53 protein-coding genes and 1 pseudogene (1 of these 54 running past the window's edge) are annotated in these 57,671 nt (G+C 48.4%); 51 read left to right on the forward strand and 3 right to left on the reverse strand.

Translation table 11 applies throughout. The features are described from left to right. Nucleotides 1–189, reverse strand: a 189-nt coding sequence (locus G6R29_RS04485) for a transposase (protein ID WP_213809166.1), incomplete at its 3' end; no start/stop codon positions are given. Between the two features lie 44 nt (nucleotides 190–233). Between G6R29_RS04485 and G6R29_RS04490 the strand changes: the two genes are divergently transcribed. From G6R29_RS04490 to G6R29_RS04595, 22 genes and pseudogenes are all read left to right on the forward strand, one after another. Continuing rightward, on the forward strand, nucleotides 234–410 hold the full coding sequence (locus G6R29_RS04490) for a hypothetical protein (RefSeq protein ID WP_213809167.1): 177 nt from the start codon (nucleotides 234–236) through the stop codon (nucleotides 408–410). Nucleotides 411–511: 101 nt separating this feature from the next. After that, nucleotides 512–1,567: a competence protein CoiA gene (locus G6R29_RS04495; RefSeq protein ID WP_213809168.1), complete on the forward strand. Its 1,056-nt coding sequence runs from the start codon at nucleotides 512–514 to the stop codon at nucleotides 1,565–1,567. Between the two features lie 26 nt (nucleotides 1,568–1,593). Then, the gene (pepF, locus tag G6R29_RS04500) at nucleotides 1,594–3,381 is read left to right on the forward strand and encodes an oligoendopeptidase F (RefSeq protein ID WP_213809169.1); all 1,788 of its coding nucleotides are present in this window, start codon (nucleotides 1,594–1,596) and stop codon (nucleotides 3,379–3,381) included. Nucleotides 3,382–3,417: 36 nt separating this feature from the next. Continuing rightward, nucleotides 3,418–4,350 carry a phosphoglycerate dehydrogenase gene (locus G6R29_RS04505; RefSeq protein ID WP_213809170.1) on the forward strand — a complete coding sequence of 311 codons (933 nt, stop codon included), beginning with the start codon at nucleotides 3,418–3,420 and terminating at the stop codon, nucleotides 4,348–4,350. An 84-nt stretch (nucleotides 4,351–4,434) separates the two neighbouring features. Then, nucleotides 4,435–4,650, forward strand: a complete 216-nt coding sequence (locus G6R29_RS04510; RefSeq protein WP_213809171.1) for a hypothetical protein — start codon at nucleotides 4,435–4,437, stop codon at nucleotides 4,648–4,650. A 307-nt stretch (nucleotides 4,651–4,957) separates the two neighbouring features. Further along, on the forward strand, nucleotides 4,958–6,007 hold the full coding sequence (gene pheS / locus G6R29_RS04515) for a phenylalanine--tRNA ligase subunit alpha (protein ID WP_213809172.1): 1,050 nt from the start codon (nucleotides 4,958–4,960) through the stop codon (nucleotides 6,005–6,007). A gap of 2 nt (nucleotides 6,008–6,009) precedes the next feature. Further along, nucleotides 6,010–8,463, forward strand: a complete 2,454-nt coding sequence (pheT, locus tag G6R29_RS04520) for a phenylalanine--tRNA ligase subunit beta (protein WP_213809173.1) — start codon at nucleotides 6,010–6,012, stop codon at nucleotides 8,461–8,463. Nucleotides 8,464–8,535: 72 nt separating this feature from the next. Then, nucleotides 8,536–9,822, forward strand: coding sequence for a UDP-N-acetylglucosamine 1-carboxyvinyltransferase (locus G6R29_RS04525; protein WP_213809174.1), 1,287 nt, complete (start codon nucleotides 8,536–8,538; stop codon nucleotides 9,820–9,822). Nucleotides 9,823–9,911: 89 nt separating this feature from the next. After that, nucleotides 9,912–10,169: a type B 50S ribosomal protein L31 gene (locus G6R29_RS04530; RefSeq protein WP_213809175.1), complete on the forward strand. Its 258-nt coding sequence runs from the start codon at nucleotides 9,912–9,914 to the stop codon at nucleotides 10,167–10,169. Nucleotides 10,170–10,238: 69 nt separating this feature from the next. Then, on the forward strand, nucleotides 10,239–11,627 hold the full coding sequence (gene rlmD / locus G6R29_RS04535) for a 23S rRNA (uracil(1939)-C(5))-methyltransferase RlmD (RefSeq protein WP_213809176.1): 1,389 nt from the start codon (nucleotides 10,239–10,241) through the stop codon (nucleotides 11,625–11,627). 106 nt (nucleotides 11,628–11,733) lie between these two features. Beyond that, nucleotides 11,734–13,086 (forward strand): UDP-N-acetylmuramoyl-tripeptide--D-alanyl-D-alanine ligase, encoded by a 1,353-nt coding sequence (locus G6R29_RS04540; RefSeq protein WP_213809177.1) that lies wholly within the window; start codon nucleotides 11,734–11,736, stop codon nucleotides 13,084–13,086. Beyond that, nucleotides 13,079–14,233: a serine hydrolase domain-containing protein gene (locus G6R29_RS04545; RefSeq protein WP_213809178.1), complete on the forward strand. Its 1,155-nt coding sequence runs from the start codon at nucleotides 13,079–13,081 to the stop codon at nucleotides 14,231–14,233. The genes G6R29_RS04540 and G6R29_RS04545 overlap by 8 nt, the downstream gene beginning before the upstream one ends. A gap of 209 nt (nucleotides 14,234–14,442) precedes the next feature. Beyond that, nucleotides 14,443–16,032, forward strand: coding sequence for a degradosome RNA helicase CshA (gene cshA / locus G6R29_RS04550; RefSeq protein WP_238476905.1), 1,590 nt, complete (start codon nucleotides 14,443–14,445; stop codon nucleotides 16,030–16,032). A 204-nt stretch (nucleotides 16,033–16,236) separates the two neighbouring features. After that, on the forward strand, nucleotides 16,237–17,634 hold the full coding sequence (locus G6R29_RS04555) for a bifunctional folylpolyglutamate synthase/dihydrofolate synthase (protein ID WP_213809179.1): 1,398 nt from the start codon (nucleotides 16,237–16,239) through the stop codon (nucleotides 17,632–17,634). Next, complete coding sequence (locus tag G6R29_RS04560) at nucleotides 17,610–19,052, forward strand: MFS transporter (protein WP_213809180.1); 1,443 nt, start codon at nucleotides 17,610–17,612, stop codon at nucleotides 19,050–19,052. Before G6R29_RS04555 ends, G6R29_RS04560 begins: the two co-directional genes overlap by 25 nt. A 146-nt stretch (nucleotides 19,053–19,198) precedes the next feature. Beyond that, nucleotides 19,199–19,795 carry a JAB domain-containing protein gene (locus tag G6R29_RS04565; protein ID WP_213809181.1) on the forward strand — a complete coding sequence of 199 codons (597 nt, stop codon included), beginning with the start codon at nucleotides 19,199–19,201 and terminating at the stop codon, nucleotides 19,793–19,795. 158 nt (nucleotides 19,796–19,953) lie between these two features. After that, nucleotides 19,954–20,931 carry a gluconeogenesis factor YvcK family protein gene (locus tag G6R29_RS04570; protein WP_213809182.1) on the forward strand — a complete coding sequence of 326 codons (978 nt, stop codon included), beginning with the start codon at nucleotides 19,954–19,956 and terminating at the stop codon, nucleotides 20,929–20,931. A 2-nt stretch (nucleotides 20,932–20,933) separates the two neighbouring features. Continuing rightward, nucleotides 20,934–21,875, forward strand: a complete 942-nt coding sequence (gene whiA, locus G6R29_RS04575; RefSeq protein ID WP_213809183.1) for a DNA-binding protein WhiA — start codon at nucleotides 20,934–20,936, stop codon at nucleotides 21,873–21,875. A 59-nt stretch (nucleotides 21,876–21,934) separates the two neighbouring features. After that, nucleotides 21,935–22,552 (forward strand): annotated as a pseudogene (locus tag G6R29_RS04580) (ATP-dependent Clp protease proteolytic subunit); the annotation flags it as partial. A gap of 69 nt (nucleotides 22,553–22,621) precedes the next feature. After that, nucleotides 22,622–23,617 (forward strand): D-2-hydroxyacid dehydrogenase, encoded by a 996-nt coding sequence (locus G6R29_RS04585; protein WP_213809185.1) that lies wholly within the window; start codon nucleotides 22,622–22,624, stop codon nucleotides 23,615–23,617. 65 nt (nucleotides 23,618–23,682) lie between these two features. Next, the gene (locus tag G6R29_RS04590) at nucleotides 23,683–24,834 is read left to right on the forward strand and encodes a PTS sugar transporter subunit IIC (RefSeq protein WP_213809186.1); all 1,152 of its coding nucleotides are present in this window, start codon (nucleotides 23,683–23,685) and stop codon (nucleotides 24,832–24,834) included. Between the two features lie 99 nt (nucleotides 24,835–24,933). Beyond that, on the forward strand, nucleotides 24,934–25,215 hold the full coding sequence (locus G6R29_RS04595) for a hypothetical protein (protein ID WP_213809187.1): 282 nt from the start codon (nucleotides 24,934–24,936) through the stop codon (nucleotides 25,213–25,215). A gap of 53 nt (nucleotides 25,216–25,268) precedes the next feature. Here G6R29_RS04595 and G6R29_RS04600 read toward each other — a convergent pair whose 3' ends face one another. Together G6R29_RS04600 and G6R29_RS04605 are read right to left on the reverse strand one after the other, a co-directional pair. Then, a complete protein-coding gene (locus G6R29_RS04600) occupies nucleotides 25,269–26,012 on the reverse strand; it encodes a sulfite exporter TauE/SafE family protein (protein ID WP_213809188.1) in 744 nt (247 codons plus the stop codon). Nucleotides 26,013–26,176: 164 nt separating this feature from the next. Next, nucleotides 26,177–26,686 (reverse strand): NUDIX domain-containing protein, encoded by a 510-nt coding sequence (locus G6R29_RS04605; protein WP_213809189.1) that lies wholly within the window; start codon nucleotides 26,684–26,686, stop codon nucleotides 26,177–26,179. Nucleotides 26,687–26,872: 186 nt separating this feature from the next. Here G6R29_RS04605 and tgt point away from each other — a divergent pair, with 186 nt between their 5' ends. From tgt to rnr, 29 genes are all read left to right on the forward strand, one after another. Next, a complete protein-coding gene (tgt, locus tag G6R29_RS04610; RefSeq protein WP_213809190.1) occupies nucleotides 26,873–28,090 on the forward strand; it encodes a tRNA guanosine(34) transglycosylase Tgt in 1,218 nt (405 codons plus the stop codon). A 42-nt stretch (nucleotides 28,091–28,132) separates the two neighbouring features. Beyond that, nucleotides 28,133–28,444 (forward strand): preprotein translocase subunit YajC, encoded by a 312-nt coding sequence (yajC, locus tag G6R29_RS04615; protein WP_213809191.1) that lies wholly within the window; start codon nucleotides 28,133–28,135, stop codon nucleotides 28,442–28,444. 247 nt (nucleotides 28,445–28,691) lie between these two features. Next, entirely contained in the window at nucleotides 28,692–30,455 is a 1,764-nt protein-coding gene (locus G6R29_RS04620) for an ABC transporter ATP-binding protein (protein ID WP_213809192.1), read from the forward strand. Then, nucleotides 30,448–32,220, forward strand: coding sequence for an ABC transporter ATP-binding protein (locus tag G6R29_RS04625; RefSeq protein WP_213809193.1), 1,773 nt, complete (start codon nucleotides 30,448–30,450; stop codon nucleotides 32,218–32,220). The genes G6R29_RS04620 and G6R29_RS04625 overlap by 8 nt, the downstream gene beginning before the upstream one ends. A 108-nt stretch (nucleotides 32,221–32,328) precedes the next feature. After that, nucleotides 32,329–33,564 carry a glycosyltransferase family 4 protein gene (locus G6R29_RS04630; protein ID WP_213809194.1) on the forward strand — a complete coding sequence of 412 codons (1,236 nt, stop codon included), beginning with the start codon at nucleotides 32,329–32,331 and terminating at the stop codon, nucleotides 33,562–33,564. Nucleotide 33,565: 1 nt separating this feature from the next. Then, nucleotides 33,566–34,633, forward strand: coding sequence for an LTA glycolipid anchor biosynthesis glycosyltransferase, IagA/BgsA family (locus G6R29_RS04635; protein ID WP_213809195.1), 1,068 nt, complete (start codon nucleotides 33,566–33,568; stop codon nucleotides 34,631–34,633). A gap of 9 nt (nucleotides 34,634–34,642) precedes the next feature. Further along, a complete protein-coding gene (locus G6R29_RS04640) occupies nucleotides 34,643–35,680 on the forward strand; it encodes a lysylphosphatidylglycerol synthase transmembrane domain-containing protein (protein WP_213809196.1) in 1,038 nt (345 codons plus the stop codon). After that, complete coding sequence (locus G6R29_RS04645) at nucleotides 35,677–35,931, forward strand: DUF1797 family protein (protein ID WP_213809197.1); 255 nt, start codon at nucleotides 35,677–35,679, stop codon at nucleotides 35,929–35,931. Before G6R29_RS04640 ends, G6R29_RS04645 begins: the two co-directional genes overlap by 4 nt. 25 nt (nucleotides 35,932–35,956) lie before the next feature. Continuing rightward, entirely contained in the window at nucleotides 35,957–38,077 is a 2,121-nt protein-coding gene (locus G6R29_RS04650) for an LTA synthase family protein (RefSeq protein ID WP_213809198.1), read from the forward strand. Nucleotides 38,078–38,174: 97 nt separating this feature from the next. Continuing rightward, nucleotides 38,175–40,187: an excinuclease ABC subunit UvrB gene (uvrB, locus tag G6R29_RS04655; RefSeq protein ID WP_213809199.1), complete on the forward strand. Its 2,013-nt coding sequence runs from the start codon at nucleotides 38,175–38,177 to the stop codon at nucleotides 40,185–40,187. A 142-nt stretch (nucleotides 40,188–40,329) separates the two neighbouring features. Then, nucleotides 40,330–43,209 (forward strand): excinuclease ABC subunit UvrA, encoded by a 2,880-nt coding sequence (gene uvrA, locus G6R29_RS04660; protein WP_213809200.1) that lies wholly within the window; start codon nucleotides 40,330–40,332, stop codon nucleotides 43,207–43,209. A gap of 182 nt (nucleotides 43,210–43,391) precedes the next feature. Then, a complete protein-coding gene (locus tag G6R29_RS04665; protein WP_213809201.1) occupies nucleotides 43,392–43,988 on the forward strand; it encodes a hypothetical protein in 597 nt (198 codons plus the stop codon). After that, nucleotides 43,988–44,191 (forward strand): hypothetical protein, encoded by a 204-nt coding sequence (locus G6R29_RS04670; protein WP_213809202.1) that lies wholly within the window; start codon nucleotides 43,988–43,990, stop codon nucleotides 44,189–44,191. Before G6R29_RS04665 ends, G6R29_RS04670 begins: the two co-directional genes overlap by 1 nt. A 103-nt stretch (nucleotides 44,192–44,294) precedes the next feature. Beyond that, nucleotides 44,295–45,620, forward strand: coding sequence for an APC family permease (locus tag G6R29_RS04675; RefSeq protein ID WP_213809203.1), 1,326 nt, complete (start codon nucleotides 44,295–44,297; stop codon nucleotides 45,618–45,620). Between the two features lie 136 nt (nucleotides 45,621–45,756). Further along, on the forward strand, nucleotides 45,757–46,305 hold the full coding sequence (locus G6R29_RS04680) for an aggregation-promoting factor C-terminal-like domain-containing protein (RefSeq protein WP_213809232.1): 549 nt from the start codon (nucleotides 45,757–45,759) through the stop codon (nucleotides 46,303–46,305). Nucleotides 46,306–46,421: 116 nt separating this feature from the next. Continuing rightward, nucleotides 46,422–46,994: a YqeG family HAD IIIA-type phosphatase gene (locus G6R29_RS04685; protein WP_213809204.1), complete on the forward strand. Its 573-nt coding sequence runs from the start codon at nucleotides 46,422–46,424 to the stop codon at nucleotides 46,992–46,994. Further along, nucleotides 46,981–48,144 carry a ribosome biogenesis GTPase YqeH gene (gene yqeH, locus G6R29_RS04690; RefSeq protein ID WP_238476917.1) on the forward strand — a complete coding sequence of 388 codons (1,164 nt, stop codon included), beginning with the start codon at nucleotides 46,981–46,983 and terminating at the stop codon, nucleotides 48,142–48,144. The genes G6R29_RS04685 and yqeH overlap by 14 nt, the downstream gene beginning before the upstream one ends. Further along, entirely contained in the window at nucleotides 48,144–48,461 is a 318-nt protein-coding gene (gene yhbY, locus G6R29_RS04695; protein ID WP_213809205.1) for a ribosome assembly RNA-binding protein YhbY, read from the forward strand. The genes yqeH and yhbY overlap by 1 nt, the downstream gene beginning before the upstream one ends. 14 nt (nucleotides 48,462–48,475) lie before the next feature. Continuing rightward, entirely contained in the window at nucleotides 48,476–49,069 is a 594-nt protein-coding gene (yqeK, locus tag G6R29_RS04700; RefSeq protein WP_213809206.1) for a bis(5'-nucleosyl)-tetraphosphatase (symmetrical) YqeK, read from the forward strand. Between the two features lie 9 nt (nucleotides 49,070–49,078). Beyond that, nucleotides 49,079–49,447, forward strand: coding sequence for a ribosome silencing factor (rsfS, locus tag G6R29_RS04705; protein ID WP_213809207.1), 369 nt, complete (start codon nucleotides 49,079–49,081; stop codon nucleotides 49,445–49,447). Nucleotides 49,448–49,507: 60 nt separating this feature from the next. Then, nucleotides 49,508–50,275 carry a class I SAM-dependent methyltransferase gene (locus tag G6R29_RS04710; protein WP_213809208.1) on the forward strand — a complete coding sequence of 256 codons (768 nt, stop codon included), beginning with the start codon at nucleotides 49,508–49,510 and terminating at the stop codon, nucleotides 50,273–50,275. Beyond that, entirely contained in the window at nucleotides 50,272–51,456 is a 1,185-nt protein-coding gene (locus G6R29_RS04715) for a nucleotidyltransferase (protein WP_213809209.1), read from the forward strand. Before G6R29_RS04710 ends, G6R29_RS04715 begins: the two co-directional genes overlap by 4 nt. A gap of 2 nt (nucleotides 51,457–51,458) precedes the next feature. After that, nucleotides 51,459–52,028 (forward strand): DUF177 domain-containing protein, encoded by a 570-nt coding sequence (locus G6R29_RS04720; RefSeq protein ID WP_213809210.1) that lies wholly within the window; start codon nucleotides 51,459–51,461, stop codon nucleotides 52,026–52,028. Nucleotides 52,029–52,131: 103 nt separating this feature from the next. Beyond that, nucleotides 52,132–52,821 (forward strand): response regulator transcription factor, encoded by a 690-nt coding sequence (locus G6R29_RS04725; protein ID WP_213809211.1) that lies wholly within the window; start codon nucleotides 52,132–52,134, stop codon nucleotides 52,819–52,821. A gap of 1 nt (nucleotide 52,822) precedes the next feature. Then, nucleotides 52,823–53,935, forward strand: coding sequence for a sensor histidine kinase (locus G6R29_RS04730; RefSeq protein ID WP_213809212.1), 1,113 nt, complete (start codon nucleotides 52,823–52,825; stop codon nucleotides 53,933–53,935). A 63-nt stretch (nucleotides 53,936–53,998) separates the two neighbouring features. Then, a complete protein-coding gene (gene yidC / locus G6R29_RS04735; RefSeq protein WP_213809213.1) occupies nucleotides 53,999–54,961 on the forward strand; it encodes a membrane protein insertase YidC in 963 nt (320 codons plus the stop codon). Nucleotides 54,962–54,981: 20 nt separating this feature from the next. After that, nucleotides 54,982–55,755, forward strand: a complete 774-nt coding sequence (locus G6R29_RS04740; RefSeq protein WP_213809214.1) for a TrmH family RNA methyltransferase — start codon at nucleotides 54,982–54,984, stop codon at nucleotides 55,753–55,755. Nucleotides 55,756–55,805: 50 nt separating this feature from the next. Beyond that, nucleotides 55,806–56,042, forward strand: coding sequence for a preprotein translocase subunit SecG (gene secG / locus G6R29_RS04745; protein ID WP_213809215.1), 237 nt, complete (start codon nucleotides 55,806–55,808; stop codon nucleotides 56,040–56,042). A gap of 70 nt (nucleotides 56,043–56,112) precedes the next feature. Further along, nucleotides 56,113–57,671 carry the 5' portion of a ribonuclease R gene (gene rnr, locus G6R29_RS04750; protein ID WP_213809216.1) on the forward strand. The gene runs 889 nt beyond the window's last position, so only the first 1,559 of its 2,448 coding nucleotides appear in the window; it begins with the start codon at nucleotides 56,113–56,115; the stop codon falls past the right edge of the window.

The raw sequence follows: 57,671 nt of genomic DNA on the forward strand, positions 1-57,671 counted from the left end.
CTTTTTCATTTCATCTGTCGTATAAGTTTCGCCAGCAATTATTTGTTTTTGGCTGCCATGAACCCATTTAATAACGGTAGTGGAGGCCATACCGTATTCAATTGAAAGTGACAGAGAGGAACGACCTTCTTGATAGAGGGCAACAATGGCATCTTTGAATTCCTGTGAGTAACGTGGCCTTTTAGTCATGTGCTGATTTCCTTTTTAGTCTTGGGATAATTATACAGTGGACGATGCATAAAATCTGTCCATTTTATCAGCATACGAGCACCGCACACGTTGCGCACGTTGATCACGCCCAACCAGAAACCGCTAAGGAAGCTGCTAGTCAAGCACTTTCAAGCCTCTGGATGTTGGCTGTTGCTGCGACCGGATTTGTGCTTTCAAAGGCAAAGAAGGAATCAAAGTAAAACTTGAATTGAATATTTTGCTTAAAAATTGCAAATTTAAGTGATAAAAGAACACTCCTATCGTGTCATTCAGTGACAGGAAGATAGGAGTGTTTTTTACTATGTTGATAGCTTGTACGATTACAAAAGAATATTGCTTGGCTGAAAACGCCAAAAAGAATCAGATTTATCTCTGTCCAGGTTGTTTCGGCCCGGTTCGTTTAAAGAAAGGTGAGGAGAAAGTGGCTCACTTTGCCCACGTGGTGAAGGATGGCTGTGCCCGCTTTTCTGAAGGGGAGTCGCCAGAACACTTGGCGGGGAAGTTGGCGCTCTTTAAATATTTTGAGGACAGGGTCCCAGTTCTCGTCGAACCCGTTCTTTCAAAGATTGATCAGCGACCTGATTTACTTGTTGGACGGCCTGGTAATCAGGTGGCGATTGAATACCAGTGTTCGCCAATTTCAAAAAAGGATTTAGATCGACGAAATGAGGGGTACGCACGATTAGGAATTAAGGTCTGGTGGATACTTGGTCCAAATTACTACAAGAAGCATCTCTCAGCTGGGACAGTTTGTCGCTTTATCCTAGCCGGTAAACTTTGGTATTTTTTACCCGAGCAAAAGATATTCATGGTGGAGTCGAACTTTGTTCGACCCGACTTTAAAAAGCGCCGTTCAGAGAAAAGGCATTTGGCTGATCCACTTTATCTCAGGCTGGGCGGAACCGCCGCGTGGTCGCGAGTTTTTTCTGAAAAGAACGACCGATGGTCGGCTCGGGTGCTAGACATCGACAGACAACGAACGAAGCTTTCATTCATGATGGCGCGTGAGCAGATTAACCCTGACTTAGTGAATTACTTGTATGAAAATGGCCACCGGGTTGATCAGATACCGGATTGCACCCTAAATGGGTTCGCCTTCGGCCTGACAGTGCCGAACTGGCAGTACCGATTAACGGTGTTACTGCTGTTGGAGCTAGACGGTGTTCACTGGCATAAGAAAAATTTACAGGCGCGAATGGCCCGCTATTTTCACGAGGGTGCGCCAGGAATTAACGCGATTCTCGAAGAGTATTTGAGCGAGCTTGAACAGGGTGAATACATCCGGTTCAAAGAAGATGAAATCGTGCTACTACGTTCGCCGAAGTACTTGGGGGATGGCGATTCTGTGTTAGAATGAGTGAAAGATAGAAAAGGGGTGTTACGATGGGACAAATCACACGAGAAGAAGTGCCAGAAGAATTGACCTGGGACTTGAGTAGCGTTTTTGAAAGTAACGAAGCTTACCAGAAAGCCTTCGATGACATTCAAGAAAAGTTGCCGGCATTAGAAAAGTACCAAGGACACTTAGCGGATTCAGCCGATACGTTGTTAGCTGGACTGCAGGCGGACTTGGACATTGAGCGAACATTTGAAAAGCTTTTTGTATACGCACACCAGAAGTTTGACCAGGACACGGCAAACGGAACGTACGCGGGAATGAACGCACAGGTTCAAGACTTGTTGGCACAGGTTTCTTCCGTCACGGCTTTCTTCCAACCGGAAGTGTTGGCAATGGACGAAGATAAGTTGGACGCCTACTTGAAGACGGATGGTTTGAAGCCATACCAACACTTCTTCGATGTGCTCTTGTCTGAAAAGGCCCACACACTCCCAGCTGAACAAGAAGCGCTCCTGGCTGGTGCATCAACTGTGATGTCATCTGCCGCACAGACTTTTTCCGTCTTGGATAATGCGGACATCGACTTCGGGGATGTCATGACAGAAGACGGTCAGATTCAAGAGCTGACAAACGGCTTGTACTCCATCATGCTTCGTTCAAAGGATGTTCGCCAACGTGAAGAAGCCTTCGCTTCTTTGTACGACGCTTACATGGCCTTGCAAAACACATTCGCCTCAACGTTGTCTGCAACAGTAAAGAAGCACAACTTCTTGGCTAAGGTGCGCAACTACCAGTCTGCTCAAGAAGCCGCTGTTACAAGTAATCAAATTCCGGTTTCGGTTTACAAAACTTTGGCCGAAAAAGTCGACCAAAACCTTGGCTTATTGCACCGCTACGTCGCGTTGCGCAAGCAGGTTTTGGGCGTAGAGAACTTGCACAACTACGACCTCTACGTCTCATTAGTTGATGACGTGGACTTCCCGGTAACCTACGAGAAGGCTAAGGAAATCGCTCTGGCAGCGTTGGCACCACTTGGTGATGACTACTTGGCCATCGTGAAGAAAGCCTTTAACGAGCGTTGGATCGACGTCGTGGAAAACAAGGGGAAGCGTTCAGGTGCTTACTCTGGTGGTGCCTACGACACGAACCCATACATCTTGTTGAACTGGCAAGACACCTTGGACAATGTTTACACGTTGGTCCACGAAATGGGGCACACGGTTCACTCTTATTTGACCCGTAAGAACCAACCTTACCACTACGGTGACTACCCAATCTTCTTGGCTGAAATCGCCTCAACGACAAACGAAGCCTTGTTGACGGACTACTTGTTGAAGCAGACCGATGATGACAAGGTGAAGGCCTTCGTTTTGAACCAATACCTTGATGGCTTCAAGGGAACGGTCTTCCGTCAGACGCAGTTTGCCGAATTCGAGACTTGGATTCACGAACAAGACGCTGCTGGCCAACCTTTGACGGCGGATGCCATGGCGGATTTCTACGGGAACTTGAACCAAAAGTTCTACGGCCCTGAATTAGAAGCAGATCCACAAATTGCCTACGAATGGACGCGGATTCCACATTTCTACTACAACTTCTACGTTTACCAGTACGCGACTGGGGAAGCCGCGGCCACGACTTTGGCACAGAAGATTATTGAAGAAAACCACGCAGAAGAATACAAGAACTACTTGAAGGCGGGTTCATCTGCTGCGCCGCTCGAGGTCATGAAGACCGCTGGCGTGAACATGGCGGAAGGGGACTACCTCGATTCAGCTTTTGCTGTCTTCGAAGACCGCTTGAACCAACTGGAAGCCCTTTTGAAAAAATAAACATTTTGCGTTAGAACAGACTTATAGGAGGGCGTTATGACTGAAAAAGTATTAGTATTTAACGGCATTAGCGATGTCGCCGTAACAAAGTTGAAGGAAGCCGGCTATGAAGTGGAAGAAAATCCACAAAAGACGGCCGATGACTTTGCTGCTGATGACTCCGTTGTTGGCATGATTTTGATGATGGCACCAATTGACGGTGCTGTGATGGACCGTTTCCCTAATTTGAAGGTCATTGCCCGTCACGGTGTCGGTTATGACAACGTTGATTTGCAAGCAGCAAAGGACCGGGGTATCATCGTCGCTAACACGCCCGGTGCCAACGCCACGGCCGTCGCTGAAACTGCTGTTACCTTGATGATGATGGCAGGTCGTCTCTTTGATACTGATAAGCGCGGTATTACCGATAAGAAGGCGGCGGCGTACGCCACTGAACACCGAGGAATGCAAGTTTCAAAGAAGACGGTTGGAATCCTTGGCTTTGGTCACATCGGAAAGACCATCGCCCAATTGCTTTCAGGTTTCGGTGTGGAAGTGCTAGCCTACGCTCGCCACGATAAGGACGTGCCAAACGGTCGCATGGCTTCCCTCGATGAAATCTTCGAAAAGGCTGACTACGTTGTTTCAACCTTGCCTGCCACTGATTCAACGACCAAGATGATTGATGCGGCTGCCTTCGATAAGATGAAGGACAGCGCTGTCTTGGTTAACGTCGGTCGGGGACCGGTTGTTGATGAAGCTGCTTTGATCGATGCTTTGAAGGCCGGCAAGATTGCCGCTGCTGGATTGGACGTTGTGGAAGTTGAACCAATCAGTCCTGACAACGAATTGTTGTCTCTTGAAAATACCTATGTCTTGCCACACGTGGCAGGAGGATCAATCGAAGCTGGTAAAGCCATTGCTTCGACTGCCGCAGACGATGTTTTGTCTGTGCTGTCAGGTAAAGGTCCTTTGAACCAAGTCAATTAAATCAATGAATGGAAGACCGCTGCAAAGCGGTCTTTTTTTTCTATGTTAGAATAAAGCTACTTATTTCTAATTTGGGAGTTTTATATGCGAGAAAAGCTAGCAAAGTTAATGAATCAATATCCACGGACATACATGGTTATTTGCGTTGCTATTGCCACATTCACTTGGTCGATTGTTCGTTTAATCTTCGTGAAGAACGCCAGCCTGTTGGTTGAAGTCGAGCACTTCGTTTTCTTAACGGCTTTCGTTGCCATTGCCAACGGAATTGTTTGGTTCATTAAAAAGCAACGGGCCAAATAAACAACCTGGTTCGCTTCTGACTTTGTCATCTAGTTTCTTATAAAAAACTCTGCTATACTAAATGTAGCTATGAAGGACCTAGTAGGGTCGAAAGGCAGCAAAGCGAGCGGGGTTAGTGAGAGCCCGTCTGTTGGAAGACTTGAATTTCAGTCTGGAGACTTTGATTTAACCGTCAACGGTGGCCACCGATACCGGCTTAGAGGAGCTAGCAACAGGCTAGAATCTGGGTGGTACCGCGGCATCGTTTTCGTCCCTTTTCATCGATTGATGAAGAGGGACTTTTTTATTTGGATAAAGAGGGAATAACATGACATTAGCAGAAGAATTAAAGGGATTTTTGAAGGAAGCCGAAGGGCAACTTTCACAACCTGACGTCGACGTCGAAGCCGTTCGCGTTGCCTTTCTTGGAAAGAAGGGAAAAATCACGGGCGTATTGAAGTCCATGAAGGACTTGTCCGTCGACGAAAAGAAGGAAGTCGGACAAGTGGGAAACCAAGTCCGCACGGCCATCCAAGAAAAGATCGAAGAAAAGAAGGCCGAACAAGAAGCTAAGGCCTTGGAAGAAAAGTTGGCGTCCGAAACGTTGGACGTAACCCTTCCAGGTTCTAAGCCAAAAATTGGTTCCGCCCACGTCCTCCAACAAATCATGGATGAAATCGAAGCCCACTTCTTAGGACTCGGTTACCAAATTATCGATGATCCAACGGACTCACCCGAAGTTGAAACGGACGAATACAACTTCGAACGTGAAAACCTGCCAAAGGATCACCCAGCCCGTGACATGCAAGACACGTTCTACATCACGCCTGAGATTTTGCTCCGTACGCAAACGTCACCGGTTCAATCCCGTGTCCTTGAAAAGCATGACTTCTCAAAGGGACCTTTGAAGATGATTGCACCCGGTAAGGTTTACCGTCGTGACACTGATGATGCCACGCACTCCCACCAGTTCCACCAAGTGGAAGGCCTGGTCGTTGGTAAGAACATCACCATGGCCGATTTGAAAGGGACGTTGCTTTCCATCATGCAGGAACTCTTTGGGGAAAAGCACCAAATCCGTTTGCGTCCTTCTTACTTCCCATTTACGGAACCTTCCGTCGAAGTCGATGTTTCATGGGACGAAGTAACGCCTGACACGAAGCCGGAAGACATCAAGTGGATCGAAGTTCTTGGTGCCGGAATGACCCACCCGAACGTTTTGAAGATGGACGGTCTTGATCCTGAAGAATACACGGCCTTCGCCTTTGGTTTGGGGCCTGACCGTTTTGCCATGCTGAAGTACGGCGTGGAAGACATCCGTCAGTTCTACCTGAACGACGTGCGTTTCTTGGACCAGTTTAACGAGCGAGGAAACTAATCATGAAGACAAATTTGAATTGGTTAAACGACTATTTGACGCCTGGTTTGGACGTGAGCGAACAAGCCGTCTTGGACTTGGCACAACAAATCGAATTGACTGCCGTTGAAGTTGAAGAAGTTGGGCAAGCTGCTGCCAAGCAATCGGGCTTGGTTGTCGTCAAAGTGGAAGAAGTGAAGGATCACCAAGATTCTGACCACTTGCACATCACCCAAGTCTTTGACGGAAAAGAACACATCCAAATCGTGACGGGTGCGCCAAACGTTGCCGAAGGGCAATTGGTCATCTTGGCCACGGTTGGGTCAAAGATTGTGGACCGCGAAAGTGGTGAGCTCGTAAAGATTCGCAAGGCAAAGCTCCGTGGTGAAGTCTCCTACGGAATGCTTTCCGCCTTGCAAGAAATTGGTTTGCCAGACGCCGTCTGCCCACAACCAATTGAAGACGGAATCTACGTCTTCGACGAAAAGTCCGGCGTGAAGCCAGGGGATGACGCCCTCGAAGTCCTCGGTTTGAAGGACGCCATGATCGATACGGATTTGACGCCAAACCGTGCCGACCTCTTGTCCCTCCGTGGAATGGCCTACGAAATGGCTGCCATGACTGGCAACAAGGTGAACGAAGCCCCCTTCGAAGAAAAGGCATCTGCTTTGCCTGCAACCGACAAGATTCAAGCTGAAATCACTGCTGATACTTTGGCAACTGGCTTGGCTTTGTCATTGGTCGAAAACGTGACGGTTGCCCCTTCTGACTTGAAGGTGCAACGTCGCCTCTGGACTTCAGGTATCAAGCCAAAGAACAACGTGATGGACGCGCTCCACTACTGGTTGTTGGCCACTGGTCAACCTTTGGCAGCCTTTGACGCTGACAAGTTGGGTACTGACAAGATTGTTGTTCGCCTCGCTTCTGAAGGCGAAGTCCTCGGACAAGGGGATGGCGAAGAGGCCATCGCTTTGCGTGCCGGACAAGATATCGTTTTGTCAGCCGGTAACCACGTGATTGCCCTTGCCGGAATCGCGATGAATCCTGACTTTGCGGTTACGAATGAAACGAAGAACGTTGTCTTGGCCGCTGGTCAGTACAACCCTAGCTTGATCCGTCAAGCTGCCCGCCGTCACGGTTTGCGTTCTGAATCATCATTCCGTCTCGAACGTGGCATTGATTTGCAGAACACGCAAAACGCGTTGGCTAACGCTTCAAACGAAGTGGCGGAAGACGCCAACGGATCTGTTGCCGGATTGGCAACAGCCGGCTTCAAAAACATTGAATCAACGGTGATTAACATCACGGTCGACCGCATCAACAAGGTCCTTGGAACAGATTTGTCCGAGGAAACGGTTGTTGACTTGCTTCAAAAGTTGAACCTACAAGTCGCAAACGACAACGGTGCATTGACGGTCACTGTTCCAGGCCGCCGCACGGACTTGAGCATTCCAGCTGACTTGGTTGAAGAAGTTGGTCGCCTTTACGGCTACGACAACTTGCCAACGGCCTTGATTGACGGTCAATCAACCGCCGGTGACTTGACGCTCCGCCAAAAGAAGATTCGCGCTTCACGTAAAATTTTTGAAGGCCTCGGTTTCAACCAAGCCATCTCATACGCCTTGATGTCACCTGAAAAGGCCACGGCCTTTAACATTGGTGCTGACCACCCAGTTTTGGCCTTGGACTACCCAATGTCTTCCGACAAGACAACGGCACGTCAAAACTTGATTTCAGGTTTGATCGACGATGTTGCCTATAACGTGGCCCGTTCCGTTAAGAACATCGCCTTGTACGAACAAGGCCGTGTCTTCTTGAACGACAACGCCGCTGTTCAACCCGTTGAACAAGAACACCTCGCTGGTGTGCTCGTGGGTTCCATCGCTGAATCAACTTGGCAAGCGGGTCAAAAGGAACGAGACGTTGACTTCTTTGCTTTGAAGGGACGCGTCGAAGCCTACCTCGAAGCCATCGGTGTTGAAAAGGTTACGTTCAAGCAGGCCCAGGAACACCAAAACATGCACCCTGGTCAAACCGCTGACGTATACACGGGGGATGTTTACCTTGGTTACCTCGGACAGGTTCACCCTGAATTCGTTGCTAAGCAAAAGTTGCCCGCCATTTTCGCCTTCGAATTAAACCTCGAAACGATCATCTCTCTGGCTGAAAAGGACAACGCTTACCAACCAATTTCTCGTTACCCACAAATCACGCGTGACTTGGCCATCTTAGTTGATGCAACGCTTTCAAACCAGGAAGTGTTGGACGTTATCAACGAAGTTTCTGGAAAGTACTTGAAGGATGTGACCTTCTTTGACTTGTACACGGGTAAGGGAACGCCGGAAGGTAAGAAATCATTGGCTTACCAATTGACTTACCAAAACCAAGAAGACACATTGGTTGAAGAAGCTGTTACATCAGACTTTGAAAAGGTGACGACGGCTTTGACTGACAAATTCGGAGCTGAAATCCGCTAATCTTTAATTGTGTATCGGGTAAAAATCCCGTATGATTGAAGTAAAACATTACAGTTAAGTAGGATTCGCCACATGGCAAAAATTATTATTAACGGTGGCCGTAAAGTCGCTGGTCAAGTGACCATCGGTGGTGCCAAAAACTCAACGGTGGCACTGATTCCAGCAGCCATCTTGGCGGACACGCCAGTACAATTTGATAACGTGCCACAAATCCTGGACGTTAAAAACTTACAATACATTTTGGCAGCGATGAACGTCCATTCTACTTTTAAGGATGGCGATTTGTCGATTGATCCAACGACGATCAAAGAAGCGCCACTTCCCGCAACGGCTATTAAGTCCTTGCGTGCGTCTTACTACTTCATGGGGGCGCTCCTCGGTCGTTTCGGCCGTGCGACCGTGACTTTCCCTGGTGGTGATAACTTGGGCGCTCGTCCAATTGACCAACACATTAAGGGATTCGAAGCCCTCGGTGCCAAGGTCACGGAAAAAGACGATGTGATTAACATCGACGCTTCAGAGAACGGTTTGAAGGGGGCACGCATTGCCCTGGATACGGTTTCTGTTGGTGCGACGATTAACATCATCTTGGCAGCCGTTCGTGCCGAAGGGCAGACGATTATCGAAAACGTGGCCAAGGAGCCTGAAATTATCGATATCGCCACCTTCTTGAACAACATGGGTGCAAACATCCGTGGTGCCGGAACCGATACGATTCGAATTACCGGTGTTCAAACTTTGGAAGCAAAGAACACGCACACGGTGATTCCTGATCGAATCGAAGCCGGAACCTACATGTCACTCGCCGCTGCCTTTGGTGACGGTGTGACGGTCAATAACGTCATCCCAGAGCACTTGGAGTCATACACTTCAAAGTTGATTGAGATGGGCGTTGACATGAAGATTGGTGAAGACTCCGTCTACATTGGTCCTTCAAAGACGCTGAAGCCAGTCGCCATCAAGACGATGCCATACCCTGGCTTCGCCACGGACTTGCAGCAACCCATCACGCCGTTGCTCTTCTTGGCTGATGGGGAATCAACGATTACGGAAACCATCTATCCAAAGCGTATTCGCCACATCGCGGAACTTCGCCGGATGGGTGCCGAAGTATCGTCCGTTAACCCAGGTGAGATCAAGGTGAACCACTCGGCTCGCCTCGTTGGAACCACGGTGGAAGCCGCCGAAATCCGTGCGGGAGCCGCTTTGGTTATTGCCGCTGTTATGGCGGACGGTCAAACAACGATCGATAACGCCTCGCACATCTTGCGTGGTTACGATCGCTTGGCCGACAAGTTACAAGGCCTTGGTGTCGACCTTCAAATTGAAGGTGTGGATTTGATTAATCTAATGCCATAAGTTCTTGGCAAATGACGTCGTCCATGCTATACTAATCTAGTTAATAACTGACTCTGACTATTAATAGTCAGGGCGCTAAGGAGATCATAATGCAAGCAGATATTCACCCAAACTACCGCCCAGTTGTCTTCATCGATGCCTCAACTGGTAAGAAGTTCTTGTCAGCTTCAACTGTTGAAACTGAAACGACGACTGACTACGAAGGTACTGAATACCCTTCAATCCGTATGGATATCACGTCAGACTCACACCCATTCTACACTGGTAAGCAGAAGTTTACTCAGGCTGATGGTGCCGTTGACAAGTTTAACAAGAAGTTTGCTGACTTCGGTTTCAAGAACAAGTAATTGTTTTTTAAGAACGTCCACCTCGGTGGACGTTTTTTATTTTTAAAAAGTCAAAGAAGAGGGAGATTCATGGCGAAGACCACACCACCCGTAAAACTGAATGAAACAGTCCAACTGACAATCGCTAAGATTCGCCAGAACGGAATGGGCCTGGCATGGGCGAACCCTGAAAAAACTTACCCGGTTTACTTGGCCGACGCCATGTTGGGTGAAGTAGTGGAAGCGACCATCATCCAAGTCGACAAGCTCTCGGCCTATGGTCGGATTGAACGCGTGCTTCAGAAGTCTGCTGGTCGCATCGATGCGGATCGTGACTATCTATTAGAAGCCGGAACCGCGCCCCTCGTCAACTGGGCCTATCCTTATCAAAAGGCTTGGAAACAATCATTAGTGAAGGACAACTTTGCCTCAAAGGGTGTCGACGTTGAGGTTGCCGAACCGGTCACGATGGACCAAGACGTTCCTTCATACTACCGGAACAAAACGGTGGTGCCCGTGAAGTGGCAGAACGGTAAGCTTTTGTCTGGTTTCTACCAGCGTGGCACGCATGAACTTGTTCCAATGGAAGACTACTTCGTAAACGACAAGCGTTTGGACGAAGTCATCGTCATTGTTCGCAATATCTTGGAAAAGCTGAAGATTTCGGCTTATGATCCAGATGCTCAAGAAGGGGCCATCCGCTACATCATGGTGCGCCGAGGTTACTACTCAAAGCAACTGATGGTGGTCTTGGTTTCAAACGACGAAGTTTTGCCAAAGCAAGATGAAGTGGTGAAGGCGATTGTTGAGGCCTTGCCTGATCTGACCTCTCTGATTTTGAACAAGGCGCCGAAAAAGGATTACGTTCAGTTGTCTGCGGTTAATGAAACTTTGTACGGACAAGACCAGATTGAAGATTCCTTGCTCGGCAAGCGCTTCTTGATTGGACCGAACTCCTTCTACCAGGTGAACCCGGTCATGACTGAAAAGCTCTACCAGACGGCAGCGGACTTAGCACACTTAAAGAAGACGGACCTGGTTGTGGACGCCTATGCCGGTATCGGTACCATTGGGATGTCGGTTGCCGACAAGGTCGACCGAGTGATTGGTGTAGAGGTTGTTCCGGGGGCAGTTGCTGACGCCCAGAAGAACCTGGCTTTGAACGGGATTGAAAACGCGACATACATTTTACGTGACGCGCCCGAACAGTTCGTCGAATGGCAACAGGATGGCATCAAGCCAGACGTTGTCTTCGTTGATCCGCCACGCCGTGGTTTGACGCCCGAACTGATTGAAAAGACGCCCTTGATGGCACCGGACCGCGTGGTCTACGTCTCATGTAATCCGTTGACGGCCGCCCGTGATGTTGCACTCTTTGAAGACGAAGGGTACTTTGTCACCGGACCTGTTGTTCCGGTGGACCAGTTCCCTCAGACGGCTCACATCGAAACGGTGACAGTGCTTTCTAAAAAGCGTTAAAATAGATTTATTAAGATTAATCATTAAGAAACGGTGGAAAAGGTCGCCCTCGGGTCGGACTTTTCACCAGCGGTTTAAAAAATCCGTGGTTATACGAGGAAGATTCATGAAACTCACGCTATCCGATGTCCAAAAAGCAACGAACGGCCAGTTGCAGGGTGAAGCAAAGACCGCCTTTACCGGCGTTTGCTTCGACTCTCGCAAGGTACAAGCAGGGGACCTCTTCATCGCCTTAGTCGGTGAAAACGACGGGCACGACTACATTCAAATGGCCATGGACAAGGGAGCCACGGCGGTCTTGGCACAGGAAGGGCACGTGCTGCCTGGTGATGTACCAGCCGTTGTGGTTGAAGACAGCCTGGCCGGCCTGCAAGAACTCGGTCAGTACTACTTGAAACAGGTTGGGCCAAAGGTTGTGGCCATCACCGGTTCAAACGGAAAGACGACCACCAAGGACATGGTGGCGACCATTCTGGCCAAGAAGTACAAAACCTTCAAGACGCCCGCCAACTTCAATAATGAAATTGGCCTGCCCGTGACGATGCTGTCGATGCCTGAAGACACCGAAATTTTGGTCTTGGAAATGGGGATGGATCGTCCGGGCCAATTGACCGAACTATCCAATCTAGCTAAGCCCGACATCGCTTTGATCACGATGATTGGGGAAGCCCACCTGGAATTCTTCAAGACTCGCAAAAACATTGCCAAGGCGAAGTTGGAAATCACTTCTGGATTGAAGGAGGGCGGCCTCTTCTTGATTCCAGCAGACGAGGACTTGCTCACAAAGGCGGACAACTTGCCTGAAAACACCAAGACCTTTGGTCCCGTTCCAGCTGACATAAAAGAGTCCCTTAGCGAAACGGTCTGGACCGAAGACGGCGTAAAGTTTGCAATTCCAATGCTTGGCGCCTATAATGTTAAGAATGCAGAAGCAGCGATTATGGTAGGCCAGGCCCTCGGCTTGGATATGAAGACCATGGCAAGTGCTTTGGCACAATTTGATTTAACGAAAAACCGGACGGAGATGCTACAGGCAACAAACGGTGCCAAGTTAATCTCCGACGTGTACAACGCTAACCCAACCGCGACAAAGGAAGTGTTGAAAGCCATCGCAAAGGATGGCGTTTCGAACCTTCGCGTCGTCTTAGGGGATATGTTGGAATTAGGAGAGGCTGGACCAGAGCTCCACGCCTCACTTTCAGACGCTGTGATTGCAGCCAATCCTTTGGCAGTTTATCTGGTCGGTGAACTCACCGTCGACAACTTGGGCGAGGCTTTAAAGAAGCAAGCTCCTGATATGGTTCAGCACCATTACCAAAAGGATCAATTAGATCACTTGATTAAAGATTTACAGGCGGAAAGTCAGGCAGAAGACCTCATCTTCTTGAAGGCTTCCCACGGGATTCACTTAGAAAAGGTGGTTGCTGCTTTGATTGGAAAGAAGGACCTGGATGCTTAAGCGAACAGACATCTTTCCCGCAAAGGTTTCGCATTTTAGGATGAAAGCAAACACCGTAAAGCTTGTCTTGTCATCACTGCTCGCCATCGTCTTGGTCATTGAATTACTTCCGGCTTCAACTCCTTCTTCTACTGGAAAGGTAAAGGCTGCCGATAAGAAAGCAATCGACGTGACCAAAACAGTTTCAGCGGACAGTCAAGTTGCAAAAAACATGGACAAGGCCCTAAAGGACAACCACTTCTCTGGAACAGCACTCGTTGTGAAGGATAACAAAGTGGTCATGCACCAGGGTTACGGTAAGGCAAACGTTGCCAAAAACAAAGACAACGGACCAAACACCACCTATCCAATCGCCTCAACCGCGAAATTCTTAACGGCCGTTTTGGTTGGTGAAGAAGTTGAGAAGGGCAAGTTGTCATACGACACGAAACTTTCCGACTACTATCCAGAACTGCCAAACGCCAACGAGATTACGGTGCGGGATTTGCTGACGATGACTTCTGGTCTGCGTCAGCCAAAACAACCCCAGGACTTTACAAGCGACCTGGACAACATCGATTTCTCGGCGCACAACACCGAAAAGATTGCTGATCCAGGAACTGGAATTGGTTGGACCTACCAGCCGGTTAACTACCGCTTGCTTGCCGGTATCTTGATGAAGGTGACCCACAAGTCCTTCAACGAGTTAATGGACAAGGCCTTCAATAAAGACGACAAGCTTGGTATAGGTCTCTATCCAGATTTTAAAAAGGATAAGAACCTGGCCCAGGCTTACGTCGTTGGTACCGACAACGTCCGTGACGTTGCCAAGGTCGAGTACCAGCGCGAGACTGGAACCGGAAACGTCTCCATGACGACCGGCCAGCTCTTCCGCCTCTACCAGGACTTCTTCCAGAAGAAGTTGGTGAAGAATCCAAAGAAGCTCTTGGAGCAACATCTTCCTGCCCATTACACTTCCGGCCTTTACGGCTACGGGGATGTGTACGAAGGACACGGCATCTTTTCTGGTTACGAATCAAACGTCGTCATCTCAAAGGGTGGTAAAAACGCCGTTATCTTACTGTCAAACCAGTATGACGGTGACCATTCCGCCCAGGGATTGGGGCAGCAGTTCTTCAAGGAACTCACCGGGCAAGACGCCCCTTGATCTCGGTCTTAGCCGGGCGGGGTTGTGATGCCCCGCCCGGCAGGGCGTTTGAAGCGGGCTGGGCCCGCGTTTTTCCATCAGTATCATCAGTCAGCTCAGCCAGACTATAAACCGCTCGACCTTTAAAACGCGCAGGAAGCGCGTTATCATTGAATCAGACCCCAAGCGGGTCTTGGAGCGCGCACTGCGTGTTCAAAAGGAGAATAATTTTGAAGTTTGCAGAACTCGGCTTATCACAAGCCATCTTGAAGTCAATCGAAGCCCACGGCTACGTTGACGCCACCCCAATCCAGGAAAAGACCATTCCTTTGACACTTTCTGGAAAGGACGTTATCGGTCAAGCCCAAACGGGTACCGGTAAGACAGCCGCCTTCGGTTTGCCAATCTTGGAAAACATCGACTTGGACGACAAGAACATCCAAGCCGTTATCATCTCACCAACGCGTGAATTGGCCATCCAAACGGCCGACGAATTGAAGAAACTCGGATCTGACAAGCACGTCAACGTCCAAGTTGTCTTCGGTGGATCCGACATCCGCCGCCAAATCCAAGGCTTGAAGTCACACCCTCAAATCTTGGTCGGAACCCCTGGTCGTTTGCTTGACCACATCAACCGCAAGACCGCTAAGTTGGACGGCGTTAAGACCCTTGTCTTGGACGAAGCCGACGAAATGTTGAACATGGGATTCTTGGATGACATCGAAGCCATCATCGCCAAGGTTCCTGACTCACGTCAGACTTTGCTCTTCTCAGCCACGATGCCTGAATCAATCCGCCGTATCGGTGTGAAGTTCATGACGAACCCCGAAATGGTTAAGATTGAAGCCAAGCAATTGACGACGGACTTGGTTGAACAGTTCTTCATTCGCTGCCGTCACGAAGAAAAGTTCGACGCCTTGTCACGCACCATCGACATCCAAGAACCATACCTTGGTATCGTCTTTGGTCGTACGAAGCGCCGTGTTGAAGAATTGGCCCGTGGTTTGGAAGCCCGTGGTTACAAGGCTGCCGGCTTGCACGGTGACTTGACGCAACAAATGCGTTCCCGTGTCTTGGACCAATTCAAGTCACACGAAATCAACCTCTTGGTCGCAACCGACGTTGCCGCCCGTGGTTTGGACGTGAAGGACGTTTCCCACGTCTACAACTTCGATATTCCACAAGATCCAGAATCATACGTTCACCGTATCGGACGTACTGGTCGTGCCGGTGCCGAAGGTACTTCTGTTACCTTGCTGGCTCCTAACGAAATGGACTACTTACGTGCCATCGAAGACTTGACGAAGAAGCGCATGACGCCGCTTGAACCAGCTTCATTGAAGGAAGCTCGTTTGGGCCGTATCAACGGTTCACTTGACCGCGCTGCCAAGTTGGCAAGCCAAATGAACCCAGAAGAAATCGAAGCACAAGTTGCTGCTTTGATGAGCCAATTCACGCCTGAACAATTGGCTGCTGGATTGTTGGCCTCAGCTGCCGGCTTGGAAAAGCAAAACGCCCCTGTCACATTGTCTCGCGAACGTCCATTGCCACGCCATAAGGGTGGTAAGGGCGGCCGTGGCGGCTACCGTGGTGGAAACCGCGGCGGTCGTGGCGGTGGCTACCGTGGACGTCGTGATGGCGATCACCGCGGTGGAAACCGTGGCGGTGGTTACCGTGGACGCCGTGATGGCGATCACCGTGGTGGAAACCGTGGCGGACGCGACGGCGGATACCGCGGAGGTAACGGTGGTGGACGTCGTTCAAACGGCGGAAACAACCAAGGCCGCAAGCGTGACTTCACGGTCCGCGAAAAGGGCTAAGCCATTTCGCGTTTGGATTGAAGGCGTCGCACCATGCACACCATGCACGCGATGCGTTGCTTGATTGAAACTTAGCTTGGCGCCTGATTTGAATCCCGCTTTCATGCCTGATTCAAAAGAATTTAGACTAAATTTAGAAAAGTGTCTGTTATCAGACGCTTTTTTTGTTTATAATGAAAGTAAACGAAGCGAAAAGGAGCGGCAATGAATGTAACAGAAACATTGGCTTATATTCACGGTCGTCCAAAGGGCGGGAAGAAGAATTCCATGGCCCGGATGACAGCCCTCCTTCAGAAATTAGGGCATCCCGAAGATAAGTTGCCTGCCACATTCCACGTCACTGGAACAAACGGCAAGGGCTCAACTTCGACGATGCTTTCTTCAATCGGTCAAGCCGACGGCAAACGTGTAGGTCTGTTCACTTCCCCCTACATCGTACAGTTCAACGACCGCTTTCAAATCAACGGCGAGGACATTTCGGATAAGGACTTGATTCTTTATACCGAGCGCGTGCGTGCCGAAGCTGACCAAGTCGCTGCCGACTCAGCCGGCGAACTCATTCCCACCGAGTTTGAAGTTGTCACGGCCATCATGTTCTGCTACTTTGCAGAAAACGCTTTGGACCTCGCCGTCATTGAGGTCGGCATCGGCGGATTATACGACTCAACGAACCTCTTGCAGTCGACCGCCGTGTCCGTGGTGACAAGTGTCGCCCTCGATCACGAGGCACTGCTCGGCGATAGCCTGACGGCTATCTCAAAACAAAAGGCCGGCATCATCAAAAATGGTAAGCCGGTCGTTGTTGGACCTCACTTGCCTAAAGAAGCGCTTTCGGTTGTGCGCGAAACGGCTGCTGGGCTTGACTCACCAGTGATTGTTGCTGGTGAAACCTCTGGTCGACGTGCTGATGGTTCGCGCTACGTTCATGCACTTGCTGGCTCCTTCCAGGAAGACAACATGCAAACGGCGGTGGCGGCGTATAAAGCGCTCTATCCTGATACCGATGAAGACGTGATTCAGGAAGGCTTGAGCGAGGCGTTCTTGCCGGGACGCTTTGAACACGTGCTGGTCGCAGAGGAAAACGTCGAACACGTGCTGGTCGCAGAGGAAGATGTCGAACGCGGACAAAATCATGATGACGGCGCGCAAGAAGGCGGGTCTGCTAAAGATTGCCAGGTCGATGTTTATCTGGACGGGGCGCACAATCCAAACGGGTTAGCCGCTTTGAAGGATACCCTGAACGAACAGTTCGGTTTGCCTGACGGTTTAGAAGATGGCGCTCGAGACGGCAACAAAAAGGACGTCGAAGTCATCGTCTGTGCCGCCGGCCTTGCTGATAAGCACTTGGTCGAAGGACTGAAGCCGCTGGCCTTGGATAAAAACATCCAACTGGTCACGGTTGACTACGCGGGCTTGCCTGGCCGCCCTGCATTAGCTAAAGAGGCATACGAAAACGCGGGTTTTACGGATCTGACTTTTCCAAACCTCGACCAGGTATTAAAATACGCTAACAAGCAAGGCAAACCCTTAGTATTTACGGGTTCGCTCTACTTTATATCCGATGTTAGGAGGCATCTATGTCAGACGAAGAAAAAGTTCTGAGTCCACGGTTGATTTTGAGCATTCTCTCGATTGCTCTTATCGCCTTTACGGACATCATGTTGGAAACGGCTTTGAACGTTTCCTTCCCAGTTTTGATGGAAGAATTGCACGTGAGTTCTTCAACCGTTCAGTGGTTGACCTCTGGTGTGATTTTGTTGACCACGATGGTCATCGTCATGTCATCCTGGTTGAAAGACAGCTTTAAGAACCGGACCCAGTTCATTGCGGCCGGTCTGATTTCACTTGTTGGAATTTTGATCGACGCCGTCTCCAACCAGTTCCCACTCATCTTGTTCGGACGTCTGTTACAGGGTGTCGGTGCCGGTGTTGGGCTACCTTTGATGAACAACGTGATCTTTGAACAGGTTCCAATGAACCGTCGTGGAACGATGGTTGGTTTGGCCTCATTGATTGTATCGTTCTCACCAGCCCTTGGACCTGCCTTCGGTGGCTTTTTGACGGATGCCTTCGGATGGCACATGATCTTCTGGGTTGTCGTACCCGTTCAACTCTTCGCTTTGGTACTTGGTTGGATGACCATCACGACGACCGTTGAAACAAAGCGCGTCAAGTTCGATTTGATTGGTTGGCTCTTGCTTTCCGCCTTCTTCATCGGTGGTTTGATCACAATCGATCGCATGGCTACGGACGGCCTCTTTAACGTCACGAGCCTCATCGCCTTGGCAGCCTTCGTCTTTGGAATTCTGGGCTACTACTTCTACGCCCGCAAGGAAACCCAACCACTGTTGGCGCCATCGCTGTTTGCTAAGCCAATGTTCCGCTTGGCCGTTATCGCCGGTTTCATCATTCAGATGATTAACCTGACCTTCAACTACGCCATCCCAATGGGCTTGCAGATTGTCTTGCACATGAATTCCTCCATGGCCGGCCTCGCGCTCTTCCCAGGGGCACTCATGCAGGCTTTGATGGCCATCGTCTCCGGTGCTTTGTATGACCGTTACGGCGCAAAGTTGCCAAACGGTTTGGGTGTGGCCTTCTTGATTTTGGGATGCTTCTGGATGGCCTTCTTGCCATTTGGCTTCATCATCTTCATCATCGGATTCGCCTTCATGCAAACCGGTGTTGGTTTCTTCAACGGAAACAACATGACGAACGCCATCTCAAACATGGACCGTGCTGATCAGAACGCTGGAAATTCCATCTTCGCCGCCATGCAGAATTACTCTGCCGCGGTTGGAATTGCCTTGGCCGCATGTATCGTTTCCATCTTCCAAAACAGCGCCGCCAACATGGCTACTGGAACTGGACTTGGAATCCGTGTGACCTACTTCATGGACGCTGTCTTGATTATCGTAGCGGCCTTCATGTCATTTAGAGTGATGAAAAAGTCCAACCCGGAGGTGTATTCAGTTCCGGTGGACGAATCGTATGAATGGCACAAGGAAGATGATAAATAATGGATTAAAGCTGCTAGGGTAGCTGTGTTGACGCTTGTACCAAGCACAGGAAACTAGGTGTTTCTTGCCCGTTTTCAATGATTCATTTAAAAAGTTAAGTTAAAAAGAACCTGTTTCTTCGTATCACTCCCAAAGGGGGATAAGAGATGAAGAAGCAGGTTTTTTATTTTTATGAAGCACTGGGCTTTGACGGCGCCGAACAACTGAAGGTCTTTAACCTCTACTTCCCATCGGGCTATGACTTCTTTGAGATGGACGAGGAGACCAAGGAAGATTTTATTTCCGAGAACCCCGCCGTCAATCGGGCACTCTTACACGCGCTTTTTGCTGGGGAGAAGATGCGCCAGTACAAACGACCAATCTTACTGTCGGCCAAACACTCCGAAAGCTTTGGTCGCTTTGCCCAAGAAGAGATGGGTCAGCTTCGTCAAGAAGAACTACGTGTGGCCCTGCTGAACACTCAGCTTGAAATCATTGGCTTTGAGACAATCTTCGTTGGAACGCTAACCGAGGTTTCTTGCTCGCCCCGTGAAATCTTCCAGCGGGCCTTTTTGGCAAACGCTTACGCCATCATCATTGCGCATAACCACCCGTCCGGCACGGTGTATCCCTCCGAACAAGACGCGTTCTTTACGAAAAAACTTCTCAAAGTCGGACAGGATCTGAACCTGCCCTTACTCGACTCCTTCATTGTGACAAAGGACAACTACTGGTCGATGGCCGAAGAAGATAAGGAATTGTGAGACAAGCGTGACGAGGCTTTGGGTTACGGTTGGTGAGTGGAAAAAAGGGGAATGGTGCGGGGTGGACTTTTGTAGAGAAAAAAGCTGGCATAAGGGGAACTTTGTCAGCTTAAAATGTTAAACTAGAACCAGAGATTTGTTTTTGAAAGGGGCGCACTATGCCTGCAAAAATCGTGGTGATCGGTGGTGGATCCGGCTTGCCCGTGATCATCAAACCACTTGTCAAACAAGACGTCGACCTCACGGCCATCGTAACGGTTGCAGACGACGGCGGTTCGTCTGGACTCCTACGTGATTACGTCAACATCATTCCACCTGGGGATATCCGCAACATTTTGGTCGCGATGTCTCAAGCCGACCAGAACCTACTGGACCTCTTCCAGTACCGCTTTAGGACCAACGACGACTTCTTGGCCAAGCACGCGGTCGGAAACCTGTTGATTGTCGCCTTGACCGAAATGACCGGCGACGTTTCGAAAGCTATCGCAAAGTTGTCGAACTACCTGAAGATTAAGGGGCAGGTCTACCCTGTTGCCAAAGAACCTTTGATTCTGAAGGCCAAGACAACAAAGGGCGAAGAGCTCACCGGTGAAGCCGCCATCACGGCCGCCCACCAGGCGCTCGATAAAGTTTGGGTTGCGCCCAATAAGGGTGTCAGCGCAAGCCACAAGATTGAAGCCAACCCCGAGGCCATCGACGCCATCCTGTCAGCCGACATGATTGTTTATGGACCGGGTTCACTCTTCACCTCCATCTTGCCAAACGTCGTGGTTCCTGGCATCAAGGAGGCCTTGCAGGCCACACCGGCCAAGCAGGTCTACATCTCAAACATCATGACGCAGAAGGGGGAGACGGATGCCTACAGTGACGCCGAGCACTTGGCCGTGCTTGACCGCCACTTGGGTAAGAACATCGTCGACGCCGTCTTGACCAACCAGACTGAAGTTCCGGAAGACTTCGTCGATTACCAGCGCTGGGGTGAAATCTCCACGCAGGTTAAGCAGGACGAAACGGGCATCGAAAAGTTGGGCGCTAAGGTATACTCACGCGACTTCTTGCTCCTCCGTGACGCTGGTGCCTTCCACGACGGTGAAAAGGTCGCCAAGGTCTTGCTGTCACTTTTGGAGGATGACTAACCATGTCCTTTGCCGCTGAAGTGAAAAAAGAACTGACCGGACGAATCGTTTCGGATGAAGCCGCCAAGCCTGAGTTGGCCGCCTTGCTCCAAATGAATGGGGTGACCACGCTTGGTCTTGCCCAGGAAGTCCGTGTTCAAACCGATAACCCGGCCATCGCCCGAAGAATCTACACCTTGATTTGTCAGTCTTACCCAAAGGCCGAAGTCGACGTTTCCGTGAAGCAACAATTCGCCTTGTCCGAGCACAAGGTTTTAACCGTTGTCCTTCACTCCGAAGTCCAAGAAATCTTGGATGATTTGGGCGTCGACCCCTTCGGAATCGATCAGACCATTCCGGCTTGGTTGTTAAACGACGAGGACAAGCGGGCCGCCTTTTTACGTGGCGCCTTTCTGGCCTCCGGTTCGGTAAACTCGCCAGAAAAGGCCAACTACCACATGGAAATCGCGACAGCAAACGAAGGCCTGGCGGAACAAATCCTGGACATGATCAAGGACTTCCACCTGCCCATCAAGATGATTAACCGCTCAAAGCATTACATCGTCTACTTGAAACGGTCCGACAAAATCGTGGACTTTCTAAAAGTCATCGGTGCCACCCAAACGATGCTTCGCTTCGAAGACATCCGCCTGGCCCGTGACATGCGTAATTCCGTGAACCGCCTGGTCAACGCGGAAACGGCCAACATTCAAAAGGTGGCCAACGCCGCCAACGCGCAGGTGCAAAACATCCTGCGCATCCAAGAAGAAATTGGGGACTTGGACGAGCTGCCCGCAAAGCTCGCCGACTTCGCCCGGGCCCGTTTGGAACACCCTGACGCTTCATTATCAGAAATCGGTGATTACTTAGAAATTTCAAAATCCGGTGCCAATCACCGAATGCGAAAGCTAAACACCATGGCAAAGCTGATTGAAGAGGGGAACTTTGACCCAGACTCGCTCTAAGCCTGTTTTTTAAAGTCTTGATTTGCGTTACAATAGATTAAACGAAAAAGGAACAAAAGGAGATCACTATGTGGCCAGGAGTTATTGAACAAACTGCTAACGGACGCGAGTCCTACGACCTTCCTTCCCGTCTTTTAAAGGACCGAATCATTTTGGTCCAAGGACCGGTGGAAGACGGCATGGCAACGTCAATCGTTGCCCAACTGCTTTTCTTGGAAGCCCAAGATCCTGACAAGGAAATCTCGATGTACATTAACTCACCGGGTGGTTCTGTCACGGCCGGGTTGTCCATTACGGACACGATGAACTTCATCAAGGCACCCGTGACGACCATCGTCATGGGATTGGCCGCATCCATGGGAACGATTATTGCTTCCTCTGGAGAAAAGGGTCACCGTTACATGTTGCCAAACGCCGAATACCTCATTCACCAACCAATGGGTGGGGCTGCCGGTGGTACGCAACAGTCTGACATGGCCATCATTGCCGAGCAGTTGACGAACACTCGTAACAAGTTGAACAAGATCTTGGCTGATAACTCAGGTAAGGACTTGAAGACGATCGCCCGTGACACGGAACGTGACTACTGGATGTCTGCTGAAGAGACCTTGAAATACGGTCTTATCGACGGCATCATGGAAAAGGCTGGCGAGAAGCCAGTGACCACAAAAAAGTAAGTTCAAGTAGTCGCAAATTAATTAGAACTAGCGTATAATAGTTGAAAGAAAATCTTTTGGAGGACAATGATGAAAGTATTTGCATACGGAATTCGTGATGATGAAAAGCCAGCTTTGAAGGACTGGGAATCACAAAACCCTGAAATCGAAGTTGATTACACACAGGAATTGTTGACGCCGGAAACGGCTAAGTTGGCCAAGGGTGCCGACTCAGCAGTTGTTTACCAACAATTGGACTACACGAAGGAAACGTTGGAAGCATTGGCAGCCGCTGGTGTGAAGAACATGTCTTTGCGTAACGTTGGTACTGACAACGTTGATTTTGACGCTGCTAAGGAATTGGGCATGAACATTTCAAACGTTCCTGTTTACTCACCAAACGCCATTGCAGAACACTCAATGATTCAATTGTCACGTTTGCTCCGTCGTACGAAGCCAATGGACAACAAGGTAGCAAAGCACGACTTGCGTTGGGCCCCAACTATCGGTCGTGAAATGCGTATGCAAACGGTTGGTATTATCGGTACTGGTAACATCGGTCGCAAGGCTATCAACATCTTGAAGGGATTCGGTGCCAAGGTTATCGCCTACGACATGTTCCCAAACAAGGAATTGCAAGAAGAAGGTCTTTACGTTGACTCATTGGACGAATTGTATGCCCAAGCTGACGCAATTTCTCTTTACGTTCCAGGTGTTCCTGCCAACCACCACATGATCAACAAGGACTCCATCGCTAAGATGAAGGACGGCGTTGTTATTGTTAACTGCTCACGCGGTAACTTGGTTGACATCGATGCCGTAATCGATGGTTTGAACTCAGGTAAGGTATCTGACTTCGCCATGGATGTTTATGAAAATGAAGTTGGTCTCTTCAACGAAGACTGGTCAGGTAAGGAATTCCCTGATCCAAAGATCGCTGATTTGATCGCTCGTGATAACGTCTTAGTAACGCCACACATCGCCTTCTACACGACGAAGGCTGTTGATGAAATGGTTCACCAATCATTTGATGCTGCTGTATCATTTGCTAAGGGTGAAAAGCCATCAATCGCGGTAGACTTCTAAGCAAGGCGAAAAGCCCCAAGTCGAAAAGCTTGGGGCTTTTCTTTAGATATAAAAGGAGAAAACAAATGGAAGTTCAACAATTTTCAGGTAAGAACCCTCTACACTTGAAGGAATTTTTCTTCAAGGTTCTCTCTGGTTCTGCCACCGGAATTCTTATTGGTGTCGTTCCTTCCGCTTTGATGAAGTACATTATTCTGTACTCTGGAATGGCTAATAACCACATTGGAGCTGAATTCTCAGCCATCTTAACGCTCTTCACGTCCATGATTCCTTTCTTGATTGGAATGGCGGTGGCGATGAACTTCAAGATGAATACCTTGCAAACGGGTGTTGTCGCCTTAGCCACGATGGTGGCTTCAAACTCCATTCTCTGGGGAATGGCCCAACCTGGAACCGTTCACCCGCTGTCTTGTAAGGTCATCGGCACACCGAGCCGCATCTATATGGCCGCCGGTGCCGGTGATGTGATTAACGCTATGCTTGTGGCCGGAATCGCCGTCTTTGCCATCTGGTTGGTGGATCGCTACTTGAACGGATTCGGTTCCATGGCCATCATCCTCTCCCCAATTATCGTCGGTGGGGGAGTTGGACTCTTCGGTAAGTTGATTGCCCCAACCGTTGGGGAATTAACGAACTTGATTGGTAAGGGGGTTGAATCCTTTACCAACTTAGCACCGTTGCCAATGGCTATCTTGATTGCCATGGCCTTCTCCGTTATCATCATCACGCCGGTTTCTTCCGTTGGAATCGCCTTGGCCATCAACTTGTCAGGACTCGGAGCTGGTGCCGCGGCCATGGGGGTTGTGGCCACAACCATCGTCTTAATCATCAATTCATGGCAGGTGAACAAGAAGGGAACCACTTTGGCCATCTTCTTGGGTGCCATGAAGGGAATGATGCCATCCATTTTCAAAAAGCCAGTGATGTTGCTTTCCTTCATGTTCGCCGGTGCTTTGTCAGCCTTGACGGTACCGCTCTTTAACATCCAGGGAACGCCAACGACGGCCGGATTTGGATTTATCGGAATGGTATCACCGCTCCAGTCCATGATTAAGGATGCGGCCATCCCAAGTTCAGTCATGAACCACTACATCAACCCGCTTGTCGGATTGATTGCCTGGGTTATCGTACCAGTAATTGCCTCATTCATCGCTCAGCTCATCTTCTCAAAGTGGTTGAAGTTATACTCACCAGAAGATTTGAAGCAAGAACTTTAATTTAATGATTGTTATGTAAAAGTCAGACCCGGACCAAGCCCGAGTTTGGCTTTTTCTTTTCTGGTAAAATAGAGCTAACATTTAAAAGAAGAGGTAAAGATGTTTGAATTAATCAGCGGAATTGCATTGCGCGGGGGCGCACGAGGAGGCGGACTCGGGGGCCGTGGTGGCGGACGCGTCACGCCCCGTTCCACTCGCCGGTCAAGTCGACCACGCCGTTCTTCTGGCTCCGACTGGAACATCGGTCGCATGATTTCACGTGGTATCTTTTACTACTTTGGTTGGCGTATTGGGCAAGGGATTGCGAACGCTCTTGGCTTCTTCGGAATTGTCTTGATCATCATCCTGGCCATCGCGTGGTCACGACGTCGGCGCCGATAATCAAAAAGAAAAAGGGCAGCACCCGAAACAGGTGCTGCCCTTTTTTTATTTAATTAAAAAATCATGTTCAAACCAAAGTAAATGATGACGACACCCATCAAGATACCGAGGAACTTGTTGAACTTCTCGGTGTTCAAACGTCCCATGACGAGTGGTGTCAGGATTGAACCAATGATGCCACCAATCATCAGGTAGAGACCGGCGGTGTAAGAAATTGGCGAACCTGCCACGAGGTGGCTACCGAGTCCGACAACGGCCAACGCCCAGAGGACGTAGGTTGTCGTTCCGGCAACCCGGATGGATGGAATGCCAATGATGGAAAGGCCGGCCGTCGTGGCAGAACCACCTGAGAGGCCACCGAAACCGACCATGAGGCCGGACAAAAAGCCAAAGCCCATGGCGGTGTTTTGTGACTTGTCATCGGCGTTATCCGTTGTTTTCTTACCGCGAATCTTCTTCACTAGCACGATGCTTCCCATCACGATAAAAAGCGTTCCAACCATGAGTTGGTAAACACGAGTGGGAATGAACTGACCGATGTAGGTTCCGATCACAATTCCTGGCAGGGCAGCCAAGATCATGCGGTTTCCCACTTTTAATTCGATGTTCTTCAACTTCAGCTGGGTCATGAATCCAGAGAAGAGGGCGAAAACGGCGATGAAGAGTGACGTTGGCACCGCCATCTTCGTTGACATGCCCATCGTGGCCGTGAGCACACCCAAGTAGAAGGTTGCGCCACCACCACCGATTAAGGTCACGAAACAGCCGATAAGAAAGCCGTAAAAGATGATATCCATTTTAATACTCCTAAATAAAAGACTTGGTTAAAAACCGATATTTCTAGTCTAGCACTTTTTTGACTTTTATAAGGAAAAAAGCGTGTTGTTGAAAGAAGGAAAAGGCGGATCCTAATTCAGGGCAACAAAAAAGCCCCGCCGGAAAACCGGTGGAGCAATTCATGTTAGCCCTTCTTTGGTTCGCGCAACCAAGGACGGTCTGATTCTTCGTTTTCCGTGAGGACGCGTTCGAGCGTGTTCTGTGCGGCGGGCACGAACATCTTTGGACGTGGGTTAACGGCCACGAATTCGCAGGCAAGCGTTTCGGTTCCGTCGGCCTTCATGTTCTTGACGTCTTCGCCGTCCTTCAACTTGACCTCTAAGCCCATTGAAATCGTTTCCTGTGCGTCGCCCCATGAGTTCTTTGGGTTCACGTGGGTGGCAATTCCGAGCAAACGAACCACTTCGACGTCCAAGTTTGTTTCTTCCTTGAATTCGCGGACAACGGCCTGCATTGGGGAGTCACCGTATTCGAGGAAGCCACCTGGGAAACCGTAACCAACTTCGGAGTCGCCACGCTTTTCCAGGAGAATTTCGGTGCGGTCTTCGTTAAAGAGAACCCCGAAGGCGGAGTTGAAAATCATGCCTTCGTGTCCGACCTTAGCACGCATGCGTGCGATGTAATTTTGTTCCATGATGGCCTTCTTTCTAATCGTTTTAACTGGGGCTATCATACCGCGGACGGGTTTGACTTTCAACACATTAAAGGTCGTAAAGAGCCTATAAAAGTCAAAACCGAGGGCGATTGCCTGGCTACACCTCGGACCAAGGCGGGCACCATGTTATACTATTAGTAGAAAATTATTCGAGTAGGTGAGCTTATGAGCCAGAAAAAACCAGCCGTTTGGTACGAACATTTGCATACAGAAAAGGACACGGGCGCCCGCCGTGGCCGTTTGCACACGCCTCACGGAACCTTTGAAACGCCGATGTTCATGCCCGTCGGCACGCAGGGGGCAGTGAAAGGGGTCGATAACCGCACCCTAAAGGAAATTGGCTCTCAGTTCATCCTGGCCAACACCTACCATCTCTGGGTACGTCCCGGGGATGAGTTGATTGCAAAGGCCGGTGGCCTCCACAAGTACATGGGCTGGGACCAGGCCATCCTGACGGACTCTGGCGGTTTCCAGGTCTTTTCTTTGGCGAAAGCACGGAAGCTCACCGAAGAGGGAGCAACCTTCAAAAACCACGTGAACGGTGACAAGATGTTCTTATCACCCGAAGTGGCCATGCGCATTCAAAACAACCTTGGTTCCGACATCATGATGCAGTTGGACGAGGCCATTCCGTACTTTGAAACCTACGAGTACGTGCGCGATTCGATGCGCCGTTCCCTGCGTTGGGCACAGCGGGCCAAGGACTACCATAAGAAGACGGATACCCAGGCTTTGTTCGGGATCGTCCAGGGAGCTGGTTTCCGCGACTTGCGAACGGAATCGGCCAAGGAACTCGTGAAAATGGACCTGCCGGGATACGCCGTCGGTGGTTTGTCCGTGGGTGAGTCCAAGAAGGAAATGAACCGTGTCTTGGACTTTACCATGCCGCTTTTGCCAGAAGACAAGCCTCGCTACTTGATGGGGGTTGCCGCGCCGGATTCACTGATTGATTCCGTCATTCGCGGAATCGACATGTTTGACTGTGTCTTGCCAACGCGCATCGCACGAAAGGGAACGCTCATGACCAAGCACGGCCGGGTCGTGATTAAGAACGCCAAGTACAAGGATGACTTCTCACCAATCGACCCCGATTTGACCTATTATTCGGATAACCCAATTCGAAAGGAACAGTTTGGTAACCGTGCCCAGTATGATTTGCCGGACTACAGCCCGTACCAGAATCTTTCTCGTTCCTACCTGCACCACCTCTTTAATGCCAACGAACGACTCGGTGAGCAGATTGCTTCCGAGCACAACCTGCGTTATCTTCTCCACTTAATGGAAGAAATGCGAAAAGCGATTGAAGAGGACCGCTTGCTCGAATTCCGTAAGCAGGTACTCGAAGATTATGGGTATAACAAAAAGAATGCTCGACTTTTTTAAAAGTCTGTTACAATAGTTAAAACGAAAAAAGGAAGTATACACATGCAAAACATGATTTTGCCATTGATCATCGTCGTTGTGATGGTCTTTTGGATGACTCGCACGCAAAAGAAGCAACAAGCACGCCAAGCGGAAATGCGTAACCAAATGCAAAAGGGTTCTGACGTTGTGACCATTGGTGGTCTCCACGCCAAGATCGACGCAGTGAACGAAGAAGCTAAGACGGTTGATTTGAACTGCGAAGGTGTTATCTTGACTTTTGATATGCAAGCTATCCGTTCTGTGAAGAACGCTGAAGCTGCTAAGCCTGCTGAAGAAGCACCTGAACAAACTGAAGAAAAGAAGGAAGACTAAGTCTTTCTGGTCCGCTTAGGCGGACCTTTTTTGTTCTGAAAAGGGAATCTGTAGTGCTTCTTTTGAAATGATTCTTACCGTCTTTTTACCTCTTTTTTAAATCGTGGTCAGAATATGAAAAATGCCCCATTTTTAGAGCGGATTTTTACTTTCATTTTTACTTTAAAGCGTTATACTGTACCAATATAAAAGGGCTGCTTTTGAAAAGTGGTCCTGAATTTTTTCTGATAGCAATTGGAGAATTACCATGTCTTTACTACTTCAATACGTGAAACCATACTGGAAAAAAGCAACGCTTGCCGCCTTGTCCGTTGTGACCATGGCGCTGGCCGCTTTAATCCAACCCCAGTTTTTGAGCAAAATCATGGAAGCCATCATCAACGATGATAACCAGGTTGTGCTCACAAACGGGGCTTTTTTGCTCGGCCTGGCCCTCATCGGAATGGTCGCTGGAATCTCTGGGACCTACTTCTCATCTCGTGTTTCCCAGTCGGTGGCCGCTGACATTCGCGCCGCTGAATACGAAAAGATTCAGTCCTTCTCACTGGAGCAGGTGCAGTCTTACACGTCAGCCAACCTCGTGGTCCGTCTGACAAACGACGTGAACCAGATTCAACAGCTCGTCATGCAGATTCTGCAGTCGGTTCTTCGTGTGCCCATTCTCTTGGTCGGCGCCATCGTCCTGTCCATCTGGACGATTCCAAGTCTCTGGTGGGTCGTGCTCTTGATGATTGTTTTGATCATCGCTTCTTCTGGTCGCATCTTTTCTATCATGGGGAAGTCCTTCCAGAAGATTCAGAACCTGATTGATCAAAACAACACGTTGGCCCAAGAAAACCTGGCTGGTGTTCGTGTCGTGAAGTCCTTTAACCAGCAAGCAAACGAGGAAAAAGGTTTCTCCGACAACACCCAGGAGCTGACCGATGTGAACCAAAAGATTGGTTACCTCTTCAACTTGATGTTCCCAATCTTCATGTTGATTTCATACGCTGCCATCATGATGGCACTTCTGATGATTTCAGGCTCTGTTGTGAAGCATCCCGAACAGCTGGCGAAAATCACACCTTTCATCACCTACCTGAACCAGATTTTGATGGGGCTTATGATGATGGGGATGATTTCAACGATCACCTCGCGTGGTTTCGTTTCCTTGAAGCGAATCGGTGCGGTGTTGGCTGAAAAGACGGATGATAAAGTCAAACCCGAACGTGATTCATTGGCTACTACTTCAGATGAAAAAAAGGCCGGTAGCGACGAATTCTTAACCCAGGGTCTCTCTGTTTCTAACCTCGACTTTGCTTACCAAGACGCCGATGAAAACACGTTGACGGACATCTCCTTTGACTTGGCCGCCGGCCAAACGCTCGGTGTTGTTGGTTCAACAGGTTCTGGTAAGTCGACGTTGGCTCTTGTCTTGGCCCGCCTTTATCAAGCAAGCCGTGGACAAGTTGAAGTTGACGGGGTGGATATCAACAAGATTAACTCAAAAGAGTGGCGAAACGGTGTCTCAATTGTCATGCAAAAGCCCGTGCTATTCTCCGGCTCCATCCGCAAAAACTTGCAGATGGGAAAGGATGACGCAACAGACGAAGAGCTAAACGCCGCGGTGGAAGCCGCCCAAGCGGCCGACTTTGTCAACCAGTACCCAGACGGTTTGGACCACGAGATTTCAGAGCGTTCCGCCAACTTGTCCGGTGGACAAAAGCAACGCCTGTCACTGGCTCGCGCTTTGGTCAAGAAGCCTCGTCTTTTGATCTTAGACGATTCAACTTCTGCTTTGGACGCCCGCTCCGAAAAGCGCGTCCAAGACATTTTGGAAGCAGATTACGGTCAGACAACCAAGGTCATTATCGCCGAAAAGATTGCTTCCATCATTCACGCTGACCAGATTCTCGTCTTAGACGAGGGGCGCGTGGTTGGCCAGGGAAGCCACAAGGAATTGCTAAAGAGCAGTTCCCTTTACCAAGAAATTTTTGAAAGTCAGAAGGGAAAGGAGCAAAAGCATGACTAAGTTGAAGACAGCCATCCAATACTTCTTTTCCTACTTGAAGCCATACTGGAAGGGCCTCCTGGTTGCTATGGCCATGGTCGGCCTCGGAACCTACGCCCAGATCAAGGCGCCCCTTTACATGGGAGACGCCGTCGCCGATTTGGCCCGCTACGTGACCGATTCCTTTACGCCAGGTAAGACGGCCTCATTGTCGGACTTCTACCAGGCCTTGATTGGGATGGGGGCCTTCTACCTCCTCACTGAATTCGGCCTCGTGGTCTCCGGTTTTATCACTTCAAAGATTTCATCGAACTCCGTTGGAAACATGCGAAAGGGCCTCTTCGGCAAGCTTCAAAAGCTGCCGGTTGCCTACTTCGATAAGCACCAGGACGGAAAAATCCTCTCCTTGTTCACCTCTGATTTGGACAACGTGTTCAACGCGATGAACCAGGGTGTCTTCCAAATCTTCTCCCAGGGACTGTTGTTCCTCGGTATCATTTGGATGATGATGGCCAAGTCGCTGACGATGGCCCTCGTTACCATGGCTCTGTCACCGGTCGCCATCCTTGTTTCTTTCTTCATCATGAAGAAGGCGCGTCAGCAGATTGAAATTCAGCAGGCCGCCACGGGGGAGCTGAACGGCTACATCAACGAGCAGTTGGCCGGGCAGGCCGTCCTCCTCGCTGAAGGGCGCGAGCAAGAATCCATTGATACTTTCCGTCCATACAACGAAAAGGTGCGTGAAGCCACGCAGAAGGGCCAGTTCTACTCAGGACTTTTGTCTCCTTTGATGCAAGGGTTCTCCCTCTTAAACTTGGCGATTGTCATCTTCTTCGGATCATGGCTCGTCTTGCACAACGGGATGGACAAGGCGACGGGTCTTTCCTTGGTCGTTGTCTTTGTTACTTACTCCCAGCAGTACTTCCAGCCCATCTCTCAAATCACAGCCATCTACAATCCTTTGCAGTTGGCAGTAACGGGGGCTAACCGAATCACTGACGTCCTGAAAAAGGATGAGGAGAAGGACACGGGAAAGGCTATTGCCGGGCCATTGGAAGAAGGTGTTTCACTACAACACGTCGACTTCGCCTACCAACCCGACCGGCCAATTTTGAAGGACGTTTCCATTGACGTGAAGAAGGGACAAATGGTCGCCCTTGTCGGACCAACCGGTTCCGGAAAGACAACCGTCATGAACCTTTTGAATCGTTTCTATGATTTGAACGGGGGAAAGGTCCTCTACGATGGGCAACCTCTGAACAGCTTCACGCTGGAATCTTTGCGTAATCGCGTTGGTATCGTTTTGCAGGAATCCGTGATTTTCTCAAAGACGATTTTTGAAAACATTGCATACGGAAAGCCGGATGCGACCCAAGAGGAAGTGGAAGCAGCCGCAAAGCAGGCCAACATCCACGACTTCATCATGACCTTGAAGGACGGTTACCAAACCAAGGTGACCGGTGCCGATAATCTCTTCTCAACTGGTCAAAAGCAATTGCTTTCAATTGCCCGTACAATTTTAACGAATCCCGATTTGTTGATTTTGGACGAGGCCACGGCCAACGTCGATACGGTGACCGAAGAAAAGATTCAGGCCGCCATGGAAAACGTGATGAAGGACCGCACGTCCTTTGTCATTGCCCACCGCTTGAAGACCATCTTGTCTGCGGACGTGATTGTTGTCTTGAAGGACGGCCAGGTTATCGAGCAGGGAAGCCACCAAGAATTGCTCGATCAAAAGGGCTTCTACAGTGAGCTTTACTACAACCAAATGGTATTTGAATAAGGCTTTAAAGGAACCGGCAGAACTGCTGGTTCCTTTTGGCTAGGACCTGGTAAAATGGTATAATAATAGCACTATGCTTAGATTTAGCGATATATTTGGAGGACAAGCATGAAAGTTGGATTGTTTACGGATACTTATTTTCCGCAGGTTTCTGGTGTTGCTACCTCTATCCAAACATTAAAAGACGCGTTAGAAGAAGCCGGTCATTCGGTTTATATTTTTACAACAACGGATCCAAAGGTGGGAAAAGACGACCACGAAAAAAACATCTACCGTTTTTCTTCCCTTCCTTACTTCGGTTTTAAGGACCGTCGTTTAACTTTCCGTGGCTTGATTCAAGCCGTGGAAATTGCCCGTGAACTGGAATTAGACATTGTCCACACCCAAACGGAGTTCTCACTCGGCTTGATTGGAAAGTACGTGGCTCGTCGCTTAAAGATTCCAGCCATTCACACTTACCACACGCAGTACGAAGACTACACGCACTACGTGGCAAAGGGGATGATTATTCGACCATCCGCCGTTTCCCACTTGGTGAAGGCTTATTTGAAGTCCATGGAAGGTTGTATTGCGCCATCTGAACGGGTGAAGGAAAGCTTGCTTTCCTATGGCGTTGACGATATCCCAATTCCCGTTATTCCAACCGGCGTTGCCATGAAGGAACTCGGCGAGGCGCAAACGGACTTGCACGCGAAGTACAACATTAAACCCGGGACACCGGTGGTACTTTCACTTGGTCGTTTGGCCTTTGAAAAGAACATCACCATGACGATTTCAGCCTTCTCCGAAGTGCTGGAACAGGTCCCTGATGCCAAGCTCTTGATTGCGGGGGACGGTCCCGCCAAGAAGTCCTTGCAAGACCAGGTTGAAGACCTCGGATTGCAGGATTCCATCATCTTTACGGGGATGATTGACCACGACGAAGTCGCAAACTACTACAAGTTGGCCTCTGTATTCGTGTCATCATCTGATTCCGAAACCCAGGGGCTGACCTTCATTGAAGCCTTGGCCTGTGACCGACCATTCGTGGCTATCCACTCACCATACTTAGATAACTTGGTAACGGATTCAGCTATTGGAACCCTGGTCGACGACTACGATGAGTTTTTGGATGCCGTGCTTGCATACTTGAAGCGTCCGCTGTCGAAGCAGGATGAAGAAGTGCGTCAGCACGCTGTGAAAAACGTTGATGCGGCAACCTTTGAAAAGCGCGTCTTCGACTTTTACGAACAAGTCATTAACGATTATCAAAAAGACGAACAAGCAGACGATTCCGACCAGCTAAACGATGAAGAAATCGGTTATATCAAGCGACTCTTACGGAATCCTTTTAGGAGAAACTGATTTGAAAGTTCTGTTATACTTCGAAAATCAAAATTTGATCGCCCAGTCCGGCATTGGGCGTGCCTTGCGTTTGCAGCAGGCCGCGCTTGGTCCCATCAAGGACGTCACCGTGACCACCGATCCAAAGTGTGAAGACTACGACGTTTTGCACATCAACACTTACGGTGTCATGTCCATGTACATGGTGAAAAAGGCCAAGAAAATGGGCAAGAAGGTCGTTTACCACGCCCATTCAACCTACGAGGATTTCCGAAATTCATTCTTCGGCTCCAATCTTTTAGCTCCCTTGTACAAGAAATACTTGATTGCTTTGTACAAGCAAGCCGATGCTTTGGTGACGCCCACGCCCTATTCCAAGTCACTCTTGGAAAACTATGGTTTGACCCAGCCCATCTACCCCGTTTCAAACGGAATTGATTTGGCCAAGTACGAACCAGATGAGTCAAAGATTCAGCTCTACAAGGATTACTTTGAAATCCAGGAGGGTCAAAAGGTCGTGATGTCCGTTGGGCTCTTCTTTGAGCGCAAGGGGCTCTTTGATTTTATCGAGCTCGCAAAGCGTCACCCTGAAATCACCTTTATCTGGTTCGGTCACACGAACATGGCCCTCGTTCCCCAAAAGGTACACCTGGCCATCGATATGGCACCAAAGAACCTCCGTTTTCCTGGTTACATTTCAGGAGACATCATCAAGGGCGCCTTTGCCGGTGTCGATTTGTTCTTGTACCTTTCATTTGAAGAAACGGAAGGAATCGTTGTTTTGGAGGCACTTGCTTCCAAGCAGAAACTCTTGGTTCGCGATATTCCGGTCTATGACGGCTGGTTGAAGGACCAGGAAAACTGTTACAAAGCAAAGAACGTCGATGACTTCGACGCCCAAATGGAAGCCATTCTTGCGGGAGAGAAGAAGGATCTGACGGAAGCGGGGTACGAAGTAGCAAAAACCAAGGATTTGCACCAAGTTGGTCAAATCTTGGACAATGTCTACCGTGCTGTCTTAGAAGAAAGAACCCTGCCCCTAAACGAGCAAGGATCGGTCGCTTTGGACTGGTCGGATAACCAATCCTAAGGAGCGCATATGAAGTCACGTCGTAATCAAATCTCAGCTCTAATCGTGCTTTTGTTAACCGGAATCACGATTTACTATCTGACAAACGAACTTTCCGGCCGAGGTAAGCAGCTGGAAGAGGCTTTGAAGGTCTTGAACTGGCGCTACCTGCTTGTCGGATTTTTCATGATGATCCTGTCACTGGTTTTGGAAGCCTTTGCCACCCATGCTCTGTTGAGTAAAGAAGACAAAGAGGATACTTCTTGGGGAACGCTCATGCGGGTTCCTTTGATGAACCAGTTGGGTGTTGGGCTCACGCCCTTTGCAACGGGTGGCCAACCGGCACAACTCTGGGGTCTTACTCGCGGTAACATTCCGGCTTCCCGTGCCCTGTCTGTTATCTTGATGAAGTTCTTGGTATACCAAATTGTCGTGGTTCTCTTCTTCTTGGTCGGTTATTTTTCCGCCGAGCAGTTCATCTACCAGAACGTGAACCCGGCCTTTGCTACCTTCATTCCCTTTGCCATTGCCATTCACGCGGTGGTCATTATCGGCATTCTCTTGGTCATGTTTTGGCCAACGCTTTCCTTGAAAGTGGTTGAAGGCAGTGCTAAATTAATCTCAGGGTTCATTAAGAGTGAAAAGGTCGAAAACTTTAAGAACGCCAGTCGTGAAAAGATTTTGTCCTTCCACGAAGAGTCAAAGCGGGTGATTAAGTCCACGAAGTCATTGTTTGTTGCAACCATCTTCACAGGGCTTCAACTCATTGCTTTGTACGTGGTGCCATACTTTGTCATCCGTGCCTTTGGCTACCACGAAGCCAACCCATGGTTGATCATTGCGATGAACATCATGATCATCATGGTGATTTCACTCTTCCCAATCCCTGGTGGGGTTGGGGGAGCGGAACTTTCGTTCCAGCTTCTCTTCACGCCATTCGTCAAAAATCCAGCAACCCTCGTTCTGGTTATCTTGATCTGGCGCTTGATTACCTATTATTTTGCTTTATTCGCCGGAATTCTCGCCTATGTCATTCCGACTAAGGAACAACGAAGAAGGAAGTCATGACCGAAGAAAACAGTCAATTGGATTCAATTTTAAAACGTCTCTTTGCCATGGAAAAAGCAGCTGACGGTCGTTACCAAACCCGCCGCTTTGACCTCTATGGACTGGAGCTCTTAAAGGTCACTTACGACCAGGAAAACCAGGACTGGGACATTTTGGACCACCGGTTGAAAAAGCACTACCACTTCGACGATGTCGACCTCGTCGCCATCGAAATTTTTGATCTACTACGTGATGTACAACTGACCTTTTAAGGTCTCTTTTTATGAGGAAGCACTTATGATCGCTAAATTTTTAGCAGAAACGAAGAAGCAACTGAGCAAGCTCTTGGTTTTGAAGACACGTTCGTTCTGGACGACGTTGACCGGCTTTTTCTTAATCAACGTGATCTTAGTTTGGTTGAAGACCTACGTTAACTATCAGTTTAACTTTACCCTTGGGGCATCGGGGGCCTTGCAGCAGTTCTTGCTGATCTTGAACCCCATCCCAACCACGATTATCCTTTTGGGAATCGCGCTTTACTTCCGTGGTAAGGTGGCCTATTTCTTAATTTGGTTGATGAACTTGATTCAAAGTGTTTGGCTCTTTTCAAACATTTTGTACTACCGTGAATTCTCGGACTTCTTGTCCTTTGGAATTCTTAATTCGGGTTCCTCAACGGGAAACAACCTCGGGAAATCCATCGCAGCCATCATTAAGCCAACCGACTTCTTGGTTTACTTGGACTTGATTATTATCGCCGTCTTGCTTTTGATCAAGTTCTGGCCAATGAGCAAGAAGGGCATCAAGAAGCGTTACGCCATCTTGACAACCTGCCTTGGTGTGGCTTTGATGTTAGTTGATTTTGGAATCGCCTCTGTCGATCGTTCAGACTTGCTGACGCGTTCCTTTGATAACAACTACATCGTGAAGTACCTGGGGTTGAACGAATACGCAGCCTTTAACGCCGTTCAAACAAAGAAACAGTCGGATTCCCGTAAGGAAGCCACATCAAAGGACTTGGATAAGGTAAAGGCCTTCTTGGCTCAAAACGATATTCCTGCTAATGCTTCTTACTATGGAACGCAGAAGGGGAAGAACGTCTTCGTAATTCACTTGGAGTCCTTCCAACAGTTCTTGATTGATTACAAGGTTGACGGAAAAGAAGTAACGCCAAACTTAAATGCCTTCTACCACGACCAAAACACGTTGTCCTTTGACAACTTCTACAACCAGGTTGGACAGGGAAAGACATCCGACGCCGAAATGATGCAGGAAAACTCCTTGTACGGTTTGTCGACGGGTTCTGCCATGACGAAGTACGGAACGGCCAACACCTTTGAGGCCACGCCGGCCATTCTGGGTCAACAGGGCTACACAACGGCCGCCTTCCACGGTGACGTCTCAACCTTCTGGAACCGAAATAACACCTATAAGTCATTCGGATACAACTACTTCTTCTCAAAGGATTACTATCCAAATTCTGAAAACCCTAACTACTCTGTTGGTTATGGTTTGAAGGATAAGATTTTCTTGAAGGATTCCGCTCAGTATATCGAACAGTTGCCACAACCGTTCTACGCCAAGTTGATTACGGTGACAAACCACTACCCATACGGTTTGGACAAGCAAAACATCGACTTCCCAGCAACGAATACCGGGGATTCAACGGTTGATGGTTACGTGCAAACGGCCCATTACTTGGATCAGTCCTTCGGTGAATTGATGGACTACTTGAAGAAGACTGGTTTGTACGACAACTCAACCTTCGTCTTGTATGGTGATCACTACGGAATCTCTGAAAACCACAAGCCAGCCATTGCTAAGTTGCTTGGTAAGGACTCTGTGAACAACTACGATTTGGCTAACTTCCAAAAGGTACCATTCATGATTCACGGAACGGGCTTGCAGGGTGGTATCAACCACACTTACGGTGGTGAGATCGACATGATGCCAACCTTGATGCACCTCCTCGGTGTTTCAACGGATGGTATGACGTTGTTTGGTCACGATCTACTGTCGCCTCAAAACCAGCAGACGGTTGTCTTCCGAAACGGTGATTGGGTCACGCCAACGTACACGAAGTACCGAAACGAGTACTTCGATACGAAGTCTGGCCAGCAAGTTTACATGAAGGACAACCCGGCATTGCAGGCGATGGCTAAGCGGATTCAATCTTACGCCGACCAGTCCTTGTCGTACTCTGACAAAGTCATTACCGGGGATTTGCTTCGTTTCGACAAGACACGCTTGAACTTCGCCAAAGTTAACAAGTCTTCTTACGATTACAATAAGAAAAACGCGTTGAAATCATTACAGCAAAACCAGCAATCAAACCCAACGTCTTTGTTGAAGCAAAAGGGTGGGCAGTCAACGCTTGGTGATTACCAAACGGACGCCCCTGAATTAAAGAACAATTAAACTTAAGTTATTGAACAAAAACGAACAGAACATCTGTTCGTTTTTGTTCTTTTTGTTATAATGGAGAAAGTGACTTCACAAATGAAAGGGGAGAATAATGGTCGAACCAAAGCGGAACAACGAAACCTTCGACGTGGTTTCTAAGTACCAGCCAACCGGTGATCAGCCAAAGGCGATTAATAAACTGGTTGACGGTTTGAAGCGGGGCGTAAAAGAGCAAATCCTGCTCGGAGCTACGGGTACCGGTAAAACCTTTACCATCTCAAACGTCATTGCTCAAAATAACAAGCCAACGCTTGTGCTCTCCCACAACAAAACATTGGCCGGTCAGCTCTATTCGGAGTTGAAGGAATTCTTCCCCAACAACGCGGTAGAATACTTCGTGTCCTACTATGACTACTATCAACCAGAGGCCTACGTGCCATCTTCTGATACGTTCATTGAAAAAGATTCGGCCATCAACGATGAAATCGACCAGCTGCGAAACTCAGCGACGGCTTCTTTGTTCGAGCGAAACGATACGATTGTTGTTGCGTCGGTCTCCTCGATTTTCGGGTTGGGTGATCCCCACCAGTATAAGAGCCACGTTATTTCACTTCGTGTCGGCGAGGAGTACGGGCGAAACCAGTTGATGCACGACCTGGTGGATGTTCAATTCGCCCGGAACGACATCGACTTTCAACGTGGTACTTTCCGCGTGCGAGGGGATGTCATTGAAATTTTCCCATCATCACAAGACGAGCTGGCCATGCGCGTCGAGTTCTTTGGGGATGAGATTGACCGAATCCGTCAGATTAACGCTTTGACCGGACAGATTGTGTCCGAAAAGGACTACGTCGCCATTTACCCTGCCAAGCACTTCATGACCGACGACGATCGGATGAAGGAAGCCCTGAAGGGAATCCGCGAGGAAATGGACGAACGGTTGAAGGTTCTAGAGGGTGAAGGAAAGTTGCTCGAAGCGCAGCGCCTCCGCCAGCGAACCGAATACGATTTGGCCATGCTTTCAGAAATGGGCTTCACGCCCGGAATCGAAAACTATTCGCGCTGGATGGACGGTCGAAAAGAGGGGGAAGCACCCTTTACGTTGCTTGATTTCTTCCCCGACGACTTCTTAATCGTTGTCGATGAGAGTCACGTGACGATGCCACAGGTTCGCGGTATGTACAACGGTGACCGTGCCCGTAAGCAAACGCTTGTCGACTACGGTTTCCGTCTACCATCCGCTTTGGATAACCGGCCCTTGCAACTCCCAGAGTTTGAAGACCACGTCAACCAAATCATCTACATGTCGGCCACGCCTGGTGACTACGAGCTCGAACGAGTACCGAAGGAAGACGTTGTTGAACAAATCATTCGTCCAACCGGACTGCTCGATCCAGAGATTGAGGTTCGTCCTGTCATGGGACAAATTGATGACCTGGTCGGTGAGATTAACAAGCGAATCGAAAAGGACGAACGTGTCTTCATCACGACGTTGACGAAGCGCATGTCCGAGGATTTGACGGACTACTTAAAGGACGTTGGAATCAAGGTTGCCTACCTGCATTCGGACATTAAGACTTTGGAGCGAACGAAAATCATTCGTGAGCTTCGTCTTGGAAAGTACGACGTGCTGGTCGGCATTAACCTGCTTCGTGAGGGAATTGACGTTCCGGAAACGTCGCTTGTTGCCATCTTAGACGCCGATAAGGAAGGGTTCTTGCGTAATCCACGTTCGTTAATTCAAACAATTGGACGCGCTGCCCGTAACGCCGACGGTCACGTGATTATGTACGCGGACAAGACGACCAAGGCCATGCAGGAAGCGATAGACGAAACGGCCCGTCGTCGTGAAATCCAGATGGCTTACAACAAGGAACACGGCATCACGCCGATGACCATCAAAAAAGACATTCGTGATCTGATTTCGTCATCAAAGCCAGCGGCCGAGGCCGAGTCCGTGGACTTGACCGAGGTCGACTTTGCCGACCTGCCGAAGGCCGACCAGACGGATATCTTGGAGAACTTGGCCAACCAGATGAAGGCTGCCGCAAAGGAGCTTGATTTCGAGACCGCCGCCAAGGTACGTGACAACATCATGAAATTGAAGAAACAGGCTGGCCGTTAAAACCGGCTGTGCAAACCAAAATGGGCATGCACGGTGCGCCGAAAAGCACCAAAAAATTGAACAAAGCTGAAAAGCAGGCTAGTAACCACTAGCCGGTTAGATATAAAAGTCGGAGACGGCTTTTTTGCTAGGAGAGGATCGAATGGCAAAGAACAATATTGAAATCCGTGGGGCTCGCGCCCACAACTTAAAAAACATCAACGTTGATATCCCAAAGGGGTCACTCACGGTTGTAACGGGACTCTCTGGTTCCGGTAAGTCATCGCTTGCTTTCGACACGCTCTACGCCGAAGGACAGCGTCGCTACGTCGAATCACTGTCCTCCTATGCCCGTCAATTCTTGGGCCAGATGGATAAGCCGGATGTTGATTCCATCGAAGGCTTGTCACCGGCCATTTCCATTGACCAGAAGACGACGTCAAACAACCCCCGTTCTACGGTCGGTACGGTGACGGAAATCGCTGACTACTTCCGGTTGCTTTTCGCCCGTGTTGGAAAGCCGGATGACCCGGAGGACGGCACGAAAATCATGCAGACCATCGACCAGATGGTTGACTACGTCCAAAAGACGTTGCCCGAAGGCACTCGCTTGCAAGTCTTTGCACCCGTTATTGAAGGAGTAAAGGGAACGCACCAAAAGACCTTTGAAAAGATGCAAAAGCAAGGTTACCTCCGTGCCAAAGTCGACGGTGAGATTATTCAGTTGGACGAACAAGACGACCTCGCCCTTGAACGAAACAAGAAGCACGACGTTGCCGTCATGGTCGACCGCGTTGTGATGCGGGAGGGATCGCGTTCCCGTCTCTTTGATTCCATCGAAGCGGCCACTGGCCTTGCCAACGGGTTGGTTGTCTTAGAACCCGTGACGCGCGATCCCGAAGAAGAAGCGCCGGAACCAATCCGAATGTCCGATCACTACTTAGGTGACTTGCACAACTTCCGTCCTGGTCGCTTAGAACCACGTCTCTTCTCATTTAACGCGCCTGACGGGGCTTGTCCTGTCTGTCAGGGACTGGGTGCCAACCAAGAGGTTGATATCGACCTCGTCCTTCCAGACGACGAGAAGACGCTGAAGCAGGGTGCCATTGCACCTTGGAACCCCATCTCATCAAACTACTACCCTGAAATGCTTTCCCAGTTCTGTGAGCAGTTTGGCATCGATGAGAACGTACCGTTTAAGGACCTGCCAAAAAAGGAACAAGACCTGGTCTTGTATGGCTCTGGTGACAAGGATTTCCATTTCCACTTCCAAAACGATTTTGGTGGTGTCCGGGACGTCGACCAACCTTTCGAAGGGGTGATGAACAACATCGACCGTCGCTTCCGTGAAACGAACTCCGACTTCACCCGTGACCAAATGGCTCAGTACATGACGAAGTTGACGTGTCCAGCCTGTCACGGCTACCGTTTGAACCCAGCTGCTTTGTCCATCAAGGTTGGTGGCATGAACATTGGTGACGTTTCAAACTGGCCGGTTACCGAAGAGTTAGACTTCTTTAAGAAACTTGAACTCGGCGAACAGGACACGGAAATCGCTAAGCCAATCTTGAAGGAAATCCGCGATCGTCTTGGCTTCCTTTCATCCGTTGGTTTGGACTACTTAACTTTGTCACGTTCAGCTGCTACTTTGTCCGGTGGTGAAGCACAGCGTATTCGTTTGGCCACTCAGATTGGTGCCAACCTTTCGGGTGTACTCTACGTTTTGGACGAACCATCCATCGGTTTGCACCAGCGTGATAACGACAAGCTGCTTGCTTCCATGCAAGCCATGCGTGACTTGGGAAACACCCTTGTCGTTGTTGAACACGACGAAGACACGATGAACGCGGCCGACTACTTAATTGACGTTGGTCCTGGTGCTGGTAGTCTTGGTGGAAAGATTATGTCCGTTGGAACACCAGCAGAGGTGGCAAAGGATCCGAACTCATTGACTGGACAATACTTGTCTGGAAAGAAGTTCATTCCGGTTCCTAAGAAGCGCCGTAAGGGTAATGGGGAAGAAATCGTTATCCGCGGTGCCAAGGAAAACAACCTGAAGAACGTAACGGTAAAGTTCCCGCTTGGAAAGTTCGTCGCTGTGACCGGTGTTTCTGGTTCCGGTAAGTCAACTTTGGTCAACACCATTCTGAAGCGCGCTTTGAAGCAGAAATTGAACAAGAACTCGAACAAGCCTGGTGCCTACCGCAAGATTGAGGGGGTCGAAAACGTCGAACAAGTTGTCGACATCGACCAGTCACCAATTGGTCGTACCCCACGTTCTAACCCAGCAACGTACACGGGTGTCTTCGACGACATCCGCTCGCTTTTTGCCGAAACCAACGAAGCGAAGCTCCGTGGTTACTCAAAGGGACGCTTCTCTTTCAACACCAAGGGTGGTCGTTGTGAGAACTGTCGCGGAGACGGTGTCATCAAGATTGAAATGAATTTCTTGCCTGACGTATACGTCGACTGTGAGGTTTGTCATGGTACCCGCTACAACTCCGAAACACTCGAAGTAACGTACAAGGGCCACACCATCTCAGAGGTCTTGGATATGACCGCAGAAGAAGCCTTGGACTTCTTTGCGCCAATCCCAAAGATTGCCCGTCGTCTACAGACGATTGTGGACGTTGGTTTGGGCTACGTGAAGCTCGGCCAGTCAGCCACGACCTTGTCTGGTGGTGAAGCACAGCGGATGAAGCTCGCTTCAGAGCTCCACCGCCGCACCAATGGTAAGACCATTTACATTTTGGATGAGCCAACCACTGGGTTGCACACGGATGACATTGATCGCCTGCTCCGGGTACTGAATCGTTTGGTTGACAACGGCAACACCGTCACGGTTATTGAACACAATCTTGACGTGATCAAGTCTGCCGATTGGATCATCGATCTTGGTCCGGAAGGTGGTGCCGGGGGCGGTAATATTTTGGTTACCGGAACACCCGAGAAAGTCGCCAAGAACGAGGAATCTTATACAGCCAAGTACCTCCGCGAAATCATGGATCGCGATATTGCTCGGGAAAAGGCCCAAAACAAGTAAACATCGTTTTAAGAAAAAGCAGTGCTCTGTTGGAGCGCTGCTTTTTCGTTTTTATACGAAAGAAAAGTGCTTGTATAACATCGCAAAAAGGCCTAGTAATGGGGGTTTAAAGGGTGTATGATTTGGGCGAAATGAAAGTTCCTGTTAACGGTCGATGAATTTTTCCACGGGAGGAATCACGCATGATTACGTTAACGGCTTACCATGGCACATCGCAGAAAAACGCGGCACGCATTTTGCAGGAGGGCTTTTTACATGAATGGCATCAGAAAGAAACAGAGGACGGTCTAGAGCGTTATCCCAATGATTTGGGAAACGGAGTATATGGGTACGTGGAAAGTGGACTCGATGAAAATGTCCGCTATTTACAAAGTGCACGCGAAAACGCCTTTGCATTTGCAAGAGGTATACGCAAAGTTGAGCTAAAAAACATTCGTATTCTAAAGTTGGAAATTAAAGTTCATGAAGAAAAGGTTTCAAACTTAAATGACTTAAATACGCGTAATGAGGTTGTCGCGCTATATAGAAAAAGGATGGTGCACGCACTTGCCGAGGGCAAGTTGAAATATGTTGCAAGTAAACATAGTCGTCGGAATCAAATTGATGGCGTTGTTTTAGAATACCTATTTAAACGACATCTGTTAGCGCAACCAGACATTGTTTTGATTGATAGTCACACGCGTTTTGATGGGACGCTTTCGAACATTAGTAACGGCAATGAAGTCGCCGTCCGCAATATGAAAGTGATTACGAATATCCAAGAAATGGAGGAAATATAATGAGCTTACAAAGAGACACAGTTGGTATGAAGTTGCCCCATTACTCTGAGGAAGAACTTGATGCTTTATTTACCCCAGAAATGATTGCTGAGTTACAGGAGCGAATATACGGCGACTACTACCTACCTCCAGAACCACATCAACTTCGGATGTGGGGATATTCAGAAGAAGAAATTCAATCAGAAATGGAAAAGCAATGCTAATTTAGCACTGCTTTTTTATTATTGTGTCAGCTTTCCTACGAGAAATGAAAAAATTATGATAAATCATGCTAAAATAAATGAAACAAACTCTTAAAGGAGGACGATGATGGAAAAAGAAGAACTAAACCGAGGCTTTGGCCTCTGGTCCTCATTAGCTCTTGTTATTGGTACCATTATTGGTTCTGGTATTTTCTTCAAACAGGGAGCGGTATTGCAAACGGCAGGTTCCACTTCCTCCGCCCTCTTAGCCTGGTTGGCTGGTGGTCTTTTGACATTGACGGCGGGGATGACCGTCGCCGAAGTCGGCTCACAAATGACGGAAACGGGTGGTATTTACCTTTACCTCACGAAGCTCTACGGTGAGACCGTTGGTTTTTTGGCCGGTTGGATGCAGGTTATCTTTTACGGGCCTGCGATGATGGGGGCGATTGCTGCTTACTTTGGCTTGCTCTTCACGTCACTCTTTAATTTGCCCGTTTCCTGGTCGATTCCAGCCGGAATGGTTGGCCTTGGGTTCATTGGTATCGTTAACTCAGTGCCAAATAAGACATCAGCTACCTTCCAGGTGGTGACAACAACAATTAAGTTGCTACCAATTATCGGATTGATCATTTTTGGTCTGTTCTTTGGACAACACGACGCCTTGACCCAGACTGTGACGACGATTTCTTCAAGCAAGACGGGAGGCTTTGGAGTCGCTGTATTGGCAACGCTGTTCGCCTATGATGGTTGGGTTACATTGGCCAACATTTCTGGTGAAATCAAGAACCCACAAAAGACATTACCAAAGGCAATTATCTATGGAATCTTGGTTGTTATCGTTGCCTTCGTCGGTGTTTCATTTGGAACTTTCTCCTCATTGAATGCCAATGCCATTGTTTCTTATGGAAACCAAGCAACGATTCACGTTGCCGAAGCAGCCTTCGGACTGTGGGGCGGGCGCCTTTTGACGCTGGCAATTCTGATTTCTTTGCTGGGTACGTTAAACGGTAAAGTCGTTTCCTTCCCACGCGTGCTTTACGCGATGGCTAAACGAGGGGACTTTCCAGCCACTAAGACTTTTTCTAAAGTTCATAAAACTGCAAAGACGCCAAATGCTGCCATCTGGTTCATGATTGGTATTGGTTACTTGATGATGTGGGTTACTGATCCAAATAAGTTGACCGACTACGCGGTGTTCATTACCTTCTTGTTTTATATTTTGGCCTTTATCGGTTGTTTTATTTTGCGCCGTCAGGATCCAACTGGAAAGAACCGAGACTTCTCCATGCCGCTTTATCCATGGATTCCAATCGTTGCTATCCTTGGTTCCGTCTATGTAGAAGTTTCTGAAATTTTGAACGATTTGCAAGGAATCTTAATTTCGGTTATTATAGTAATATTGGGTTTGCCGGTATATTACTGGTTAAACCATCGAAAAAGTAAATAATAAAAATTCAAACACCTGCTAACCCGCAGTGTTTACGCAACAAACGGAGGATTTACTTTATTATTTTTTGATTTTTAAAAGGATTTTTTGAATTTTAATATTCAGCTAATCTGAATCGGGAATAATATAGGACATGATGTTTAATAAAATTTTACTTACAAGCGCAGCCGTAGTTGGTCTTGCATTGACTGCCGCTAACCAACAATTTAATAATCACAAGTCAACTTCTGACCAAGCCGTAAAGGTTTCAGGTTCAATTGATGGAAAGATGGTTAATACTGCTGTTTCTTCATTAGACAACATTAAGAACTTGGAAAACTCTGCTGCTAGCCAGCAAGTTCAACAAGAAGATGCCTCTGCTGAACAAGCAGAAGACACACAAACTGAAGAAGAAACAGCAACGCCAGCACCTGCTGTCTCAGAAACACCAAAGCAGACAACGACTGCTTCAGGTGACATTAACTGGTTGATTCAACAGGAATCATCTGGAAATGTGAACGCCCAAAACGGTTCCTTCTACGGAATCGGACAGTTGTCACCATCAGCATACGCAACGTACGCTGCTGGACAAGACTACGTCGGTAATTACGACGTTCAATTGCAGGCCATGCAAGGTTACATTGCCGGACGTTATGGTTCTGTTCAAAACGCGATTAGTCACTTCCAATCAAATGGTTGGTACTAAGACTGATTCCGTCTAAAATCGGAGATAAAAGACCCCATTTGGGGTCTTTTTTTGACTCAAAGGAAAGCCCTAATCATGTTATAATGGGGTTAAATTATGAAGCGAGAACAGTAACCATGGTCCTAAACTTTTTAAAACCCACCTACCTCGTTGAGTCAGTCTATGACCTGTCGGTTGACGAGTTAAAAAAGCACAACATCAAGGCCGTTTTGACGGACTTAGACAACACGCTTTTAGCGTGGAATAATCCCGAAGGAACGCCAGAGCTGCACGAATGGTTGAAAGAAACCAAGGAAGCAGGAATCGAAGTGATCGTTGTTTCCAATAACACTTGGCAACGCGTCGAGAAGGCCGTTGGTGATTTAGGCGTCGGCTATGTGGCTTGGTCACTTAAGCCACTTCCTCGTGGTATTCACCAGGTTCTGAAGGAACACGGCTTCAAAAAAGATGAAGTACTCATGGTCGGGGATCAGATGTTGACCGATGTTTGGGCAGCTCACCTTGCTGGTGTGAAGTCCGTTTTGGTTAAGCGGCTGATAGAATCGGACATGTGGCAGACCTGGGTGAATCGCTTCATCGAAAACCAAGCAAAGAAAATCATTTACAAAAATCAAGAACCGGTCTGGCACGACTCTTTAGCCAAGGCCGTTTCCACAAAGGAAGAACAAGAACTTCATGACGGAAAATAGACCAGAAATGGCAACAAAAGAAGAAGTGGTCGAAGCACTGAAAGAAGGGCTTTACTGTATTGGTTGTGGCGCTTTAATGCAGGTTGATCAAAAAAACGAGGCGGGTTACTTGCCAATGTCAGCGATGCAAAAGCAGTTGGAATCGGATCAATTGCTCTGCCAACGCTGCTTCCGTTTACGCCACTACAACGAGATTCAGCCTGTCTCTTTGACTGATGACGACTTCATGAAGTTGCTTCACCAGGTTTCAGAAGACAAGGCGTTGATTGTTTATGTCTTGGATCTCTTTGATTTTTCAGGGTCAACCATTCCTGGATTGCCACGTTTCGTTGGTGATAAAAATCCGATTTACGTGCTTGGAAACAAGGTTGACCTTCTTCCCAAGTCCTTGAAAGATCACAAAATCAAAGACTGGGTTCGTGGTCGCTTAAAAGAAGAGGGAATTAGGCCCGTGGATATCGATTTGACGTCCGCAGCGCACCCTGCAAACCTTGATTTGATTTTGGACAAGATTGACGACTTGCGTTCCGGACGAGATGTTTACGTCGTTGGAACAACTAACGTTGGTAAGTCCACGCTGATTAACCAAATCATCAAATCAAAGACGGGTGTTCAAGAGTTGATTACCACGTCTCGTTTCCCAGGGACAACTTTGGACCAAATTGCCATTCCACTGGATGATGGACAAAACTTAATTGATACGCCAGGAATCATCAAGGCTGATCAATACGCCCACCAAGTAGATGACAAAAACTTAAAGTACGTCTTGCCAAAGAACGAAATTAAGGCACGGACCTACCAATTGAACGATGAGCAGACGCTTTTCATTGGTGGTCTTGCCCGCTTTGATTTGGTAGCTAGTTCATCTGATCAGAAGACTTCTGCAACGTGCTACTTTGAAAACAATTTGAACATTCACCGGACGAAGATGGCCGGTGCAAGCGACTTTTATGACAAACACCAGGGTGAATTACTCGCCCCTGTTCCTAAAAAAGAAGCCAAGGGCTTTGTTAAAACGGAATTGAAGACGAAAACCGAAGCGGATTTGGTTTTTGCCGGACTTGGATTTATTACGCTTCCTGCCGGTGTGACGATTCGCGCTTACGTCCCTGAAGGTGTTTCAGTATTCCTTAGAAAGGCTATGATTTAATGCAATTAACTGGAAAGCAAAAACGATACCTCCGTTCCGAAGCCAATACCATGACGCCAATTTTTTCAATTGGTAAGGGTGGTGCGACACAGGAATGGGTCGAAGAAGTAAAAAAGGCGCTTTCAAAACGCGAATTGGCAAAGGTGAACGTTCAACAGACTTCCGAATGGTCTGCCAAGGACGTGGCGAAGTTCATCGAAGATAACTCAACGATGACGGTTGCCCAAGTCATTGGAAAGACGATTGTCTTGTACGAAGAGGCAAAGGATGCCAAGTACGTCAAGTACTCATTAGAAGTCAACAAGTTAGCTAAATAAGTTTGGAGGCAGACATGGTTGCAGTCGATGAGAAATACATTGAAGAGTTAGCTCACAAGGTTTCGGAAAAACTTTCGGACCACCGCTTTGAGCACTGCTTGCGCGTAAAGGATTACGCAATCAAGCTGGCCAAGCAAAATAACCTTGATGAAAACCAAGCCGCGATTGCCGGCTTGGTTCACGACTACGCCAAAGAACGGTCCGCCTCTGACTTTATCCAAAAAATTGATGAAAAAGGCCTCGACCCTGATTTAAAGAACTGGGGTAACCCAATCTGGCACGGTGTTGTTGGTGCTTACTTTGTTCAGGACGAACTTGGCATCAATGATCCGGAAATTCTTGAAGCAATCAAGGAACATACAACTGGGGATAAGTACGGCAAAATGAGTGTCTTATCCAAAGTTTTGTTCATGGCCGACTACCTCGAAATGGGACGCAATTTCCCTGGCGTTGAGCGGGCCCGCACACTAACCGACGAATCACTTGATGCTGGTGTGTTCTATCAGTTGTCCTCAACTTTGTCCTACTTAGCTGGACAGGGGAACCCAATTTACCCAAAGACCTTTACAGCCTACAACGACTGGGCACAGTATTTAGCAAAGAAATAAGGAGCTTTCATGGCAGAAAAGACAGCGAAAGATTTATTGAAGACGGTGTTAACAGCCGTTGATAACAAACACGGTGAAGACGTAACCGCCCTGGACATGCAGAGTGTGTCACTCTTAGCCGACTACTTCGTTATGGCTTCAGCTGGTTCAAGCCGACAGGCGCAGGCCATCGCGCGCGAAGTGAAGGAAGAGGTTGTGGCTGCTGGATTTGAAATCGACCACATTGAAGGGTTTGAAAAGGCAAATTGGATTGTCTTGGACCTTGGTGATGTCATCGTCCACGTCTTCGACGAAGAATCCCGCGACTTCTACCACTTGGACCGTCTGTGGTTCGACGCGAAGGAAGTTGACTTGGATCAATACTTACCAGAACGTTAAAGCATAAGGCCATTGCGATTTCGATTGCGGTGGCCTTTTGAACTCGAAAGGATGAAAGTCATGGCTGCAGAAGAAGCACCTTACCAAACGTTTGCCTCGCTCTACGATGAGCTTTTTGACGGTGAACTATATCTAGATTGGGCGGACTACGTAAAAAAGCAGGTGCCAGCAGGCAAGATTTTGGATCTTGGTGGGGGCGCCGGGCGCTTGGCCGTTCTGCTCGCTCAGGCAGGTTACCAGGTGGATTGCTTGGACCTTTCAGCGCCAATGCTTGAATTGGCTCAGGAACATGCTGCGGAGGCAAAGGTCGATGTTCGTTTGCTCCAGGCTGACATCCGCGAATTTTCTGATTGGGAAGAAAAGTACCCAACCATCGTATCCTTCGCCGACACCTTTAACTACTTACCGTCCGTAGAGGAATTCAAGGCTGGCCTTACTCAGGCCTACAATCACCTCGAAGATGGAGGTACCTTCCTCTTTGATGTGATTACGCCAAAAATGGTGACGGAAAGCTACGATAACTTCTGCTACAACAACGACGATGATCCGGACAAGATTTTTATGTGGACGGCTTATCCCGATGTTGAAAGTGGCGGTTACGCGGTGGACCACGACTTGAAGTTCTTCTTGTACCGAGAAGACATCGACGCCTTTAAGATGGTGCGCGAGGTGCTCCATGAAGTCACCTATGACATGGCTTTTTATAAAAAAGCTCTAAAGGAAGCTGGCTTTTTGGACATTAAATTTACGGCGGACTTCGGCCAAAAGAAGGCGGATAAGAAGGACGAACGCTGGTTTATTTCCTGCAAAAAAGGAGAAAGTAAATGAAAGCTGTTGGAATCATAGCGGAATACAACCCCTTCCACAACGGACACGCCTACCACTTAGCTGAAGCGAAGAGAGTAACGGGGGCTGACGTTGCGGTTGTTGTGATGTCTGGTAACTTCGTGCAACGAGGCGAACCCGCCATCTTGGACAAGTGGGAACGAACGAAGTTGGCCCTTCACAACGGGGCCGACCTCATGGTTGAACTGCCAGTTTTCGATGCTGTCCAACCTGGTCACCTTTTTGCTAAGGGGGCCATTCAAATTCTTTCCGCTTTGGGTGTGAAAGATTTGGTGTTTGGTTCCGAACATCCCGACGTTGACTTCATTGACCTGGCTGAAAAGGCCCAGGGGATTGAGGCAGAAAAAAAGGCTGATAAGAATCAGACTTATGCAGCGGCATACGCAGCAGACCTCGAAGAAGCCACAGGTTTCAAACTGGAAGATCCAAACGACATTTTGGGCTTCTCCTACGCAAAGGCAATCGTCGAATCAGAAATTGAAATGAATTTACATCCAATTGGACGAATCCAGGCTGGCTATCATGACAAAGAGTTTGATGAAGGTGCAGAAATTGCCTCCGCCTCATCCATTCGTCTCGCCCTGCACAAGGGAAAGATGGATAAGGTTCAAAAGGTAGTTCCTGCTGACGCCTTTAAGGCGTTGCAGGAAAAGCCAAACGCCCTTGGTTTTGAAAAGCCGTTCTTCGACCTTTTGTCTTACCGTCTCCTAACGGACACAGTTGGTCAGCTTGGACAGGTTTACCAAATGGCCGAAGGTTTGGAGCATCGTTTGGTTGGTGTTGCAACCGCAAAGGAAGCACCGCAGTCCTACCAGTCCTTTATTAAGGCTGTGAAGTCTAAGCGTTATACCTTTGCCCGTATGCAGCGAACAATGCTCTATACGTTGTTGAACATTAAGGTCGATCAAATGCAGGCAGCCATGGCCGATTCTTACATTCGTTTGTTAGGATTTACGGACGAGGGACAAGCTTACTTATCTGAAGTTAAGCGCCGTGCCCGTTTGCCAATTATCTCCCGTGTTGACATGGGATTGGCAAAGGCCAATCTCCGTTTGGATTATAAGGCGGGGCTCATCTGGCAACTCTTAGCGGGTGATCGCAGCAACAAGGACGGACAAGATTTGTCACGCCGTCCAATTCACTATATTAAAGAAGAGGATTAACCATGAAGTTTGCACAACAACAATTGCAAAAGTACCGTAACGAAGCGCTTCAATTTGAAGAAACGCTGGACTTGAACGACCTCATTTCGGAACGCTTTTCCGATCTGATTTTGAAGGCTGAAACCGTTTTGGTGAAGGGCTCCATCCAAATGACGGAAGAAGATGACTATTTCTTGATGGCTAACTTCCACGCGGACTTAACCCTTCCTTCTTCTCGTTCCTTACAACCAGTTGATTGGTCATGTGATTTGAACGTGGCCGAAACTTATGTTGAAAATCCAGAAAAGATTAAGGAATTCGACGAGGAAGAACCGGTTTTTGCCATTCAGAATAAGACCATTGACTTGGATGTTGCTATCTTGGATAACATCGTTTCGGCTTTGCCTTTGCAAATCCTAACGAAGGAAGAAGAAGCGGGTGCGCCACTTCCAGAAGGAAAGGACTGGCAAGTCATTTCTGAAGAAGAGTTCTTGAAGGAACATCCAGAGGAAAAAGAAGCCAAGGAAACGGCGGAAAAGGATCAAAAATTAGACCCACGCCTTGCTAAATTAGACGATTTCTTTAAAAAATGAGATTTTTTTCGTTCCTGTGTTAAAATGGATTAAAAGAAATTCATTTATAAATGAAATTGGCTGTAAATCAACGTATTTCAGTTGATTTTTAGAAGGAAATATTATGAGTCGTATTTTAATCATTGAAGATGAAGAAAACTTGGCAAAGTTCGTAAAGCTCGAACTTGAGCACGAAGGTTTTGAAATTAAAACGGTATTGAACGGTCGCGATGGGCTGGATACTGCTCTAAACGAAGACTTCGATTTGATTCTTTTGGATTTGATGCTACCTGAATTAAATGGTTTTGAAGTCGCTCGTCGCTTGCGTGAAGTAAAGAAGACGCCGATTATCATGATGACCGCACGCGATTCTGTCATTGACCGTGTTTCCGGTTTGGATTACGGTGCCGACGATTACGTGGTTAAGCCATTTGCCATCGAAGAATTGCTTGCCCGCGTTCGCTCATTGCTTCGTCGAATCGACATTGAAAAGACGCCGGCCACTTCTGGTTTGAACGTGATTTCGTTCAAAAACTTGAAGTTGGAAAAGGAAAACCGGACAGTGCGTCGTGATGATCAAATCATCTCGCTCACGAAGCGCGAATACGATTTGCTTTTGTTGCTCGTTGAAAACATCGACGTCGTACAGCCACGCGAAAAGCTCTTAAAGAACGTTTGGGGCTTGGACACGAAGATTGAAACGAACGTCGTTGACGTGTACATCCGATACTTGCGTAACAAGTTGGATGATCCGGAATCAAAGACTTCTTACATTCAAACTGTCCGGGGAACCGGTTACGTCATGCGGAGCTAAGATGGCTGAAGAAAAGAACGACAATTTAAAGAACTCACCGTTTAAAAGTACCCAGGGCGTACTGACCCTTGGCTTAACGGTGGGTTTTTTGCTAATTGAGATTGGTTTGCTGATTAGCCTTGGCTTATTGCAGGGCGGGGAAAGTCTGGCCCGCTTCTGGCGGGCCATCGAAAATTGGTGGTGGATTTTCATCCCACTTTCCTTAGTGGGAATTTTCCTGCTTTCTTTTTGTCTGGCCCAGTTCTTTGTTTGGCCAGTGAAGAAGCTTGAAAAAGTGATGGAAGCCTTTGAAGAAAATCCATTAACTGACATGCGGATGGAAGATGTTTCTTATAATCAGGAGCTGAATCAACTCGGGACGGTTTTGAACCAGACAATGGACCAGGTGCAAAGCTTGGTTGGGGCACAACAAGAATTTGTTTCTGACGTCTCCCATGAATTGCGGACACCGGTTGCCATTGTGAAGGGGCATTTGAATCTCTTGAACCGTTGGGGGAAAGATGACAAGGAAGTGTTGGAAGATTCGTTGACTTCTTCTTTGTCAGAGATTAATCGAATGGAAACGTTGGTTAATGAAATGCTTCAGCTGACTCGAGCTGAAAAGATGACGGTTTCACCCGACGTTGAAAAGACTGCGGTTGCACCCGTCATGAAACGGGTCTACCACGAATTCGAATTACTCCACCCTGAGTTTGTTTGGACACTTGATAACAACTTGAACGACCGGGCAGCGGTTGCCATTCGTCCCGACCACTTAGAGCAGTTGCTCATCATTTTGTTGGACAACGCCGTGAAATACTCAACGGAACGAAAGGAAGTGCACTTGGCTTTGGCACGTGCCGGTTCATGGCTTGAAATTGGTGTTCAAGATTTTGGTCAGGGAATTGGACCAGAAGACATTGACCGTGTCTTTGACCGTTTCTACCGTGTTGATAAGGCTCGTAAGCACCAGGTTGGTGGAAACGGCCTTGGCCTGTCCATTGTTAAAAAGATGGTGACGGCCTATGGTGGCCGAGTTGAAGTTGAATCAGCGCTTGGATCAGGGTCTTCGTTCCGTCTGCGTTTTCCACTAACCATTTTGGGCAGTGAGAAAAACGAGACAGTGTCCGAGTAAACTTGCTATAATAGTGAGGATTGCTTAAGCAATGACGAAAAACATCCGACTTAGGAGAAAATAATGAAAGCATTAAAGCGTAACGCCACTATTCTTGTGGTTTTGTTTGATATCTATCTGTTTACTGGTGGATACGGTACACAGGGTCGCATCTATAACTTGGTCTCAAAGCCCATTGCGGACCTGCTTTTGCAGATTGCCAAGGCTGTCGGTGGTGTGAATGCCATCGGTTGGGGAATCATCATTTTGACGGTGATTTTCCGTTTGATCTTGTTGCCAATTATGGTTAACCAATCAAAGAACACGACCATTTCTCAAATCAAGATGCAGAAGTTGAAACCGGAATTGGATAAGGTTCAAGCGGCCGTTAAGGGTGCAAAGACACAGGCTGAACAACAAGCTGCGTCAATGGTTTCCATGACGTTATACAAAGAAAACAACGTTTCTTTGACGGGTGGAATGAACTGGTTGGCCATGGCTATCCAGATGCCAATCTTCTCAGGATTATACTTGGCGATCATTCACGCCAACGGTTTGAAGACGGCTACGTTCTTTGGGCTCGAATTGTCAAAGCCACAGATTCTTTTCTCAATCATGACCTTTGTCATTTACGCTGTTCAAGCTTACCTGGCTCAGTTGCACGTGCCAGCGGCACAAAAGAAGCAAACGGGTATGATGATGTGGATGATGCCTGTTTTGATTGCTGGATTCACGCTTTACTCATCTGGTGCTTTGGGACTCTACTTCTTCATCGGTGGAATCTTTGCAACGATTCAAGTGTTCATTAATCACATGCGTTACAATAAGTTGAAGGGACAAGTTGAAGAAAACTTCACCATTCAAAAGACGGCGGACGAATTGTTGGCTGCCCAGATGGCAACGGCAAGCGCCGCAAGCCAGATGAACGGTACTATGAACCAAAATAAGGTTCGTCCCGAAGACTTGCGTCCACGAGATGTAACGGAAGAAAGTACAAAACTTGAAGGACGGAATGCTGGAAAGCAAAACCGTCAAAACGACCGCTAAGCGGTTAGTAAGGAATTATAATGGAACGTATTTTATCGAAACAAAATAGCAAGGTAAAAGCCTGGGCGAAGTTGGCCACGAAGAAGGGCCGTCAAGACCAAAAGACTTACTTGTTGGATGGTTGGCACTTAGTGCAAGAGGCCATCAACGCAAAGGCAAAGTTCCACGCCATCATGGCAACGGAAGAACAAATGCAAGAACACCTGGCCAATGTGCCACACGGTGTTCCAGCCTTTGAAATTTCAACGGAAGTCGCTGCACACATTGCTGGTTCAAAGACACCTCAAGGAATCTTTGCCGAGGTGACGCTGCCTGAAAAAACCTTTGATCCATCATATGTTCACGAAGGCCTTTGGTTATTCTTGGATGCCATCCAAGACCCAGGTAACGTTGGAACGTTGGTTCGTACGGCTGATGCTGCTGGTTTCAAGGGGGTTGTTCTTGGGAACGGAACGGCCGACCTGTACGCGCCAAAGGTTGTGCGTGCCATGCAGGGTTCAAACTTCCACTTGGAAGTTTTGCAAGGTGACTTGCACGACTGGATTGAAGCTTTCAAGGACAACGATTTGCCAGTGTATGGTTCTGAGTTAAACGAAGAAGCTAAGCCATACCAAGATATCCATGGAATCTCAGCCGGTGCCTTGATTGTGGGAAACGAAGGACAGGGATTAGACCCTGAACTTGCCAAGGAAACGACGGCCAACTTGTACATCCCATTGATCGGTTCTGCTGAATCATTGAACGTAGCCGTTGCTGGTGGTGTCTTGATGTTCCGCCTTTCGCTTGGAAACTAATTGACAATCTGCTATACTAAAGTATATGAAATGCGAGTGGAGGCGTCCTTGTGACTGATTTTTTGACCATTCTCTTGCTGGTTGTCGGATTCTTACTGATCGTTTCAGTAATGATGCAACCAAGTAAGCAACAAGATGCACTGTCAGCTTTGTCTGGTGGCGCAACTGATTTATTTACAGAACGAAAGTCTCGCGGCTTTGAAGCCATCATGCGTCGAATTACGACGGTTCTTGGTGCGCTTTGGTTCATCATCGGAGTTATTTTGATGTACATGGCCGCTCATTAATTTATAAGGTCAGTTTACTTTTTTGTAGACTGATTTTTTATTATCCATTTTTAGGAGTCTAGAAACAATAATGGAACAAAAGCAATTACGTGAACAATTAGAGGGCTTCTTGAAGGCCAATCACAGCCAGGCTTTTTCTGCCCAAAACCTGGCGGACGGTCTTCGTTTAGAAGGAGCCTCAGGTTACCGACAAGTGTTGTCAGTGCTTGAAAACCTGGCCGATAACCAAATTGTTAAAAAGGTCGATAACGATTCATACCAATACCAAGGTAAAAAGGGCGACATCGTTGGTGAATTTAAGGCCAACGATAAGGGATTTGGGTTCGTTCGTTACGACGAAAACCTCCCTGATTACTTTATTGGTCCCGATAACACCAACCAGGCCATGCAAGGTGATACGGTTCGTGTCTCCATGGTTCGCCCCGCGAAATCTGAGGACCGTGGGCCAGAAGGTAAAGTGGAAGAAATCATCGAACACGCCTTCACCCGAGTGGTCGGCGTGTATACGTCGAACACGACTTTTGCAGGCGTCCTTGGACAAATGCGTTTGACTGACAAGAAGGCGATGTCTTTCCAAGTGTTGATCGATTCATCGACTGCTAAAGAGGAACTGCACGACGGCCAAGTGGTTGTCGCTGAAATTCAGTCTTACCCAGACGCTTTGCATCCTAAGCAACTGCTTGCTTCCGTTACGGAAGTGCTTGGTTATGAAAACGAACCGGGCATGGACATCATGCAGATTGTTGAAAACAAGAACATTCCAAACCGATTCCCACAAGACGTGATGGAAGAAGCGGACAAGATTCCAAACGAAGTCCAACCAGAAGAGTGGGAAGGTCGCCAAGACATCACAGACCAACCTTTAGTCACAATCGATGGGGCAGACACGAAGGATATTGACGATGCCGTCGTTGCCTGGAAGCTCGACAATGGGAACTACCACTTGGGTGTTCACATCGCCGATGTTTCCCACTACGTACGTCCTGGAACGGCTTTGGACAAAGAAGCCTACCACCGCGGAACTTCCGTTTACTTGACGGACCGCGTGATTCCAATGCTGCCACAGAAGTTATCAAACGGAATCGCTTCCTTGAATCCGAACGTGACCCGTTTGGCCATGTCTGTGGAAATGGAAATCGACAAAAACGGAAAGGTTGTTAAGCACCGCTTGGCACAGTCCGTTATCGAATCCCACGCCCGCATGACCTATGACAAGGTGAATGACATTCTTGCTGGTGACGAAGAAGCTCGAGAAGAATATGCCGGATTAAAGGACATGTTCGACACGATGGGTGAGTTGCACGAAATCTTGTCAAAGATGCGTACAAACCGTGGAGCCATCGAATTCGATGCACCGGAAGGAAACATCATCGTCGATGAGAACGGAAAGGCCATCGACGTGGTTGTTCGTGAACGTGGAACGGCTGAACGCATGATTGAATCCTTCATGTTGGCCGCAAACGAAACGGTTGCTGAACACTTCGATAAGAAGAAAGTACCGTTCCTCTACCGGATTCACGAAACACCAGACGAAGAACGCGCACAAAACTTCTTCGAATTTGCCAAGGCATTGGGACACCCTGTGAAGGGAGACCCCGCAAACGTCACGCCAATGATGTTGCAGACGTT

The sequence above is a fragment of the Fructobacillus broussonetiae genome (assembly GCF_018437275.1).
Lineage (GTDB): Bacteria > Bacillota > Bacilli > Lactobacillales > Lactobacillaceae > Fructobacillus > Fructobacillus broussonetiae.

Bases quoted from the DNA above. Each gene is read 5' to 3' on its own strand.
- G6R29_RS04720 (WP_213809210.1), top strand. From the start codon at position 51,459: ATGAAGTTTGCACAACAACAATTGCAAAAGTACCGTAACGAAGCGCTT.
- rsfS (WP_213809207.1), top strand. From the start codon at position 49,079: ATGGCAGAAAAGACAGCGAAAGATTTATTGAAGACGGTGTTAACAGCC.
- G6R29_RS04740 (WP_213809214.1), top strand. From the start codon at position 54,982: ATGGAACGTATTTTATCGAAACAAAATAGCAAGGTAAAAGCCTGGGCG.
- pheT (WP_213809173.1), top strand. From the start codon at position 6,010: ATGAAGACAAATTTGAATTGGTTAAACGACTATTTGACGCCTGGTTTG.
- G6R29_RS04560 (WP_213809180.1), top strand. From the start codon at position 17,610: ATGTCAGACGAAGAAAAAGTTCTGAGTCCACGGTTGATTTTGAGCATT.
- G6R29_RS04590 (WP_213809186.1), top strand. From the start codon at position 23,683: ATGGAAGTTCAACAATTTTCAGGTAAGAACCCTCTACACTTGAAGGAA.
- G6R29_RS04570 (WP_213809182.1), top strand. From the start codon at position 19,954: ATGCCTGCAAAAATCGTGGTGATCGGTGGTGGATCCGGCTTGCCCGTG.
- G6R29_RS04620 (WP_213809192.1), top strand. From the start codon at position 28,692: ATGTCTTTACTACTTCAATACGTGAAACCATACTGGAAAAAAGCAACG.
- G6R29_RS04510 (WP_213809171.1), top strand. From the start codon at position 4,435: ATGCGAGAAAAGCTAGCAAAGTTAATGAATCAATATCCACGGACATAC.
- yajC (WP_213809191.1), top strand. From the start codon at position 28,133: ATGCAAAACATGATTTTGCCATTGATCATCGTCGTTGTGATGGTCTTT.
- pepF (WP_213809169.1), top strand. From the start codon at position 1,594: ATGGGACAAATCACACGAGAAGAAGTGCCAGAAGAATTGACCTGGGAC.
- yhbY (WP_213809205.1), top strand. From the start codon at position 48,144: ATGCAATTAACTGGAAAGCAAAAACGATACCTCCGTTCCGAAGCCAAT.
- G6R29_RS04540 (WP_213809177.1), top strand. From the start codon at position 11,734: ATGAAACTCACGCTATCCGATGTCCAAAAAGCAACGAACGGCCAGTTG.
- G6R29_RS04670 (WP_213809202.1), top strand. From the start codon at position 43,988: ATGAGCTTACAAAGAGACACAGTTGGTATGAAGTTGCCCCATTACTCT.
- G6R29_RS04490 (WP_213809167.1), top strand. From the start codon at position 234: ATGCATAAAATCTGTCCATTTTATCAGCATACGAGCACCGCACACGTT.
- G6R29_RS04495 (WP_213809168.1), top strand. From the start codon at position 512: ATGTTGATAGCTTGTACGATTACAAAAGAATATTGCTTGGCTGAAAAC.
- G6R29_RS04605 (WP_213809189.1), bottom strand. From the start codon at position 26,686: ATGGAACAAAATTACATCGCACGCATGCGTGCTAAGGTCGGACACGAA.
- yidC (WP_213809213.1), top strand. From the start codon at position 53,999: ATGAAAGCATTAAAGCGTAACGCCACTATTCTTGTGGTTTTGTTTGAT.
- rlmD (WP_213809176.1), top strand. From the start codon at position 10,239: ATGGCGAAGACCACACCACCCGTAAAACTGAATGAAACAGTCCAACTG.
- G6R29_RS04645 (WP_213809197.1), top strand. From the start codon at position 35,677: ATGACCGAAGAAAACAGTCAATTGGATTCAATTTTAAAACGTCTCTTT.
- yqeH (WP_238476917.1), top strand. From the start codon at position 46,981: ATGACGGAAAATAGACCAGAAATGGCAACAAAAGAAGAAGTGGTCGAA.
- G6R29_RS04625 (WP_213809193.1), top strand. From the start codon at position 30,448: ATGACTAAGTTGAAGACAGCCATCCAATACTTCTTTTCCTACTTGAAG.
- G6R29_RS04650 (WP_213809198.1), top strand. From the start codon at position 35,957: ATGATCGCTAAATTTTTAGCAGAAACGAAGAAGCAACTGAGCAAGCTC.
- G6R29_RS04665 (WP_213809201.1), top strand. From the start codon at position 43,392: ATGATTACGTTAACGGCTTACCATGGCACATCGCAGAAAAACGCGGCA.
- G6R29_RS04585 (WP_213809185.1), top strand. From the start codon at position 22,622: ATGAAAGTATTTGCATACGGAATTCGTGATGATGAAAAGCCAGCTTTG.
- pheS (WP_213809172.1), top strand. From the start codon at position 4,958: ATGACATTAGCAGAAGAATTAAAGGGATTTTTGAAGGAAGCCGAAGGG.
- G6R29_RS04530 (WP_213809175.1), top strand. From the start codon at position 9,912: ATGCAAGCAGATATTCACCCAAACTACCGCCCAGTTGTCTTCATCGAT.
- uvrB (WP_213809199.1), top strand. From the start codon at position 38,175: ATGGTCGAACCAAAGCGGAACAACGAAACCTTCGACGTGGTTTCTAAG.
- G6R29_RS04640 (WP_213809196.1), top strand. From the start codon at position 34,643: ATGAAGTCACGTCGTAATCAAATCTCAGCTCTAATCGTGCTTTTGTTA.
- uvrA (WP_213809200.1), top strand. From the start codon at position 40,330: ATGGCAAAGAACAATATTGAAATCCGTGGGGCTCGCGCCCACAACTTA.
- G6R29_RS04630 (WP_213809194.1), top strand. From the start codon at position 32,329: ATGAAAGTTGGATTGTTTACGGATACTTATTTTCCGCAGGTTTCTGGT.
- G6R29_RS04675 (WP_213809203.1), top strand. From the start codon at position 44,295: ATGATGGAAAAAGAAGAACTAAACCGAGGCTTTGGCCTCTGGTCCTCA.
- tgt (WP_213809190.1), top strand. From the start codon at position 26,873: ATGAGCCAGAAAAAACCAGCCGTTTGGTACGAACATTTGCATACAGAA.
- whiA (WP_213809183.1), top strand. From the start codon at position 20,934: ATGTCCTTTGCCGCTGAAGTGAAAAAAGAACTGACCGGACGAATCGTT.
- G6R29_RS04505 (WP_213809170.1), top strand. From the start codon at position 3,418: ATGACTGAAAAAGTATTAGTATTTAACGGCATTAGCGATGTCGCCGTA.
- G6R29_RS04525 (WP_213809174.1), top strand. From the start codon at position 8,536: ATGGCAAAAATTATTATTAACGGTGGCCGTAAAGTCGCTGGTCAAGTG.
- G6R29_RS04685 (WP_213809204.1), top strand. From the start codon at position 46,422: ATGGTCCTAAACTTTTTAAAACCCACCTACCTCGTTGAGTCAGTCTAT.
- yqeK (WP_213809206.1), top strand. From the start codon at position 48,476: ATGGTTGCAGTCGATGAGAAATACATTGAAGAGTTAGCTCACAAGGTT.
- G6R29_RS04545 (WP_213809178.1), top strand. From the start codon at position 13,079: ATGCTTAAGCGAACAGACATCTTTCCCGCAAAGGTTTCGCATTTTAGG.
- G6R29_RS04555 (WP_213809179.1), top strand. From the start codon at position 16,237: ATGAATGTAACAGAAACATTGGCTTATATTCACGGTCGTCCAAAGGGC.
- G6R29_RS04715 (WP_213809209.1), top strand. From the start codon at position 50,272: ATGAAAGCTGTTGGAATCATAGCGGAATACAACCCCTTCCACAACGGA.
- G6R29_RS04600 (WP_213809188.1), bottom strand. From the start codon at position 26,012: ATGGATATCATCTTTTACGGCTTTCTTATCGGCTGTTTCGTGACCTTA.
- G6R29_RS04595 (WP_213809187.1), top strand. From the start codon at position 24,934: ATGTTTGAATTAATCAGCGGAATTGCATTGCGCGGGGGCGCACGAGGA.
- G6R29_RS04680 (WP_213809232.1), top strand. From the start codon at position 45,757: ATGTTTAATAAAATTTTACTTACAAGCGCAGCCGTAGTTGGTCTTGCA.
- G6R29_RS04725 (WP_213809211.1), top strand. From the start codon at position 52,132: ATGAGTCGTATTTTAATCATTGAAGATGAAGAAAACTTGGCAAAGTTC.
- G6R29_RS04710 (WP_213809208.1), top strand. From the start codon at position 49,508: ATGGCTGCAGAAGAAGCACCTTACCAAACGTTTGCCTCGCTCTACGAT.
- G6R29_RS04565 (WP_213809181.1), top strand. From the start codon at position 19,199: ATGAAGAAGCAGGTTTTTTATTTTTATGAAGCACTGGGCTTTGACGGC.
- G6R29_RS04730 (WP_213809212.1), top strand. From the start codon at position 52,823: ATGGCTGAAGAAAAGAACGACAATTTAAAGAACTCACCGTTTAAAAGT.